Origin of the sequence: Pseudorhodoferax sp. Leaf265 (assembly GCF_001422365.1) — a bacterium.
GTDB lineage: Bacteria > Pseudomonadota > Gammaproteobacteria > Burkholderiales > Burkholderiaceae_C > Pseudorhodoferax.
In genome coordinates this window covers 221,720-276,686 of record NZ_LMMT01000012.1, presented here as the reverse complement: position 1 = coordinate 276,686, position 54,967 = coordinate 221,720, and the positions used below count along the sequence as shown (strand labels likewise).

Sequence of the window (54,967 nt, the reverse complement as noted above, 5' to 3'; positions counted from 1 at the left end):
GCTTCCTTGCTGACGTCGGGGTGGTACTTGCGGGCGAGCTTGCGGTAGGACTTGCGGACCTCGTCGTCCGTCGCGGTCTTCGGCACGCCCAAGGCACTGTAGTAATCCTTGAATTCCATGGCGCTCTCGTGAAGAAGGTCTGCCGTCAATGTGGGGGCTTCGCGCGCCGAATGCAAGCGGCAGTGGCGGCCATCGGCCGTCGGCCACTGCCTACGCGCGGGCGCCCTGCCCGCCTGCTGCACGCCCGGCGGCGCTGGCCCAGGCTTGCAGTTCACAACGACCGTGCGCCGATCCCGCGTGCGACAGGAGCCCACGATGCACACACCCGACCCCTGCGCCACCGGCGCGGCCTGCGACCTCGCGCTCACGCGCCGCAACCTGTTGCTGGCCAGCGCGGCCAGCGCGGCCGCGACCGGCGCCGGCGCAGCCGAGGCCGCCCCGCCTCCCGCCATCCGCCCCGCCCCCGACCCCATGCCGCTGCACCGCCTCACGCTGACCGTCAACGGCCAGCGCCACACTGTCGAGATCGACACCCGCACCACGCTGCTGGACCTGCTGCGCGAGCAGTTGCACCTGAACGGCAGCAAGAAGGGCTGTGACCACGGCCAGTGCGGCGCCTGCACCGTCATCGCCGACGGCCGACGCATCAATGCCTGCCTGTCGCTCGCCGTGCTGCACGAGGGCGGCAGTGTGACCACGATCGAGGGGCTCGGCCATCCGCAACAGCTGCACCCCATGCAGGCCGCCTTCGTCAAGCACGACGGCTACCAGTGCGGCTACTGCACGCCGGGGCAGATCTGCTCGGCCGTGGCGGTGATCGACGAGGTGCGTGCCGGCATTCCGAGCCACGTCAGCGCCGACCTCAATGCCAAGCCATTGCTCTCGGCCCAGGAGCTGCGCGAACGCATGAGCGGCAACATCTGCCGCTGCGGCGCCTACTCCAACATCGTCGAGGCCATCTCGGAAGTGGCGGGAGGTGCGGCATGAAGGCCTTCACCTTCGAGCGTGCCCGCACGCCGGCCGAGGCCGCCGCCGCCGCGGCGCGCACACCGGGCGCCCGCTTCATCGCAGGCGGCACCAACCTCGTGGACCTCATGAAGCTGCAGATCGAGACGCCGCCCCACCTGGTCGACGTGAACGGCCTGGCGCTGGACCGCATCGAGCCGGCACCGGACGGCGGCCTGCGCATCGGCGCGCTCGTGCGCAACACCGACCTGGCGGCCGATGCACGCGTGCGCAAGGACTACGCCGTGCTCTCGCGCGCCCTGCTGTCCGGCGCCTCGGGCCAGCTGCGCAACAAGGCCACCACGGCCGGCAACCTGCTGCAGCGCACGCGCTGCCCCTACTTCTACGACACCGCCCAGGCCTGCAACAAGCGCAAGCCCGACAGCGGCTGCGCAGCGCTGGACGGCATCAACCGCCAGCACGCCATCGTGGGCACCAGCAGCGCCTGCATCGCCACGCACCCGAGCGACATGGCCGTGGCCATGCGTGTACTCGACGCAACGGTGCAAACCGTGCGGCCCGACGGCGCCACGCGCAGCATCCCGATCGCCGACTTCCACCGCCTGCCCGGCAACACGCCACAGCGCGAGACCGCGCTGGAAGCCGGCGAGCTCATCACGGCCGTGACGCTGCCGCCCCCGGTCGGCGGCCGCCACGAATACCGCAAGGTGCGCGACCGCGCCTCCTACGCCTTCGCGCTGGTCTCGGTGGCCGCCATCGTGCAGCGCGACGGCCGCGGCCGCGTGGCGCTGGGCGGCGTGGCGCACAAGCCCTGGCGCATGGAAGCGGCCGAACCCGTGCTGCCGAACGGCGCCGAAGCCTTCACGGCGCAGCTGCTGGCCGGCGCGCGCACCACCGACCACAACGCCTTCAAGCCCCTGCTGGTCACGCGCGTGCTGTCCGACGTGCTGCAGGAGACCGGGAGAACCACATGAAATTCGACGCCCCCGCCACCACCAACCCGATCGACCAGTTGAAGCTGGTCGGCAAGCCCCTCAACCGCATCGACGGCCCCTTCAAGACCACCGGCACCGCGCCCTACGCCTACGAGCACCACGAGCTGCCCGACACCGCCTATGGCGTGGTCGTGGGCGCCGGCATCGCCAAGGGCCGCATCGCCGCCATGGACACCCGCGCGGCCAGCGCGGCCCCCGGCGTGCTGGCCGTGGTCACGGCGCGCAATGCGGGCAAGCTGGGCAAGGGCAAGATGAACACCGCCAAGCTGCTGGGCGGGCCGCAGATCGACCACTACCACCAGGCCGTGGCGCTGGTGGTGGCGCAGACCTTCGAGCAGGCCCGCGCCGCGGCCGCGCTGGTGCAGGTGCGCTACGAGAGCACCCGCGGCGCCTACGACCTGTCCCGCGCCAAGGATGGGGCCAAGCCACCCGAGCCGAACGAGAACACCGGTCCCGTGGAAACCAGTGTGGGCGATTTCGAGGGCGCCTACGCCGCCGCGCCCGTGCAGCTGGACTGCACCTACACCACGCCCGACCAATCGCACGCGATGATGGAGCCGCACGCCACGCTGGCCGTCTGGAACGACGACGGCGCCCTCACCGTGTGGACCGCCAACCAGATGATCGACTGGGGTGCCAGCGACCTCGCACGCACGCTCGCCATGCCCAAGGACAAGGTGCGGCTGATCTCCACCTTCGTCGGCGGCGGCTTCGGCGGCAAGCTGTTCGTGCGGGCCGATGCCGTGCTGGCCGCGCTCGGTGCGCGCGCCGCCAAACGGCCGGTGAAGGTCGCGCTGCAGCGCCCGCTGATCGCCAACAACACCACGCACCGGCCGGCCACCATCCAGCGCATCCGCCTGGGCGCCGGCAAGGACGGCAAGCTCACGGCCATCGCGCACGAAAGCTGGTCGGGCGACCTGCCCGGCGGCGGCCCCGAGACCGCCGTCAACCAGACCCGGCTGCTCTACGCCGGCGCCCACCGCATGACGGCCATGAAGCTCGCGGTGCTGGACCTGCCCGAGGGCAATGCCATGCGCGCGCCCGGCGAGGCGCCCGGCCTGATGGCGCTGGAAGTGGCCATGGACGAGATGGCCGAGCGGCTGGGCATGGACCCGATTGCGTTCCGCATCCTCAACGACACGCAGGTCGACCCCGAGAAGCCCGAACGGCCGTTCACGCAGCGCCAGCTCACGCGCTGCCTGCAGCTGGGTGCCGAGCGCTTCGGCTGGGCCGCACGCCAGAGCCGGCCCGGCCAGCAGCGCGAGGGCCGCTGGCGCATCGGCCTGGGCGTGGCCGCGGCCTTGCGCAACAACCTGCTGCAGACCTCGGCCGCGCGCGTGCGGCTGGACACCAAGGGCATGCTCACGGTGGACACCGACATGACCGACATCGGCACCGGCAGCTACACCATCATCGCGCAGACCGCGGCCGAGACCCTGGGCCTGCCGCTGGAGCGCGTCACGGTGCGGCTGGGCGACTCGCTGCTGCCCGTGTCCTGCGGTTCGGGTGGGCAATGGGGCGCGGCCAACTCGACGGCCGGCGTCTACGCGGCCTGCATGGCGCTGCGCCGGCAGGTGGCCGAGCGGCTGGGCCTGGACCCGGCACAGGCGCAGTTCGAGAACGGCCAGGTGCGCGTGGGCGAGCGCAGCATGGCGCTCGCGCAGGCCTCGGCCGACCGCGAGCTCGTGGCCGAGGACAAGATCGAGTATCCCAAGGAGTTTTCCGAGAAGGCCCAGCAATCGACCTTCGGCGCGCACTTCGTCGAGGTCGGCGTGGACGTGGCCAGCTGCGAGATCCGCGTGCGCCGCATGCTGGCGGTCTGCGCGGCCGGCCGCATCCTGAACCCCAAGACGGCGCGCAGCCAGGTGATCGGCGCGATGACCATGGGCGTGGGTGCTGCGCTCATGGAAGATCTGGCCGTGGACACGCGCCGCGGCTTCTTCGTGAACCACGACCTGGCCGGCTACGAGGTGCCCGTGCACGCCGACATCCCGCACCAGGAGGTGGTGTTCCTGGACGAGGTCGACCCCATGTCCACGCCGCTCAAGGCCAAGGGCGTGGGCGAGCTGGGCATCTGCGGCGTGGGCGCGGCGGTGGCCAACGCCATCTACAACGCGACCGGCGTGCGCGTGCGCGACTATCCGGTCACGCTGGACAAGCTGCTGGCCCACGTGCCGGTGTAGTGCCGGCACGCCGGCGCGTCACTCGACCTTGACGTTGGCCTCCTTGATGCGCTCCAGCGCCTCGCGCCCCGAGCCCGCCGCCCAGCGGTCGAACTCCGCCGGCGAGCTGGACGCCAGCGCCTCGTTGCCCGTGTCCAGCAGCTTGCGCTGCACCTGCGGGTCGGCCAGCGCGCGGGTCGCGGCGGCGTAGAGCCGCTGGGTCACCTCGGCCGGCAGCTGGGCCGGCCCGAACAGGCCGAACCAGAAGCTGAACTCGAAGCCCGGCAGGCCCTGCGAGGCCAGCGTGGGCAGCCCCGGCACCACGGCCGATGGCTGCTCCGTCGTCACGCCCAGCATCTTCACGGTGCCGGGCCGCCCCAGCGGCAGCACCGAGGCGGCCGTGCCGAAGGACAGCTGCACGTCGCCCGCCGCCACCGCCTGCAAGGCCGGCGCGCCGCCCTTGAACGGGATGTGCACCATCTGCCCGCCCACGGCTTTTTCGAAGCTCAGCGCGGCGATGTGCGGCGAGCCGCCGATGCCCGAGGACGAATAGTTCATCTTGCCCGGCTGCGCGCGCACCTTGGCCACCAGGTCCTGCACGCTGGCGATGCCCAGGTCCTTGTTCACCGCCAGCACCAGGGGCGAGACCGTCAGGCGCGTGATGGGCGTGAAGTCCGTGGACTGGTACTTGACCTTGTACAGGTGCTGGTCGATGCCGTAGAGCGTGGCGGTGGCCAGGCCCAGCGTGTAGCCGTCGGCCGGTGCGCGCCACAGCAGCGAGGAGGCCAGCGTGCTGCCGGCCCCGGGCTTGTTGTCCACCACGATGGACTGGCCCAGCTCCTTGCCCATGGCCTCGGCGACGACGCGCGCAATGAGGTCGGCCGCGCCCGAGGGCGAGTAGCCGACGATGAGCCGGATCGGCCGGTTCGGGTAGGGCTGGGCCAGCGCGGTGCCAGCGGTGGCCGCGAATGCCGCAGCAAGCAGGAGGGTCTTCATCGTGGCTCCCGGGCTCAAAGGCCGGAAAAGCGCGGCGCGCGCTTCTCGAGCCATGCGGCCTGGCCTTCGCGCAGGTCGCTGGAGTCGGCGGCGCGCGCCATGTCGGCGTGCAGCGCGTCCACGTCCAGCCGGCCGCGCGCGATGCGGTTCAGGTGCTGCTTCATGCCGAGCATGGCCAGGGGCGCCATGCCCGCGCAGGTCTGCGTGAGGCGATCCACCGCGGCGGACAGTTCGCCCGGCGCCAGCAGCTGGGTCAGAAAGCCGATCGCGCGCATCTCCTCGGCGCCGATCTTCTCGGCCGTCAGGAACAGGCGCTTGGCGTTGTCCAGGCCCAGCCGGCTCACGTAGCGCTCCAGCCCGCCCTGGTAGAAGTGCAGGCCCAGCCGCGCGGCCGGCATGAACATGTCGATGCCCTGCGCGCCCAGGCGGAAGTCGCAGGCCAGTGCCAGGTCGGTGCCGCCGCCGTAGACGCTGCCATGCAGCACCGCGATGGTCACGGGCCGCGCTTCTTCCAGCGCGTTGACCACGGCCTCGAAGTTCACCTTGCGCGCCGCGCCGATCTGGCCGATGTCGTAGCCGCTGCAGAAGTACCTGCCCAGGCCGCGCAGCTGCAGCACCAGCACCTCGGGCCGCGCGTTCACCGCGTCGATGTGCCCTGCCAGCGCGGCCAGGTCGTCGGGGGTGAGCCGGTTGGCCTGCTCGGGCCGGCGCAGCGTGATGGTGGCCACGGGGCCGGCGCACTGCAGTTCAGGAAGGTCCATGTTCATCGTCCCTGGAAAACGGGGTTGCGTTTTTCCATGAAGGCGCGGCGGCCCTCCTGGTAATCGGCGCTGTCGAAGCAGCGGTCCACCGCGGCCGCCACGGCGCTGTCGTCGGCCGCGCTGTAACGCTCGAACAGGCGCACGGCGGCCTTGGCCGCCTGCACGGTCAGCGGCGCGTTCGCGGCCACGCGGGCCGCGTAGGCGCGTACCGCGGGCTCCAGTTCCTCGGCCGGCAGCAGGTGGTTGACCAGCCCGATGCGCAGCGCCTCGTCGGCCTCGAGCTGGCGCGCGCTGAACAGCAGGTCCTTGGCCGCCGCGGGGCCGACCACGCGCGCCAGCGCGGCCAGGCCTTCGTACTCGTAGCCCAGGCCCAGCCGCGCCGCCGGGATGCCGAAGCGCGAACCAACGCCGGCGAAGCGCAGGTCGGCCGCCAGCGCCAGCGCGAGGCCGCCGCCGATGCAAAAGCCCTGCACCATGGCGATGAGCGGCTTGTCCAGCCCGGCCAGGCCGCGGTGCGCGCGCGATGCGATCTCGGCGTAGCGCAGCTTCTGTTCGGCGTTGGCACGGTGCTGTTCGAACTCGCTGATGTCGGCGCCGGCCGCGAAGGACTGGCCGCCCGCGCCGTGCAGCACCACCACGCGCACCGCTGGGTCGGCCTGCAGGGCCTCGGCCGCCGCGCCCAGGCCCTGCCACATCTCCAGCGACATGGCGTTGCGCCGCTCGGGCTGGTTGATCGTGATCCAGCCCACGCCGTCTTCGGCGCGCGCGAGGATCTTGCTTGTGCCCAACTCGAGCGTCATGCGGCAGCCCCCGTGGCGCGCAGCGCGGCGATGGCGTCCGGCGCATAGCCCAGCTCCGCGAGCAGCGCATCGGTCTGCTCGCCCGGATCGGGCGCGGCATGGTGGAAGCGCTCGGGGTGCGGGAAGGCCGAGAGGTTGATCGGCGAGCGGATCAGTTGCACCTCGCCCAGCACCGGGTGCTGCGCGGGCCGTGTCATGCGCAGGTGCTTGACCTGCGGGTCCTCGAAGGCCTGGCCGATGTCGTAGACCGGGCCGCAGGGCACGCCCGCCGGGTTGAGCCGCTTGACGAGTTCGGCCACGCTGAACTGGCGGGTGACGGCGTTGATCTCGGCGTCGAGCCGGCGGCGGTGCTGCACGCGGCCCACGAATTCGCGGTAGTCGGCGTTGTCGGCCAGGTGCGTGGCCTCCAGGGCGCGGCAGAAGCCGGCCCACATCGCCTGCGTGCTCGCGCAGATGTTGACCTGGCCGTCGCTGGCCTCGAAGGTGCCCATGGGCACCTGGGTCGGGTGGGCGTTGCCCTCCTGCCCGGGCACCTCGCCGTTGACGGTGTAGCGCGCGGCCTGGAAATCGAGCTTGTTGAGCATGCCCTCGATCAGCGAGGTGTGGACCCACTGGCCCTGGCCCGTGCGCTCGCGGTGCAGCAGGGCGAGCAGGATGCCCTGGCCCAGGAACATGCCGGCCGTGGTGTCGGAGATCGCGATGCCGGCACGCACCGGGCCGCGGCCGGGCTCGCCCGTCACCGAACTCAGGCCCGACATGCCCTGCACGATCTGGTCCACGCCGGGCCGCCCGGCATAGGGGCCGTCCTGGCCGAAGCCCGAGATGCTGGCCAGGATGATGCGCGGGTTGCGCGCGCGCAGCTGTTCGTAGTTCAGGCCCAGGCGGTCCTTGACGACGGAGCGGAAGTTCTCCACCACCACGTCGCTGCGCGCGATGAGCCGGTCCAGGATCGCCGCGCCCTCGGGCGTCTTGAGGTCCACGCACAGGCTGCGCTTGTTGCGGTGCAGGTTCTGCTCGTCCGAGCCGCGGCGCCGGCCCGTCACGGAGCCACGGTCCTTGGGCGGCGGCGCCTCCAGGCGCGTGACGTCGGCGCCCCAGTCGGCCAGCAGACGCACGGCCGTGGGGCCGGCGCGCGCGATCGTGAGGTCCAGCACCCGGTAGCCCGAGAGCGGCAGCGAGGAAGCGGTGGTGTTCATGGTTCTTTCTGGGTGGTTCAACGGTTGGGGCCTGCCGTGGCCCAGAGTTCGCGGAAGGCGCGCCGCGGGTCGTCCACGGCACGGGTCTGGGAGGCTGGCCCGTCGAACACCAGCGTGCTGCGCCGCGCCAGCGTGAAGGCCGGCCAGGCGGGCGTGCGTGCGTTGTTTGGATCGCCCGTGGCAGCAAAGGCAAGCCAGGCGCTCGCCAGCTGGTCGGCCAGCGCCAGGTTCTCGGCGCTGGGGCCGTTCAGGCCCATGCGGATGTCGTGCAGGCTGGGGCCGATGTCCACGCCGTGCGGCGCGCCGTAGCGGCCGCCGTAGGCCGGGCTGGGGGTCTTCCAGAGATAGGTCCAGACCGGGGCACCGCCCTTGTCCGCGTGCTGTGCCGCCTTGCGCTCGGCCTGCAGCTGGGCGCCCAGGCGGAAGGTGGTGTCGGTGTCGATGCGCGCCTGCAGCACGAAGGGCGTGGCGCGCGGGTCTTCTTCTCGGTACATGGCGACCAGCGCGGCCGCGTCCAGGCCCGGGCGCCCGGCCAGCTTGCCTTCGGCGAACTTGCGCAGGCCGGCCTCGTCGAGGTCGAAGTTGACCTGGCGGTAGGCGCGCTCGTCCAGCGTGGTGCTGATCAGCATGGGCACGCCGGCCGAGATGGCCGGTGCGTCCGGGTCGAAGGGGTGGCGCGCGATGGCCACGCCGTCCACCACGGGCGCGAAGGCGCGCGGCGCCTCGCCCTGCTGGCGGTCGGCACGCTCGAAGGCCAGCTGCACGGCCAGCAGCTGCGCCATGGGCAGCTGGAGCAGTTTGTCCAGCGCGCCGCTCTGGATCTCCAGCGCGGCCAGGAAGCGCCCGGCGATGTCGTGCGCGGTGGCCTGCGGCATGGCGCGCAGGCCCGAACCGCTCATCACGCCGGCGCGGTGGAACAGGCCCTGGGCCGAGGGCATGGCCATCAAGGTGCTGGTCTTGAGCCCGCCGCCCGACTGGCCGAACACCAGCACGCGGGCCGGATCACCGCCGAAGGCCTCCGCGTTCTCGCGCAGCCAACGCAGGCCGGCGACGATGTCCAACATGCCCACGGCCCCGGACTGCGCGTAGCGCTCGCCGCCATGGCCGGCCAGGTTCAGGTAGCCGAAGGCGCCGAGCCGGTGGTTCAGCGTGACGAAGACCGCGTCGCCGAAGCGCGCCATCATCTCGCCGTCGAACTGCGGCGAGTTGCCCGAGCCGGCGTAGTGGCCGCCGCCGTGCAGGTGCACGAGCACCGGGCGCTTGGCGGCCTTGTCGGGCGACGGGGTCCACAGGTTCAGCACCAGGCAGTCCTCGCCCATGCCGCCGGGCTGCAGGTCGTAGGCGATCAGGTCGGCGTAGGCGCGGCGGCGGTCCGCCGGCATCTGCGGCGCGTGGTTGCCGTAGGCCGTGGCATCGCGCACGCCCGTCCACGGCGCCACGGGCTGCGGCGGCTGGAAGCGGTTGGCGCCCGCCGTGTCGGCGCCGTAGCGCAGGCCCTTGAACACGTGGATGCCGCCGGACTTCAGGCCGCGCACCTTGCCTTGCGCGGTCTCGACGACGGAGAAGACGGGGTCTTCGTTCATGGCGCGTACGCCTCCCGCGAACAGGCCGCCCGCGGCGGCCGCTGCGCCGAGCCAGCGGCGGCGCGACAGTTCTTGCATGGTGTTCCTTTCACGCCAGCACGGCCACACCGGCCGGATCGATGGACAGCAGCGACTCGTGGCCCAGCTCCAGCACATGGCCGGGCGCGGCATGCACCTTGAGCGGCGCGCCGCCGGCCAGCGGCCGCACCAGGTAGTCCCAGTACCCGCCCAGGTAGGTGCGCGCGACCACGGCCACCTGGCCCAGGGCCAGCAGGCTGCCGCCCGCCGCGCCCAGGCTCAGCGACTGCGGCCGGATCGACACCTGGGCCTGCGCCTGGTCGTTGCCCGCCACGGGGACAGCGCCGGACAGGCCGGGCAGCTGAAAGCGCCCTGCCCGCAGTTCGCCCTGCACCAGGTTGGTCTGGCCGATGAAGCCGGCCACGAAGGGCGTGCGCGGGCGGTTGTAGAGGTTCCAGGGCGTGTCGATCTGCTCCAGGCGGCCCAGGTTCAGCACCGCGATGCGGTCGGAGATCGTCATGGCCTCGGCCTGGTCGTGCGTGACGTAGACCGTGGTGAAGCGGAACTCGTCGTGCAGGCGGCGGATCTCGCCGGCCATCTCTTCGCGCAGGTTGGCGTCCAGGTTGGACAGCGGCTCGTCGAGCAGCAGCACCTCGGGTCGCACCACCATGGCGCGGGCCAGCGCCACGCGCTGCTGCTGGCCGCCCGAGAGCTCGGCCGGGTAGCGCTGCGCCAGGTGGCCGAGCTTGACCACGTCCAGCATCTCGCCGACGCGGCGCTTGACCTCCTCGGCCGGCGCCTTGCGCACCGCGAGGCCGAAGGCCACGTTCTCGGCCACGGTCATGTTGGGCCAGATCGCGTAGCTCTGGAAGATCATGGACATGCCGCGGTGCTCGGGCGGCACGGTGCGCCTGGCGCCCGAGATCTCGCGGCCATCCACCGCGATGGCGCCTTCGCTGAGTTCGACGAAGCCCGCCACCATGCGCAGCGTGGTGGTCTTGCCGCAGCCCGAGGGGCCCAGCAGGGTCACGAGTTCGCCCTGGCGCAGCTGCAGGCTCAGGTCGTCGACCACGGCGGTGCTGCCGTAGCGCTTGCTCACGTGGGAGAGTTCGAGTTTCGACATGGTGTTCCTTCTTAGGAGCGGCGCAACATGAAGTCGCGGCCCGCGATGCGCATGCCCAGGCCGACGACGGCCGTCACGATGACGACGAGCACCACGCCCATGGCCGCGAGCACCTCGTAGTTGCCCTGTTCGCTCAGGTCCAGCGTGAGCACCGAGACCACGCGCGAGGCCGGCCCGGTCAGGAACACGGCGGTCGAGAGCTCCTTGGTGCAGATCACGAAGACCAGGATGAACACGCCGGCCAGCGGCTTGGACAGCAGCGGCACGACGATGCGGCGCAGCACCGTGAGCCGGCCGGCGCCCAGGATGCGGCCGGCCTCCTCCAGCTCCGGGTTCAGCGAGCGGATCGAGGCGCCGCTGGCGACCACGGCGATCGGCAGGAAGCGCGTGGTGAACGCGATCACGATCAACAAGCCCGTGCCGTACAACGAGAACGGCGGGCCTGCGTAGGCCGCGTACAGGCCGATGGCCAGCACCAGGCCCGGCACCGCGACCGGCGCCAGCGCCAGGAACTGCAGCAGGTTGGGGAACGGCGTGATGCGGCGCTGCGTGGCGTAGGCCACGCACAGTCCCATGCCCACGCAGACCAGGGCGGTCGCGCCCGAGTACAGCACCGTGTTGAGCAGCGCCGAGCGCACCGTCAGCTGCTCGAAGAAGATGGCGTGGAAGTTGGCCAGCGTGAAGTTGCCGGCCACGACGCCGCGGCCCCAGGCCTTGGACACCGAGGCCAGCAGCAGGATGGCGAGCGGCAGCAGCACCGAGAGCAGGCCCACTAGCGCGGCATAGGCCGCGAGCGGCCACTTCCACCAACCGATGTCGAAGGGCCGGCGCTCGCCGCCCTTGCCCGAGACCGAGACGAAGCCCTTCTTCGCGAGCAGGCGGCGCTGCAGCACCAGCATGGCAACCGTCAGCGCGAGGATGGGCATGGAGAAGGCGGCGGCCTGCTCCACGCGCAGCGGGTACTCGAAGAACGAGACGATCTGCGTGGTCGCCAGGTTCAGCCCCGCGGGAATCGCGATAAGCGCCGGCGTGCCGTACAGCGCGATGGTCTCCAGGAAGATCAGGATGCCGGCGCCGACGATGGAGGGCAGCACCAGCGGCAGCGTCACGCGCGCCAGCGTGTGGAACTTGCCGGCGCCGTGGATGGACGCCGCGTCCTCCAGCTCGGTGGAGACCAGGTCCAGCGCCGACTTGGTGAACACGTAGACCAGCGGATAGGTGTACAGCGCGATGACGAAGGCCAGGCCCCAGAAGCTGAAGATGTTGAGCGGCCCGACCTCCATGCCGGACAGCGCGACCCAGGCCCGGTTGAGCCAGCCCGCGTTGGGCCCGGCCAGCAGGATCCAGGCGATGGCGCCCATGAAGTTGGGCATCACGAACGCGGCCAGCACCCCCAGGTGCGTGAGCCCGCGCCCCGGCATGTTGGTGCGCGAGACGGCCAGTGCCAGCGGCACGCCCAGCAGCGCGGCCAGGCCCGTGACGGCCACGCCCAGGTAGAGCGAGTTGAGCAGCGCCTGCAGGTGCCGGCTGCGGCCCAGCGCCGCCGCGTAGCTGGCCAGCGAGAAGCCGCCGTCGGCCCCGCGCAGGCTCTCGGCCACGAGCCGCAGGATGGGGTTGGCGACCAGCAGCACGAGCAGCGCGATGAGCGCGCCGAACAGCCACAGCGAAGGGTCGGCCCAGCGGCTCGGTGCGGCGCGCGGGCGGGCCTGCGCATCCAGGGCGAGTTCAGACACCGAATGCGTCCTTCCAGAGTTCGACCACGGCCGGCAGGTCGTCGCGCATCTGCTTCGGCGTGGGCGCCAGCGTTTTGGTCGAGCCCATGGCGGGCAAGCCACCGGGCGGCTGCAGGCCCGTGCGCAGCGGGATGCCGAACTCGGCGCGGCCCAGCTCCACCACGTCGTCGCTGCCGATCAGCCATTCCATGAACAGCCGGCTGGCGTTCGGGCGCTTCGAGCTGGCCATCACGGCCGAGGGCGAGACCACCATGACCAGCCCCTCCTTGGGCACGGCCCAGCCGACCGGGTTGCCACGGTCGGCGGTGCGCGCGGCCAGCGTGATCGGGCCGGCCGAGATCGAGCGCTCGCCGGAGTTCACGGTGGTCACCGTGTCGATCGTCGAGCGGCCGACCTGCACCTTGTTGTCGGCCAGCTTCTTGAACCAGGCGTCGCCGTAGAGCCGGCGCATCTCCAGGCTCCAGGCCCCGGCGGCGCCGCTGAAACCCGGGTGCGCGACCGAGGCCAGGCCGCGCCACTTGGGGTCCAGCAGGTCGTTCCAGCTGCTCGGCACATCGGCGCCCTGCACCTTCTGCTTGTTGTAGACCAGGCCCATGGGAAAGGCGCTGGTCACGTGGTAGGTGCCGTCCGGGTCCAGGTTCTGCAGATGCCGGTCGAGCTGGGCCGCCGAGGGCGGCGTGTAGGGCAGCAACAGCTTGCGCGCCTTGAGGTCCAGGAAGTGCGCGAGGTCGGTCGAGGAGAACACGTCGCAGGCCGGCGTGCCGGCCTTGATGTCCTGGTTCAGCCGCTGGTAGGCCACCTGCGCCGTGGTGCGCACCACGTTCACGCGGATGCCGGGGTAGCGCTCGCTGAAGCGCCGGCCCATGGTCTCGGCCAGTTCTGAGGGATACGGCACGACGTACCAGGTCAGTTCGCCCTCATTTTTGGCTGCGGCGTGGAGCGCATCCAGCGGCTGGGCGTCCACCAGAGCGGGTGTGAGGGCCGGCGCGGCCAGCGTGGCAGCCAGGGCGCCGAAACGGCGGCGGGTGAGGGCCATGGGCATGTCTCCATCGTTCGTTGTCGTCGCAAAAGTGTACGGACAACCACCGAAAGAATCCATATAGCGTTTATCCGTATTCTTATAAAACGGTTGCCGGAACACATTCACACCCATGCAAAGCACCGCCATCCACATCCACCGCCACGGCGACCCCAGCGTCCTCGAGCGCGTACAGGTCGACGTGCCGCCGCCGGCCACCGGTGAGGTCCGCATCCGCCAGAGCGCGATCGGGCTGAACTTCGCCGACATCTACCAACGCAAGGGCGCGCACGGCCCGCACGCGCCCACGCCGTTCCCGGTCACGCTGGGCGCCCAGGGCGCGGGCGTGGTCGAGGCGCTCGGCGCAGGCGTCACGCAATGGCGCGTGGGCCAGTCCGTGGCCTACTTCCACCCCGGCGCCTACCAGGCCGTGCGCAACGTGCCGGCCGCGCGCGTGCTGGCGCTGCCGGCCGGCATCCCCGAGGAGCAGGCCGGCGCCAACCTGCTGCGCGGGCTCACGGCCGAATACCTGCTGCGCCGGCTCTACGTGGTGAAGCCCGGCGACGCGGTGCTCGTGCACGCGGCCGCGGGCGGCATGGGTGTGCTGCTGTCGCAATGGGCACGCGCGCTGGGCGCCACCGTGATCGGCACGGTCGGCTCGCCCGCCAAAGCCGAGGTGGCACTGGCCCATGGCTGCCACCACGTGATCGACTACCGGCGTGAGGACTTCGCGACGCGCACGCTCGCGCTGACGGGCGGCGAAGGCGTGGCCGTGGTCTACGACGCGGTCGGCAAGGACGTCTTCGTGCCCTCGCTGGCCTGCCTGCGCACGCTGGGCATGGCCATCAACTACGGCACGGCCTCGGGCGACGTGGAGGGCCTGGATCTGCAGCTGCTGCACGCCAAATCGCTGAGCGTGTGCCGGCCCACGCTGCGCAGCTTCATCGCGGACCCGGCCGACCTGCAGCGCTCGGCGGCGGCCTTCTTCGCGGCCGTCGCCGATGGCCAAGTGCGGCTGGAGGTGGGCAGCCGCTATGCGCTGGCCGATGTGCAGCAGGCGCACCGCGACCTGGAGGGCCGGGCGACCACGGGCGCGCCGGTGCTGGTGCCATGATGAAGCTCTTCCACGGCTGGCTGTCCAGCGCCTCGCGCCGCGTGCGCCTGTGCCTGGCCGAGAAAGGCATGGCCTATGAGAGCGTGGCCATCGACATGGGCCGCCAGGAGCACCATTCGCCCGCGTTCCTGGCCATGAACCCGAACGGCGTGGTGCCCGCGCTGATGCTGGCGCCCGGCCGCTTCCTGCACGAGAGCTCGACCATCTGCGAGTACCTGGACGAGATCCAGCCCACCCCGCCGCTGCGGCCCGAGGACCCGTACGAACGCGCCGTGATGCGCAACTTCGTGCGCTGGACCGACGAGCACTGCCTGCCGCACCTGCTCATCCTGAACTGGAGCCTGGCGCTGCAGCCCACGGCCAGCCAGTGGAGCGACGACGAACTGCAGGCCAAGCTCGCGCGCATCCCGACGGCGGAGCGGCGCGAGGCCTGGCTGCGCATCGCCCGGCGGCCCTACACGGAGGAAGAAAAGACCGCCGCCTTGGACAAGCTGCTGCGCCTGCCGGCCCGCATGGAGGACATGCTGGCCGACGGCCCCTGGCTGGTCGGCGGCCGCTACTCGCTGGCCGACATCGCGGCCGCGCCCTTCATCGCCCGGCTCGCGGAACTGGCACCGCAGGCGCTGGCGGCCGGCACGCATCCGCGCGTGCAGGCCTGGTGGCAGGCCATGCGGCAGCGGCCGGCCTTCGCCGCCGCCCGGCTCGAACGCTTCGACGCGGTGCTCGCGGCCCGCGCCGCGGCCTGAACGCGCCCCCTTAAGATGCCGGCCAGGAGTTCACGACGACATGGCCAGTGCCCGCATCAACCTCGGCGACCAGATCCGCCAGACCCTGGAAGAGGAGATCCATTCCGGCAAGCTCGACGCCGGCTCGCGCATCGACGAACAGGCGCTGATGGACCGCTTCGGCGTCTCGCGCACCCCCGCGCGCGAGGCCATCAAGCACCTGACCGCCGCCGGGCTCGTCACGCCGCTGTCGCGCCAGGGCGCCGTGGTGGCCTCGCTGTCGGTGCCCGAGTACATCGCGATGCTGGAGATCCTCATGCAGCTCGAAGGCCTGGCCGCGCGCCTGGCCGCGCGGCGCATGCCCACCGCGCAGCGCGAGCAGCTCGAGGAGGCCCATGCCGCCTGCGGCCGCGCGGCCGCGAAGAACGATGCCGAGGAGTACGGCCAGGCCAACCGCGTGTTCCACGAGATCATCTACGATGGCAGCTTGAACGAGGTGCTGGCGCGCCAGTTGCGCGCCATGCGGCTGCGCATGCGGCACCCGCGCCGCGCGCTGTTCGACCGGCCCAACCGCATCCGCCACTCGCTGGCCGAGCATGCGGTGATCCTGCAGGCCATCGTCTCGGGCGACGAGAACGCCGCGTTCCAGGCCATGACCGACCACATCTCCAGCGGCGGCAACGTCTATGCCGACGCGATCGCGAGCATGCCGCTGCGGCCGGTGGCGCCGGCCGATGAACCGGCGGACGCGGCGCCGCTTCGCCGGCGCGCCAGGAGCGAGAAAGTCTAGGAGGCCGCCGGGGTTCGGCCGACCGGAGCGCGGGCGGGAACCACGCTTGTCAAGATGGATTCCCCCTCCGCCGCTCCGCCCCATCGTCAAGGTACAAGAACAAGCGCCCCTGCCTTCTTGCGTTCAGCCATGTCAAGGTGGGCTCGGGCAGCGTCGCGCAGGGCGTACCTGGTGACGGAGACCTCGCCAAAGATACCGGACTTCAGCGCAGCAAAGACGTCGGTCGCAGCGCGTTCCACACGACCGGAGAGGTGCGGCGCCATGGGGCCACCGACCATGGTCAGGTTGCGGCTGGCCACCGCAGCCTTGTCGATCTGCGGCGCTCCGGAGGCCGCGCCGATGGAAACGACGGTGCCACCGTCCTTGACGGCCGCGAGGGACGCGTCGAAGGTCGCCTTGCCCACGAACTCATAGACAACGTCGACGCCAGCCGGTGCAAGGCTGCGCACTTGCGCACCAAGGTCCGGCGCATCCGATGCCAGGACGTGGTCGATGGCGCCTGCCAATGCCGCGCGCTTCTCAGCGCTGCCAGCCGTGCCAATGACGGTCGCACCCAGTGCCTTTGCCCACCGTGCAAGCAGATTGCCAACCCCGCTTGAGGCGCCTTGGACAAGGATCGTCTGGCCAGGCTGAAGCACGTGATATCCGTTGAGCCCGGCCCAGGCGGTCAGACCTTTCGTCAGCACCGCTGCAATCTGCTCGGCGGTCAGGTCATCCGGAACCTGCACCAAGGCGCTTGCGTCGATGAGCCGCGACTGCGTGTAGCTCCCCGGCGCCAGATAGTAGGCAACGCGCTGGCCCTCCTTGAACCCGCTAACCTCAGCGCCGACGGCCTCCATGACGCCAACGCCTTCCACGCCGGGCACCGAAGGGAGGGGAACGGGGAAGACACCTTGGCGAAACAGCGTGTCGATGAAGTTGACCCCGATGGCCTGATGGCGCAGGCGGACCTGGCCTGCGCCCGGCGGGCCGACCTCGGCATCGTTCTCGACTTCGAGGACTTCGGGGCCGCCGTAGGAGTGGAAGCGGACGGTGGTGTTCATGGTTCGATTTCCTTCTGCAGAGTGGTGACGGTTGTGGACGGACGTCTTCAACGGGGCAGCGCGTCCAGCTGCGTGAGCACGGAGTACAGGTTCGCAACGCCCCAGTGCTCGGTGATCTTTCCGCCTTGAACGCGCATCGCATCGACCGTTTCGAACTGGATGGACTTGCCACTGGCGGGGATGCCCAGAAAGTCGCCTTGGTGCGTGCCGTGGTAGGTCTTGAAGGTGGTGACGACGTCGCCATCGGCGCGCTGCCAGTGGATGACGGCATGGAAGTCCGGGAACGCTTCCCGCAGCTTCTTGTAGAGGCCCAGCGCACCGGCCTTGTCAGGCGTGCAATGGGGCTGCGGCGTGTGGTCCAGGAATTCGTCGGCGAACAGCTCGTCGAACAGAGCCCAGTTGCCGCCGCCCTGCACTTCTGCGGTATTGCGACGGATGACCGCCTTGGCGGCCTCGCCGAGGTCCGTGGTGTCAGTCACCATGGTTCTTTCCCGCACCTGTGCCTCGCTGGAGACCTCGATGGGTGCTGTGATGACCCGGCCTCCCGGTTCCGCGATGGGGTGTCTCGTCGCGGCGAGCCCACCTTCGTTCAGGTCCGCTGCCACGGCGACTGCGCCGCGACCAGCGAACGCGAACACCGCCTCCCGGCCGATTCCGGAGCCCGCGTCGGTGACCAGGGCCACCTTCTTTTCAAAGTCCTTGCGTGCCATGTTTTCTCCGTGTTGCGCAGCTTGTTGCTGCATGGACGGAAGAATATGGACGCAGCACCTATCGCGGTAGCCTCTTTGTTTCGATAGGAACCATCGTCTATGCCGATATGTTGGCCTCTTGGAGCCGTGCGATGAACCAGCGCCCCGCGGGCCCGGGCGGCGCATCGCTACGATACGCCGCGTGCATCGCAATGCTCGGCGTCGAAGGCTGGTGGATGGCAAGGCTGAGTTGGACCAGCGTTCCTCCATCCAGGTCCTGTTGGACCATCTCGCGAGGCATGTGCCCCCAGCCGAACCCCGCCTTCAGGAACGCATGCTTGGCACCGAGGTCGGCCAAGCGCCATACCTGTGCAGCCAACACCCCATAGCTGCGCCCGGCGCTGAGCGTCGTGCGGTCTGTCAGGACCAGTTGGACGTGCCGTTCCATCTCGGTGGACCGCAGTGGTCCGGTGAGCGAGGCCAGCGGATGGGAAGGCGCAACCACCGTGACCATCGGGACCTGCGCAAGGGGCTCCGACCGGGTGCCTTCGGGTACCACGGGAAGCGACCCGACGATGCCGATTTGACAGACGCCGTCCAGGACCGGCTGAACAACGGCGCCAAGGGCCTCGACGTACATGCGCAAAGGCGTCGTTGGGAATTGCTCCTTGAACGCGCCTACGGCAGCCGTGAGTACGCTCATGGGAAACATCACGTCCACCGCCACGGACAGCTCCGGCTCCAGCCCCTCGGACAGCGTCCGTGCCCGAGCCTTGAAGCTGTCCATGCCGTGCACGACGGTCTTGGCCTCCCCGAGCAGCGCCTTTCCTGCGTCGGTGAGCACGGGGTAGCGTGCCGAGCGGTCGAACAAGGTCACGCGGAGCTGGCCTTCGAGGTTCGCCATGGTCTGGCTCACAACCGACTGCGCTCGGCGCAATTTGCGTCCGGCGGCAGAAAAGCTGCCCTCATCGGCCGCGGCGATGAAGGTACGAAGCTGGTCCAGTGAGACGCCGTCGAGCATCTATCGCTCCCGCAGATGGTTTCTATCGAAAAGTATAGGCTTCTCAGTTGGCTGTCCGATTTCTACAGTTCGCTCACCAACCAAACGGAGTGAACACATGAAGGTGATCGAACGCGGCTCGCAGGCAAATCCCCCTGCCGCACAGACCGAACCCGGGCGTCGAACGGATGCCTTCCGAGCCATCGCAACGCGCACCAAGGGTCAGGTCCACGGTCCGGTGAACCGGTTGCTGAGCCCGGGCCTGGCCCACAGCCTCAAGCCATTCGTCTTCCTGGACTACTTCGACTTCCAGTCGGCCGGCAAGACCATGTTTCCGATGCACCCGCACTCGGGCATCGCCACGACGACAGTCCTGCTGGAGGGCGGCATGCGCTACGAAGACACCACCGGCGCCAGCGGTTTACTGGAGGCCGGCTCGGTGGAATGGATGCGCGCCGGCAAGGGCGTCTGGCACGACGGTGTGCCGCTCCCTGGCCGGCGCCTGCGTGGCTACCAGTTGTGGGTCGCCCTTCCACAGGCCTTGGAGTTGTCGCCGGCCCAGAGCCAATACCTGCAGCCAGCCGAAGTGGCACAGGTCGGCAACGTGCGGGTCATCCTGGGCCAGTACCAGGGTGTGCGCAGCAAGGTGGAAGCACCCGAGGGCATCCAGTATCTCTACGTGAGCTTGCAAGCCGGCGAAACCATCGAACTGGCACCGCCGAGCGGACACGACGTGGCGTGGTTGCACGTCGGCCACGGTGCACTGCTGACGGGCAACGACCGCATTGCCGATGAGCTCGTCGTCTTCGAAGCGGGCGACCGGACGGTCCGGCTGACCGCCGCGAGCGCAACAGGTTTCATTTTTGGCACCGCCCGCAAGCACCCGCACGAGCTCGTCTTGGGCTCGTACTCGGTGCACACGTCTGTGGCCGCGCTACGGCACGGCGAACAAGAAATTGCCCGGCTTGGCGAGCAACTCCGCGCAAGCGGTCGGGCCATCTGAGTCCCGCCGCACCAAGTCATTCACCCAGTCCTTTCTCAACCTTCTTCACGCTTCAACGAGGAGTTTCATCATGCAATCGACCCACAACACCGTCTCTGCGACCACCAACGCTTCCGTGCTTCCGCTGATGGGCCGGCTTCTCATCGCCACCATCTTCCTGGTCAGCGGCTATGGCAAGTTGATGGCTCCGAGCGGCACCATCGGCTACATCGCATCCGTCGGCCTGCCGCTGCCGCAGTTCGCCTATGCGGGCGCGCTCCTCGCCGAACTCGGCGGCGGCCTGCTGCTGGTCCTCGGCTACCGCACCCGGTTGGTCGCAGCGGCCCTGGCCGTCTTCTCGGTGGTCTCGGCACTCCTGTTCCACAACGCGCTTGGCGACCAGAACCAGCTGTTCCACTTCCTGAAGAACCTGGCCATGGCCGGCGGCCTGCTGCAGTTCATCACGTACGGTGCAGGCTCCATCAGTCTGGACAGCCGCAAGGCGGCTGTGACCGGCGCTTTGAGTACCGTTCGCTGACCCGGACGGCGGTGGTCTCCCACGTTGGGAGGCCAACTCCGCTCCAAAGATGAATCGAACCGGGCCATGACGTCCGAGCGCACGCGTCGCTGCCAGAGGTCCCCCACCGAGAGCGGTCGTCGACCTCATCGTCCAGGCAAACGCCCGGAGCAAGCGACCACGGTGTCCGGCGACTTCCGCGGTGCCTCGCGGTACAAGACCATGCCGGCATGGTACAGGATTCCGTTGCGGAACTCGCCATCGGCCGTGAATCCCGTGTCGTCCACGTAATCGATGTGGTCGCCGGTCACGCGATAGCGGCCCTGGTAGGCGCTCTGCTTCTTGCCGCGGGCTTCGTCATAGCGGCCCTCTGGCAGGAGCTCATGGCGGATGTAGCCATCCGCCGTGACCCACATCCCGACGTAGGGATGGTGCGCGGCGCGCTCCGCATTGGAAGCGGCGCCCTGGCGTGGTGTGCTGTTCATGGTGACTCCTTTGGTTTGCGGTTCAGTGCTGTTGTCTTGCGTGGCCCAGGACGGGGCGTGGGAAAGCAGACATGCTGACGAGATGGCGACGGCGGGTCGCACGGCCCGCAATGCAGATGTGATGCGCCTCATCCTTTCCTCCAGCGGCATGTTGATGACGTGTGGGAAGTCTAGGAAGCAGTCCCGGCAAGGCTTGCCAAATTGCCCGGCGCGCTTGCCAGATCCTCTGCCGTTGCCGCTTGCAGGGTGAGCTTGCCTGTTTCTCGCGAACCTTTGCCCGGTGCGCCGGGGGGACGGCGATGACGCTTCCGAGGTCGGTCTCTGGGCACTAAGCTGAACCCATGTCCAGCAACCATGCAACGGCCCGCCTCCTGGAGGGCCACGATGCGGCCCTCCAGACGATGCTGCGCAAGGCCGAACTGGCTGCCTGCATCGAACGGCAAGTACCTCATGAAGGGCAGCTGCGCACTGCCATTCACCAGCTGACCCTGGTGCGAGTCAACAGGGCGGCCCATCCTGTTTTCACGGTCTGCGAGCCGGCGGTCTGCTTGCTTGCGCGAGGCAGCAAGCGGCTCGTCCTTGCCGACGAGGCCTATGTCTACGACCCAGACACGTACCTCGTGGCGTCCCAGCACCTCCCGGTCTCCGGCCAGGTGATCGACGCTTCCCCCGAGCTGCCCTATTTGGCCCTTCGGCTCAACTACGACGCGACGGACGTTGCATCCCTTCTGGCTGGCATGAGGAAACACAAGCGGCCCATCGGCCAAGCAACATCCAGGGGCATCGCGACCGCCGACGTCACGCCCGCACTCCTGGATGCCGTGCTGCGTCTTGTACGCCTGCTCGACACGCCGCAAGACATCCAAGCGCTTGCCCCCTTGACCTTCCGAGAGGTCTTGTACCGCGTGCTGACCGGCCCCTGCGGCACGCAGCTGGCCCAGCTCGCTGCGACCGATGGCCCGACCCGGCGCGTGTGCAACGCCATGGGCTGGATTCGCCGCCATTACGACCGGCCTCTCGACATGAGCGCGATGGCCGCGATGGCCGAGCTGAGCATCTCCGCTTTGCGAACGAACTTCAAGGCTGCCACGGCGATGAGCCCGCACCAGTATCAGAAGGACCTGCGGCTGCTGGAGGCACGCCGCATGCTTCTAGAAGGGTGGGACGCTGCCAGCGCCGGACACCGCGTCGGCTACGAAAGCGCTTCGCAGTTCAGCCGCGACTACGCACGGAAGTTTGGCGCTGCGCCAGCCAAGGACGTGCGCCGGTTCAGGCAACAGCATGGGGGCGCAGAACCGGACCCGAGAACGGCAACTGGCAAAGGGAGCTGAAGAGGCTCGCTTGCCGATTTCTGCAGAATACTTGCCCGATCCCCAACCCCGTTGAGAACCGCGAATTTTTTCGGATAAGGTTTTGTCATGGCAACTCAAGACATCGCTTTGACCGCTGCGGCGCCCCGGCTTGTCGCTCTTCCGAATCTTCCGTCGCCCGACGCCACCCGCATACGTGAATTGGCAGCGCTGGTCGAGCGGCATGCACCACAAGAGGGCGTCTGTGCCACTTCGATTCCAAGGGTGTCTGCCATCAAGCTTTCATCGCCCAGTGAAGAACTGGTCCATGCGTTGCACCAGCCGGCAGTCTGCATCATTGCCCAGGGCGCCAAGCGGGTCATGCTGCGTGACGAGGTCTATGCCTACGATGCCTCACGGTTCCTCGTCTTCTCGACGGACCTGCCCATCAGCGCGCAGGTGACGCACGCCAGGTTCAACGAGCCATACCTTTGCTTTCGCCTCGACCTTGACCCCACCGAGATCTCCGAACTGGTCCTGCAGTTGGGTCCTGCTGCGGCTCCGCGGTCGTCGACCTCGCGCGGCCTCTTCCTGAGCAAGGTCACGGACGGAATGCTGGATGCGGCCATCCGCATCATGCGGCTGCTCGACTCTCCGGAAGATGCCGCAACCCTCGCGCCCCTGGCCGCCCGGGAGCTGGTCTACCGCCTGCTTCGAAGTGAGCAGGGCGAGCGCCTGGCGCAAGTGGCCAGAGCGGATAGCCACGCGAACCGGGTCATGCGCGCCGTGACCTTGCTCAAGTCGAACTTCGCCGAGCCCTTGAAGGTCGATGACCTTGCACGGGAATGTTGCATGAGCACCTCCTCGCTGCACCACCACTTCCGGGCCGTGACGTCGATGAGCCCGCTGCAGTACCAGAAGCAACTGCGACTGCAGGAAGCGCGCCGGTTGCTGCTGAGTGAGGGGATGGAGGTTTCGCGTGCCGGGTACGCAGTGGGCTACGAGAGCGCATCGCAGTTCAGCCGGGAGTACAGCCGGCTCTTCGGCGTCCCTCCATCGAGGGACGTGTCGCGCCTGCGCGAACCAGTTCGTCAGTGACCTCGGCGTTCAGGCCCGGGGGTGTTCAGCAAGGCGAAGCAAGCGGACTGCGCATCCTGCGCACCATCGAGGATCCCGAGGGGCCGCGCACCATCGCAGCCCGACGCGATGTTGCGCCCGACCTTGCCTCCGTGCCGCACTCCCCGCGCGCTGTGCAGCGGGCCCTGCAGGCGCCTGCCAATCCGCTGCCGTTGGACCCTGGCCATGCCGACACAGTCATGCACGCCGCGGTACGTCCGGCCGAACGTTGCAGACCACGGCGACATCCGGTCTGCGGACAGACTGGCGGGAAGGCGCGACACGAGGTGCACCGCACGTTCGCCGTCGAGCGCGTTGCTCAGAAGTCGCCATCCGTTTTCAGCGACAGTGCTGCGAAAGCATCCACGACCGATTGGCGGCGATCGAAGGCAATCCTGGCGAAGCGCACTGCGTCCGAGCCGGCGACGAAGCGCATCGGGGGGAAGCGAAGTGCCGCCACCTCGACGAGGACCTTGCCCAGCCTGGCGGGGTCGCCAGGTTGCCGATGGTTGTAGCTTTCGTAGTCGGTCAGGGCGCCGTCGGCGGCTTCTTCATAGTCGGCAATCTTGGTGACGCCGTACCGCACCGAGCTCTTGTCCAGAAAGTCGGTCCTGAAAAAACCAGGCTCCACGATGGTCACGTTGATGCCGAAGGGAGCGACTTCGAGCGCCAGTGATTCAGAGAAACCTTCGACGGCGAACTTGGCCGCGCAGTAGACCGAGGCGCCATCGAAGCCCATGAATCCCCCCACGGAGGCAAGGTTCATGATGTGGCCGCTGCGTTGCTTGCGCATGACCGGCAGGACGGCGCGAGTCACATGCATGAGGCCGAAAACATTCGTCTGGAACTGCCGTTCGACGTCCTCCGGCGCGATCTCCTCGAACAGCCCGAGCTGACCGTATCCGGCGTTGTTGACAAGAACGTCGATGCTGCCGAACACCTCATGGGCAGCTGCCACAGCGGCGACCGCGTCGGCTTGAACGGATGCGTCCAGCTTCAGCGCGAGAACCCTGGCGCCATACGACGCGTAGGTTTCTTGCAGCTGTCGCACGTGCCGACCCGTGACCACAACCCGGTCGCCGGCCTCGAGCGCCGCCTTTGCGATGTGAGCACCAATGCCACGGCCCGCACCGGTGATGAACCAAACCTTGCTCATTTCAAACTCCAAGTTGCGCGTGCTGCCACGCCGTTGAACATGGAAGAAATGGTAGAAATCCGAGGCAGGATTTCCGTGCCTAAAACAGGCGGCAACTTGCTCAAAGCGCTGTGGTTCAGCGGGCTGCTCCGTTGGGGAAAGACAAGCTCAACTTTGGACATGACCAGCACATCCACGACAACGCTTGCGCACTGTGCGGCCCTTGGACGCGTCGAAGGACAAGGCATCGCCCGTGCTCTGCACGCCCCGCGCAACGGGTCAGTCGAGGCATGCGTCCTCGTCTGCCGGTACCGATGGAATCACGCGCCCATCGAGCACCCGGTTCACGTGCCGGCGGGCGACGGATGACGCGCCGCTCATCTGCGTGCGAGCAGCGGCGCGACAGGCCATCGCAGTGATGCGCCCCTCGAAGCGAGTGCGCAGCCAGGCGTGCGTGCGCTCCACGACCCAGCGATGCGCGCCGAGCCGGTCGTTGCGCTCGATGCCTTTGCGAGCGATGCGCTCCTTGCTGCCGCGCCTCTTGAAGTGAGCGCGACAGCGCGCATGGTCGTCGCCCTTGTCAGCGTGCAATTTTCTGGGCCAGCGGTGCGACCTGCCACGCGTGCCTGCAATGGCAGGCAGGGCATCAACCAACGCGTCGAACACGACCGAGTCGTGACGATTGGCCCCCGTGACGCAGAACATCAACGGGATCTCTGAACTCTCTTGGCTCAAACCACCCGAGGCCGGCCCCACGCGCCATGTGCAGATCGACAGTGAGCGCCATGCGCCCAGCGCAGATCTCGTCAATGCGGCGCTTCAGGGTTCATGAAGTCGACAAGTTGCCGCCACGCCCCGAGCGGTCCTGCGTTCGGACACATCAAGCCGAGCGGCTCAAGCATGTAGAGCGGCCGTAGTTTCAACTCGCGCAGCGAACCGGCATCGAGGAGGGGCCGCACAAAGTTGAGCGGCAGGAACGACAGCAGATTTTCTTGCTGCAATAGCAACCACAACATGGCCGTCGAGCGAGTGACGACCGGATAGGTGCGGATCGGGCGAGGCAGGTTCGCGGTCAGTTCGTCGAATCGCTCACGGGCGGCCGAAGCCGTGGGGGCGAGTAACCAGGTCTCGTCGACGAGTTGCGGCCAGCCCAGGGAACGCTTGCGCGCGAGCGGGTGATCGGCCCGCGCCAAGACCGCGAGACGATCTTCGCGCACCGGCATGAAGTGCCAGCCTTCCGGGATCACCGGAGGCCGTCGGCATGCCACGAGATCCGCCTCGCCACGCGCGATGGCCAGCAGCTGATCGTCCCCTTCGGCTTCCGAGAGCTGAACGGTGACATCCGGATGCCGTTGCGCGAAGCGAGGCAGCACGTCGAGCAGAAGTCCGTTCATCGCGCCGACCGAGGCGACAAGGCGGATGGCGCCGCCGATGCGCTGCCGTTGCGCGGCGACGACTTCGGCGCCGTCGGCGACGCCGATCAACATGCGACGCGCAACGGGCAGAAGGTCTTCGCACGCCTGTGTGGGCCGCACGCCGCGCGCATGCCGCTCGAAAAGCTGTACCTCCAGCAGCCGTTCCAGGTACGCGAGGCCCTGGGTCACCGACGACTGCGTCATGCCGATCGAGTCCGCTGCCCGCTGGAGGCTGCCCAGCTCTGCCACTTTCAAGAGGATCTGCACATGCCGAAACTTGCCGCGCGCGAGCAGGCGGTTGAAGAGGACGGATGCGTTGTTGCTCAAGGTATCGGCAAGTCTAATAGCAAGGCGCCGTTTTTAATTGGTCACCGATGGCTTGCCCATGGATGATGGCGGCTCCACAACTGCGGGCGTCAAGCCACGCGACAGGAGACAAAACGTGAAGAAACCATGGCCGCTGCTCGCGGTTGTCTGTTGCCTGCTCGGCTTTCCGGCCCATGCGCAGGACGAAGCCTGGCCGTCCAAGCCGATCCGGGTGATCGTGCCGACCCCGCCCGGCGGCGCCTACGATCGCACCATGCGACCGCTCGCGCAGGAGCTGGCGTCGTTGCTCAAGCAACCGGTGGTGATCGACAACAAGCCCGGTGCCGGCAACATCATCGGGACGCAGGCGGGGGCCACGGCCGCACCCGACGGCTACACGCTCACGATGACGGGCATGGTGAACACGATCGCGCAAGGCATGTACGACAACGTGCCCTTCAACATCGTCAACGACTTCACCCACGTCGCCATGATCGGCGGCAGCGCGCAATGGCTGGTGGTCAACAGCCAGTCCGGCATCGAGTCCTTCGCCGATTTGATCGCCCGCGCCAGACGCGAGCCGGGCGCGATCAACTACGCGAGCTCGGGCGCAGGCAGCACCGGCCATCTCGTGATGGAACTGCTGCAGAAGGCGACCCAGACCTCGTTCGTGCACATCCCCTACAAGGGCGGCGCGCCCGCGCTGATGGATGTGCTGGGAGGCCAGGTCGCTGTCACCGTGATCCCGCCAAGCGGGTCGATGCAGTACATCCAGAGCGGCAAGCTCAAGGTGCTGGCGGTGTCCAGTCCGAAGCGCAGCCCCGAGCTGCCTCTGGTCCCGACCTTCGAGGAGCTGGGCTACAAGCAGCTGACCGTGATCTCCTGGGTGGGCCTGTCGGCGCCGAAGAAGACGCGGCCCGAAGTCGTGCGCAAGGTCAACGAAGCCGTGCGTGAAGCGATGACCAGGCCGGAACTGCAAAAGAGGCTCGATGCCGAAGGCATCACGCCAATGACGATGACGCCCGACGAATTCACGCGCGTCGTCAAGAGCGATACCGAACGCTGGGGTGCACTGACGCGCAGCCTGCAACTCAAGGCCAACTGAAATCCGAGCCTAGCCACTATGCCTTTCGCCACATCGCACGACCGCGACATCTACTACGAGCGCCACGGCGCCGGCCCGGCGATCCTGTTCCTGCACGGTGCCGGATCGAACGCTGCCACCTGGTGGCAGCAATTGCCAGCCTTCACGCCGCAGTACACCTGTCTCACGATGGACATCCGCTGCTTCGGTCGTTCGGTGGCCCCGCCGGAGGAGTTCTCGCTGGAGCTCTTCGTCGGCGATGCCTTGGCGGTCCTGGCGCGCGAAGGCATCGAGCGCGCGGCGGTCGTCGGCCAATCGCTCGGCGGGATGATCGGGCTGCGGCTCGCGCTGCGCCATCCCGAGCGCGTCGCCGCGTTCGTCGCGTGCGACACGTCGCTGGCCATCGACCACCCGACGCTGGTCGACAGCATCGAGCGGCGCTTCAAGACAGTTTCCGCAGTGAGCATCGAGCAGCGCTCGCTGGGCGCCTGGTTCTTGAAGGCGCAGCCCGCGCTTGCAGCGCTTTACGCGCAGATCAACCACTTCAACCCGAGCGCGCACAGCATTGCGCCCGAAGTCTGGCGCGAGGCCGTGCTGCGCCTGAACCGGCCCGAGAACCTGCTCGCCGTCGCAGCGCTCGACCAGTCGGCCTGCCCGACGATGTTTCTCGTTGGCGCCGAAGACCCCATTGTTCCGCCGGCGGTCATGCGCGAACTCGGGCAGCGCCTGCCAGGGAGCGAGGTCGTCGTTGTCGAGGAGGCCGCGCACTCCGCTTACTTTGAGAAGGCGCAGGAGTTCAACCAAACGGTGCTCGACTTCTTGAGACGGCGCGCCGATCACTAGGCCGCTAAGTAGCGTTTGCTGCTCGCTTCCACAGCAAGCACGCTGAAGAGCACAAAGTGGTCGTTTGTCTGGGTGTAAGTAAAGCGATCGCTGCAACCCCAGACAGATGACGCAGCAGGCCAGGGAAAGCAAAGCGGCTTGCCTGCAATGGCAGGCAGGGCATCAACCAACTCGTCGCACACGACCGAGTCGTGACGATTGGCCCCGGTGACGCAGAACACCATCGGGATGCCTTGGCCATCCCTGACGAGATGGCGCTTGCTGCCAAGCTTGCCCCGGTCCGTGGGGTTTGGGCCTGTGTGCGAGCCCCGGGGCTGGGCACGCTGGCCCCATCGATGCTGAATCGGTTGGAGTGCAGCTTGTCAGCATTGCGCAGCTCATCAAGCAGCGCCAGATGCAGGCCTGCCAACCCCTGCTGCATGCCAATCGCGCAGTCGCCGCCAGCAGGTCATGCCGCTACCGCCGAGCTCTTGCAGCAGTTCCTCCCACGGGATGCCGGTCTGCAGAACAAAGACGATAGCGTTGAGCGCCTGCTCGTCGCTCAGGCGCGGTCGGCCGCCTTTGGCCGACGGCGTCCCAACCGGCAGCAATGGCTCCAGCTTCCTGTACAACGCTGCGCCGATTTCCTTGTTCTTGTTCCGACCCATGCTCTTCCCAAAGCAGGACATAGGTCGGCCGATGACACGGTATTGTTCGCCGCTCTTAGAAGTCGCCGTCCGTCTTGACGGAGAGGTGGGAGAACGCGTCGACGTCGGCGCCACGGCGTTCGAAGGCTGACTTGGCGAAGCCGACGGCATCCGAGCCGGCGACAAAGTGGAGCGGCGGCTCCGGCAGCTTTGCCACTTCGACGAGCACTCGGCCGAGTTTGACGGGGTCCCCCGGTTGCTTGTGGTTGTAGCTGTCGTAGTTGGTCAGCGAGCCGCCTGCAACCTGCTCGTAATCGGCGATCTTGGTGGCACCGTACCGCACCGAGCTCTTGTCCAGGAAGTCGGTCCGGAAGAAGCCGGGCTCCACGATGGTCACGTTGATGCCGAAGGGCGCCACTTCGAGCGCCAGGGATTCCGAGAAGCCCTCGACGGCGAACTTGGCCGCGCAGTAGACAGAGGCGCCATCGAAACCCATGAAGCCGCCGACGGAGGCAAGATTCATGATGTGGCCGCTGCGTTGCTTGCGCATCACGGGCAGAACGGCCCGCGTCACGTGCATGAGCCCGAACACGTTCGTGTGGAACTGCCGTTCGATGTCTTGCGGCGCGACTTCCTCGAACAGCCCCAGCTGGCCGTACCCTGCGTTGTTCACGAGCACATCGATGCTGCCGAACGATGCATGGGCAACTGCCACCGCGGCAGCGGCGTCGTCTTGGACGGACGCGTCGAGCTTCAAGGCGAGGACCTTGCTTCCATATGCCGCGTAGGTCTCCGCCAGTTGCGCCGTACTGCGCCCCGTGACCACGACCCGGTCGCCACCTTCAAGTGCCGCCTTTGCAATCTGAGCGCCGATGCCGCGCCCTGCGCCGGTGATGAACCAAACCTTGCCCATATCCAGACTCCAGTTGTTGCGTGTTGCCACGCCGTTGAACATGCAAGGAATCTTAGAAATCGGCATCGAGGCTCCCGTGCCTATTTCAGGCAGAGTCTTGCTCAAACCACCGCGACTGCCTCACCGCTGGTTCTCGCCACACACGAATCGCCTGCACGTACGATGAACGCAACCGAGGCGCTTGCATGATGACAACGGAAAACCTGACCACCGAACTGAGCACAGCCGAGGCCCTCGATGAACGCGTGCCTGGCGACCTCATCGCGACCAGCAAGGGAAAGCCATGGCGCGACCTGCTCGTGCAGATGTATGTCCGGCGGCCCGTTCAAGAGAGCCTGCTGATTCCTGCGGTCCCAGAGCCGCTCATCGTGTGGGTGGTATCCGGGGCGGCCCGGGTCGAAGAGCGTGAGCTGGGCGCAGCATGGATGGCGAACGAAGTTCGTGCCGGCGACTTCTTCCTCCAGACATCACCACGGCCATGTGAACTGCGGTGGCGCACGCTCACGGACGAGCCGTTCCGCGTCATGCACGTGTATCTCGGCCTTCCCTTGATTCACCGTGCGGTGGGCGACCTTCACGGAGCCGACGCCGCACCGGTTCAGCTGCGCGAAGTCTCCGGCGGTACCGACGCGGTCATCACGAATCAGCTCAGCATCCTGCGCGATGAGCTGCTGAACAGAAGACACCCGAGTGCCATGCTGGTCCAAGGGCTGGCAAGCAGCTTGGCAGTTCATGTGGTCCGCGTGTATGCGAGCGAGACACCTGTCGCGGCAACGCCCCATGGAGGGCTGCCCGCCTTCAAGATGCACCGCGTGCTGAATGCCATGCAGGAACGGCTTCATCAGGAACTCGACCTCAGCAGGCTGGCACGGGAAGCGCAGCTCAGCGAGGCCCACTTCTCTCGGTCGTTCAAGAAAAGCACCGGCTTCGCTCCCTCGCGCTACCTGGTGAGGCTCCGCATGGAGCGCGCTCGCCGACTGCTCCGCGAGACCGGCATGCCCATCGTCGAGGTTGGCCTGGAGGTCGGGTATACCAGCCCCAGCCACTTCGCACAGGTCTTCCGCAGGGAGGTCGGCGCGCTACCGAGCGACTACCGCAACGCGGGCAACAACTAAGAGCAAAACCTCGATATCGGCAGCAAGAGCGCGAGCGACGAGACAGGCCCCCCTCGGCACCATGACAACCGTGGCAGCAACGAAGAACAACCGCTTCGCAGCTGTCGCACTTTTCAACCAACCTGCTGAAAAAGGAACTGTCATGGAACTCAGTCAAAAAGTCGCCCTGGTCACTGGTGCTTCCAGCGGCATCGGTGCTGCAACCGCCCTGAAGCTGGCAGCCGCCGGCGCCAAGGTCGGTCTGGCCGCCCGTCGCATGGAGCGGCTGAACAAGCTCGTCGACGAGATCAAGACTGCTGGCGGCGAGGCCATCGCCATCGAGATGGACGTCGTGGACCGCGCGTCCGTGCAGGCTGGCGTCGAGAAGCTGGTGCAGGCCTATGGCGGCATCGACATCGCTTTCAACAACGCCGGACTGATGCCGATCTCGGATGTTGAATCCCTCAAGGTGGACGAATGGCACCGCATGCTCGATGTCAACGTCAAGGGCCTCATGAACAGCACCGCCGCCACGCTGCCTCACTTCATCAGGCGCGGCTCTGGTCACTTCGTCAACACGTCGTCCATCGCCGGTCGCAAGGTGTTTCCTGGCCTGGCTGCCTACTGCGCGACCAAGCATGCGGTGTCCGCCTTCACCGAAGCGCTGCGCCTGGAAGTCGGCAAGAAGCACAACATCCGGGTCACCAGCATCCAACCGGGGGCAGTCGACACCGAGCTGTTCACGCACATCACCGACAAGGGCTACCGCGACCAGATGGAAGGCCTGCGTGAGCAGATGTCCTTCCTCAGCAGCGACAACATCGCGGACACGGTGCTCTTTGCACTTCAGGCGCCGGCGCATGTGGACGTGGCCGAGCTCTTCGTGCTGCCGACCGACCAACCCTGGTAATCGCAGCGACCGCCGCGCCCGCAGGGCGCGGCGGCTCCATCACCCACTTCTATTGCTGGAGTTCTGATGGTGCCCATCAGCAAAATGGCCTGCTTCGTCGCCAAACCGGGAATGGAGACGCGGCTTGGCGAGGAGCTGCAGGCGCTTGTCCATCCCACACGCGCCGAGGCCGGCGTCTGGCGTCACGACGTTCTTCAGGACCTGGATGCCCCGCGGCGTCGGATGGTTCAGGAGGACTGGCGCTCCGTTCAGGACTTTGACATCCACATGCCCACCCGCTATGGGACCGCCTTCGTGGGCAAGATCCCGCAGTTGTGCGGCGCCAGGTCGTGGGCATCGGAAACACGGCAGGCAAGGACTTCGACAAGCTCCACCACTTCGGTCTGACCGCGGAGGTCGCGGAACATGTCCATGCGCCGCCCATCGCCGAGGCGTACGCCAACTGCGCGTGCAAGCTCCACGCGAGGGCAGTTCATGGTCGCGGGAAAGACCTGGAGGGCGAGAGCCTGTCAGTCGGCGTAGCCCGGGTTCACCCGGTCCAGCACGCGCATCATGGCCGCGAAGTACAGCGCCTCGCGCTCGGCGCGCGGGTGGCTGTCGTTCGGGTTGGGCCTGTCGACCTTGGCCACCATCTCGTCGGACAGCAGGGCCAGCGGCCGGCCCGTCGCCATGGCCAGCAGCTGCGCCTTGCACACCCGCTCGAGCCGGTACAGCCGGCGGTAGGCCTGGGCCACGGTGTCGCCCACGGTCACGACACCATGGTTCTTCATGAACAGCACGTGCTTGTCGCCGATGATGCCGGCCAGGCGCTCGCCTTCGCTGAGCTCGGCCGCCAGCCCCGTGTAGCCGTCGTCGTAGGCGATGTTCTTGGCGAGGAAGGCAGCGGTCTGGCTGCCGGGCAGCAGGCGGTTGTCCTGCAGCATGTTCAGCGACAGCGCCCAGGTCTGGTGGGTGTGCAACACCACCTTGGCGCCCGTGATCCGGTGCAGCGGCGCATGGATGCTGAGCGCGCTGAGTTCCAGGCTGCCCTGGCCTTCCAGGATCTCGCCCTGCTCGTTGAACACGATCAGGTCGCTGGCCCGGGCCTCGGACCAGTGCAGGCCGAAGGGCAGGACCATGAAGCGGTCGGTGGTGCCCGGCACGACCATGGTGAAGTGGTTGTCGATGCCTTCTTCCAGGCCGTCGTGCACGGCCAGGCGGTTGGCGGCGGCCAGGTGCACGCGCGCCTGCCAGGCGGCATCGTCCTTCGGTACCGCGTGCAGATGGCCGTGGGTTCGGGGTGCGTGGGCGTTCATGGATCCTCGTTCGGTGGGGTTGACGTACAGTGCCGCGGTCGCCGGGGCCGCAAGGTCGGTTCCGCGGGCATTGTGCAATGTTGTTCCGAAAAAATTGTCCCGAATGAAACTGCTGCTGCAACGCGTGCGCCAGGCCCAGGTGGTGGTCGATGGCGAGACCATCGGAGCCATCGGCCCCGGCCTGCTGGCGCTGGTCTGCGCAGAGCGCGGCGACGCCGAGGCCCAGGCCGAGAAGCTGCTGGCCAAGATGCTGAAGCTGCGCATCTTCTCGGACGAGGACGGCAAGATGAACCGCAGCGTGCAGGACGTGGGCGGTGGCCTGCTGCTGGTCAGCCAGTTCACGCTGGCGGCCGACACCAGCAGCGGCAACCGGCCCGGCTTCTCCGGCGCCGCCGCGCCCGAGGACGGGCGCCGACTCTACGAGCACTTCGTCGCGCGCGCGCGGGCGCTGCACCCGGTCGTGGCCACGGGCCGTTTCGCCGCCGACATGCAGGTGCACCTGGTCAACGACGGGCCGGTCACGATTCCGATGCAAGCCTGAACACACGAGAGGAGACGACATGACGAAAGAGACCGTGGGACTGATCGGCCTGGGCGCCATGGGCGCGGGCATTGCCGCCACCTTGCGGCGCAACGGCCACGCCTTGCGCGTGTGCGATGCGCGGCCCGGCGTGGCCGCGGCCTTCGCGGCGGATGGCGGCACCGCCTGCGCCAACCCGGCCGAGGTGGCGCAGGGCAGCGATGTGGTGGTCTCGGTGGTCGTCAATGCGCAGCAGACCGAGGCCGTGCTGTTCGGCGAGAACGGCGCGGCCGCTGCCATGGCCCCCGGCAGCGTCTTCGTGATGTGCTCCACGGTCGATCCGAACTGGTCGGTCGCGCTCGAGGCGCGGCTGGCCGCGCTGGGCCTGCTCTACATCGACGGCCCGATCTCGGGCGGCGCCGCCAAGGCGGCCGGCGGCCAGATGACCATGATGACGGCCGGCACCCCGGCCGCCTACGCCAAGGCCGGCGGCGTGCTCGAGGCCATGGCCGGCAAGGTCTACCGGCTGGGCGACCAGGCCGGCGCCGGCAGCAAGGTCAAGATCATCAACCAGCTGCTGGCCGGCGTGCACATCGCCGCCGCGGCCGAGGCCATGGCCCTGGGCCTGCGCGAGGGCGTGGACGCGGCTGCGCTGTACGAGGTCATCACGCACAGCGCGGGCAACAGCTGGATGTTCGAGAACCGCATGGCCCATGTGCTGGCCGGCGACTACACGCCGCTGTCGGCGGTGGACATCTTCGTCAAGGACCTGGGCCTGGTGCTGGACACCGCGCGCGCCAGCAAATTCCCGCTGCCGCTGGCGGCCACGGCGCACCAGATGTTCATGCAGGCGTCGACGGCCGGGCATGCGGGGGAGGACGACTCGGCGGTGATCAAGATCTTTCCGGGGATCACGCTGCCCAAGGCGGGCTGAGCCCGGGCCGCCCGGGCCTGACTCACGGTCGCATGTCGTCCGAATGGATCTGCAGCGCCTCCAGGAAGCGCGAGACCATGTTGTAGGCCGCGATCGTCGCCGTCAGCTCCACCAGCAGCGGTGGCGCGAAGCACTGCGCCACCGCGGCGAACACCGCGTCGTCCACATGCACGTGCCGCGTCATCGCGTCGGTGTAGCCGAGCACGGCGCGCTCGGTCGCATCGAACAGCGCGCTGGCCTCCCAGCTCTCCAGCGCGTCGAGCTTGGCCTGGCTGACGCCCTCCTGGCGCGCGATGGGTGCGTGTTGGTCGGCCTCGTACGGCGCGCCGTTGACCAGCGCCACGCGCATGATGACCAGCTCGCGCAAGGCGCCGGGCAGGCTGGACTGCTGGCGGATCGCCGTCAGGTAGCCCAGCCAGCCCTGCGCCACGGGCGGGCTGTGCAGCAGCATCTGGTACAGGTGCAGCACGCTGCCGCGTTCGGCGGTGATGCGCGCGGCAAGGGGGCGGACGGCGTCGTCGTCCAGGCGGGCGTAGGGGATGCGGGCCATGTCGGGTTCCGTGGTGGTTGCAAAGCAGGGGTTGGGTTCAGTCCACGCCCACGATCTTGCGCTTGACGAGGTCGGCCATGACCTGGTCGTCCTTGCGCACGCGCGCCATGAACGCCTCGGGCGTGCTGCTGACGATGTCGAAGGCGTTCTCGGCGAAGCGCGCGGCGACCTGCGGATCGTGCATGGTGTCCTGAAACGCCTTCAGGATCTTGGCGCGCACGTCGGCCGGCAGGCCGGTCGGGCCGACGAGGCCGATCCAGGTCGGGAATTCGAAGCCGGGGATCAGCTCGTTCATGGCCGGCACCTGCGGCAGCTGGCGCGAGCGGGCCGCCGTGCTGACCGCGATCGCCCGCATCTTGCCGGCCTGGATGTGCGGCAGCATCACCGACAGTCCGGCGAACGCGAAATCGATGTGCCCACCCAGCAGGTCGGCCAGCAGCGGCGCAGCCCCCTTGTACGGCACGTGCGTGGTCTGCAGGCCCTTCGCGATGGACAGCTGCGCGCTGTTCACATGCCCGGCCGAGGCGGTGCCCGCCGAGCCGTAGGCCGTGCCGGGCCGGGCCTTGAGGTAGGCGACCAGCTGGTCGAGGTTCTGCACCGGCAGCTCGTTGCGCACCACCAGCACCTGGGGCGTGGTGACCAGCAGGCTCAGGTAGTCGAAGTCCTTGAAGGTGTCGAACGGCAGGCTCTTGACGATGTGGTGGTTCACGGCCTGGGAGTCGAGCGCCAGCAACAGCGTGTAGCCGTCGGGCTTGCCGCGCCGCAGTTCGCCCGCACCCAGCGAGCCGCTGGCGCCAGGCCGGTTCTCGACCACGATGGGCTGGCCCAGCCGCTCGCCCAGCGTGTTGCTGATGGTGCGCGCGGTCTGGTCGACGGCGCCGCCCGGTGCGAACGGCACGATCAGCCGCACCGGCTGGCTCGGGTAGGCCTGGGCGCCGGCCAGCGCCGGCAGCGTGCACGCCAGGGCGGCGGTCAGGGCATGGATGAGGGTTCTGCGCAGCATGGTGTTGTCTCCTGTTCTTGGGGGAATGCGTCGCGTGCCGGCTGCGGCCGGCACGCTGCGGTGGGTACTGCGGTCCGTCAGTGCGTGGCGGCCACCAGGCCGCCGTCGACCACGATCTCGGTGCCGGTGACATAGCGGCTCTCGTCGGCCGCCAGGAACAGGGCCGCGTGGGCGGTGTCCCAACCGTCGCCCATGTGCCGCATCGGCACCTGGTTGTTCCGGTGCGCGATGAAGCCCTCGGTGTCGCCCTTGGCGTACTTGGCGGCCAGGCCTTCGAGCAGCGGCGTGTGCATCAGGCCCGGCACCACGCAGTTCATGCGGATGCCATCGGCCGCGTGGATCACGGCGCTGGTGCGCGTGAAGTGCATCAGCCCGGCCTTGGCCGCCGCATAGGCCACCTGCGGCTTGCCCACGTAGCGCAGGCCCGCCACCGAGGACACGTTGACGATGGCACCGCTGCCGCGGGCACGCATGCCGGGGATGACGTGCTTGCAGGTGAGGAAGGCGCTCTTGAGGTTCACGTCCATCTGCGCGTCCCACACCGCCTCGTCCATGTCCACCGGCCCGCCGGGCTGCGACAGGCCGACGTTGTTGACCAGCACGTCGATGCGCCCGAAGCGGGCGATGCAATCGGCCACGGCGCGTTCGACCTGGTCGGACTGCGTGACGTCGCAGGCCGCGACTTCGGCCTCGCCGCCCTCGGACGCGATGATCGCCTGCGTGGCCTGCGCAGCGGCCAGCTGCAGATCGGTGCCGTACACCTGCGCGCCCTGCCGTGCGAACAACACCGCCGTGGCGCGGCCGTTGCCCCAGCCCTCGCCCACCGCGCCGCAACCCATCACCAGCGCCACCTTGCCCTTCAGATCCAGCACATCGTCTCCTCGTTGTTCGGACAGCGGCGATCCTAGGCAGCGGCGATCCATCGGAGAAGTTCTTTCTTTCTATCCATTCATAGAATGAAAGCATGAATGCCTCGCCGCGCCAGTTGCGCATGTTCCTGGCGCTGTCCGAGTCGCTGAACTTCAGCCGCACGGCCGAGCAGTTCTTCGTGACGCAGCCCTCGCTGAGCAAGGCCATCCGCGACCTGGAGGAGGCGCTGGGCCTCAAGCTGTTCGAGCGGACCACGCGCGCCGTGCGCCTCACGCCGGCGGGCCAGCGCCTGGTGCTGATCGCGCGCAACGTGGTTGGCGAATTCGACGCCGGCCTGCAGCGCCTGCAGGCGCACGCCGAAGAGGAAACACGCCAGCTGCGCATCGCCTCGCTGCCTTCGCTGGCCAACGTGCTGCTGCCGGCCGCGTGCGCGGCGTTGGAGCAGCGTTACGGCAGGCCGCACATCACCATCCACGACTGCAGCAATGCCGCGTCGGTCCAGCAGCTGGCCAACCACCATGTCGATTTCTCGCTGGCCTCGGTGGCGCCCTCGCACCCGGAGCTGCACTACGAGGAGGTGCTGCGCGACCGCTTCGTGCTGCTGTCGGCCGGCCGCTGGCGCCGCAAGGTCGGTGCCAGTAGGACCCTGGACGAGCTGGTGGAGCTGCCGCTGATCAGCATGACCGACGCCAGCACCGCGATGCGCTACATGGTGGCGGCCTACCTGCAACGCGGCATGGAGTTCCGGCCGAAGATGCAGTTCGACCAGGTCGGCACCATCGCCGGCTTCGTGCGCCAGGGGCTGGGCATCGCAGTGCTGCCCTACCTGGGCATGATGCCGCTGCTGGACCTGGGCGGCATGCGCGTCTCGGAGATCAGCGACGGGCCGGTGCGCTCGGTGGGCATCGTCACCCGCCAGCGCGGCGCGCCCAGCGAGATCGCGCTGCAGGCCATGCAGGAGGTGCGTGCCGTTGCGCGGCAGCTGATCGCGCAGCACGCGGGATTCGTGCTCGCACCGGGCCAGGCGGCGCGGGGCTGAGCAGGCGCGCCCAGCAGCTTTCGCCCCTGGCACGCCACCTGCGCGACAGCACCGCTGCCCGGTTCCTTCCAGAATCCGCGACTCCAATCATCCCGCCCGCCCCCAGCCATGCAAGCCCTGCGCGTCCACGCCTTCGACCAGCCGCCGCAGCTGGACACCCTGCCCTCCCCCGAGCCCGCCGTGAGCGAGGTGCGCGTGCGCGTGCAGGCCTGCGGCATCTCGTTCTTCGACCTGCTGATCGCGCGCGGCGCCTACCAGTGGAAGCCGCCGCTGCCGTTCACCGTTGGCAGCGAGTTCGCCGGCACGGTGGACGCACTGGGACCGGGCAGCACGGGCTTCGCCATCGGCGACCGCGTCTGCGGCACGCTGTCCATCGGCGGCTGGGCCGACCAAGTCTGCGTGGCCGCCGGCGCGCTGCAGCACGTGGCGCCGCAGGCGGCGATCGACGAGGCCGCCGTGCTGCTGACGCCCTACGGCACGGCCTTGTACGCGCTGCGCGAGCGCGGCCAGCTGCAGGCCGGGGAGACCGTGCTGGTGCTGGGCGCCACGGGCAGCATCGGCGATGCCGGCGTGCAGACCGCCAAGGCCCTGGGCGCGCGCGTGATCGCGGCCGTCTCCGGCCCGGCCAAGCAGACCACGGCCCGGCTGGCCGGCGCCGACGAGGTGGTCGATGTGCAGTCCCCCGACTGGAAGGACGCCGTCAAGGCCCTGGCCGGCCCGCGCGGCGTGGACGTGGTGCTGGACCCGGTCGGCGGCGAGGCCATGGACACCGCCTTCCGCACGCTGGGCTGGGGCGGCCGCCACCTCGTGGTGGGCTTCGCTGGCGGCAGCATCGGCAGCCTCAAGGCCAACCTGTGCATCGTCAAGGGCGCCTCGCTGATCGGCGTGGACCTGCGCCAGTACCGCGAACGCCAGCCCGAGCGCATGCACCGGCTGCTGGCCGATGTGACGGCGCTGCACGGCCAGGGCCGCATCCGGCCGCGCATCGCGGCGCATTTCCCGCTCGCGCAGGCGGACCAGGCCTTCGCCATGGCCGGTGCGCGCACGACCACGGGGCGCGTGGTCCTGGACTTCTGAACGCGCTCAGGTCCCGCCCACGTAGGGATTGCTGCGCCGCTCGCGGCCGAAGCTGCTTTCCGGCCCGTGGCCCGGGATGAACACGGTCTCGTCGCCCATGGGCCACAGGCGCTGCACGATGCTGTCGATCAGCTGCTGGTGGTTGCCCTGCGGAAAGTCGGTGCGGCCGATGGAGCCGGCGAACAGCACGTCGCCGACGAAGGCACGCTGGATCTCCGGCGCATGGAACACCACGTGGCCCGGCGTGTGGCCGGGACAGTGGCGCACGTGCAGCGTGTGGGCGCCCAGCGTGACCTGGTCGCCGTCCGCCAGCCAGCGCGTGGGCGTGAAGGCCCTGGCCGGCGGGAAGCCGAACATGCGGCTCTGCTCGGGCAGGCCGTCGATCCAGAACTGGTCGCCCGGGTGCGGGCCGACGATGGGCAGGCCCAGGCGCTCGGCCAGCTCGCCGGTGCCGCCGGCATGGTCGATGTGGGCGTGGGTCAGCCAGATCTGTTCGAGCCTGAGGCCGCGTTCTTCAACGGCGGCCAGGATGCGGTCCAGGTCGCCGCCCGGGTCGATGACGGCGGCCTGCAGGCTCTGGTCGTCCCAGACCAGGGCGCAGTTCTGCTGGAATTGCGTGACGGGGATGGTGTGGTAGCGCAGCATGGATGGGGGGATTCGGGGTCTCGCCCCATTGTCCCGCCACCGACCGTCAGCGCCAGCCCAGCGCCGGCGCCACCTGCTGCAGGACCGTCTCGATCACATGCACGTTGTAGTCCACGCCCAGCTGGTTCGGCACCGTCAGCAGCAGCGTGTCGGCCTCGGCGATGGCCTCGTCCTGCGCCAGCTGGCGCACCAGCGTCTCGGGCTCGGCCGCGTAGCTGCGGCCGAAGATGGCCTGCGTCCTGTCGTCGATGAAGCCGATCTGGTCGCCGTCCTGGCCGCTGCGCCCGAAGTACAGGCGGTCCTGGTCGTTGACCAGCGCGAAGATGCTGCGGCTCACCGACACCCGCGGCGTGCGGGCGTGGCCGGCCTCCTGCCAGGCCGCGCGGTAGGCCCGGATCTGCTTGGCCTGCTGTACGTGGAAGGGCTCGCCGGTCTCGTCGTTCTTGAGCGTGGAGCTCTGCAGGTGCATGCCGAGTCTTGCGGCCCAGACCGCGGTGGCGTTCGAGCTGGAGCCCCACCAGATGCGTTCGCGCAGCCCGGCAGCGTGCGGCTCCACGCGCAGCAGGCCGGGCGGGTTCGGGAACATCGGGCGCGGGTTGGGCTGGGCGAAGCCATCGCCCTTGAGCACGTCCAACAAGACCTCGGTGTGCTGGCGGGCCATGTCGGCTTCGGTCTGGCCTTCGGCCGGCACGTAGCCGAAATGGCGCCAGCCATCGATGACCTGCTCGGGCGAGCCACGGCTGATGCCCAGCTGCAGCCGCCCGCCGGCGATCAGGTCGGCCGCACCCGCATCCTCGGCCATGTAGAGCGGGTTCTCGTAGCGCATGTCGATCACGCCGGTGCCGATCTCGATGCGCCGGGTCTTCGCGCCGACGGCCGCCAGCAGCGGGAACGGTGCGCTGAGCTGGCGCGCGAAGTGGTGCACGCGGAAATAGGCGCCGTCGGCCCCCAGCTCCTCGGCGGCCACGGCCAGTTCGATGGACTGCAGCAGCGCGTCGGCGGCCGAGCGGGTCTGCGATTGGGGTGACGGCGTCCAGTGGCCGAACGAGAGGAATCCGATCTTCTTCATGGCATGCGTTGCGAAAGTCTTGCGGCGGGCCACTATGCCCGCTTTCGGACAACACGGTGCGGGCAAGGGCCGGATGCGACACCCGTGCGACGGCGTCCACGCTACGCTGCGCCACGACCACCCACAAGGAGACGAGATGAAGGCTTTCCATCGCCAAGCGCAGACCCTGGCCGCGGCCGCCGCCCTGGCCATCCTGGCCGGTTGCGCAACCGGCCCCGCCGAGCCGCCGGCCTCGGCCGCCTCGGTGGCCGACCATGTGTCCCGCGCGTCCACGCTGGCGGGCGAGGATTTGAAATACCTGATGCCGGTCTGCAATCCGCAGCCGGCCCAGCGCGCCGCGGGCCCCGAGATCGAGGCCCTGTTGCAGCGCCAGATCGCGCGCCCGGCGCCGGCCCCGGCGCAGGTCTTCGACAACCTCTACTACGTGGGCTCGGCCTGGGTCAGCGCCTGGGTGCTCAAGACCAGCGACGGGCTGATCCTGATCGACGCCCTGAACAACGCCGTGGAAGCCCAGGCACTGATCGAAGGCGGCATGCGGACGCTGGGCCTGGACCCGGCCCAGATCAAGTACCTGGTCATCACGCACGGCCATGGCGACCACTACGGCGCGGCCACGGCCCTGGTCCAGAAGTACGGCATGCGGCTGGTCGCCAGCGAGATCGACTGGCGGATGATGCAGACCACGCTGGAGTTCGACGCCGTCTCCTGGGACCGCCCGCCCAGGCGCGGCCCGCGCGACATCGGCGTGCAGGACGGCGACGTGCTCACGCTGGGCGACACCACGCTCCGCTTCAACGTGACACCCGGGCACACGCTGGGCACGCTGTCGCCGGTGTTCGACGTGCGCGCGCGCGGCCAAGCGCACCGCGCGCTGATGTGGGGCGGCACCTCGTTCAACTTCGGCCGCGACATGGAGCGCCTGCAGAGCTACATCGGCGAGACCGAGCGCATGCGCAAGCTGGTCGCGGACCAGCATGTCGACGTGCTGCTGTCCAACCATCCTGGATCGGACGGCACGGTGGACAAGGTGGCCAAGCTCCAGCTGGCCTCGCCCGTTCATCCCTTCGTGGGCGGCCAGGCCACGGTCGACCGCGGCCTGCGGGTGCTGGGCGAGTGCGCACGCGCCCAGCGCGACCGCTTCCTGAGCGGATCCTGAGCAGGGGCCGGCCCGGCGCCCGCAGTTCGGCGCGCCTTCCGACAATCGTGCCGCGCCGCCGATGGGATACTCAAAAGCAGGTGCGTCCCGCACCGGGGCCGCGCTGCCGCACCAGCGCAATGATGAAAGGCAGCGGATGCTGGAGCGCCTGGGAAGTACGCAGACCGACGACGCGCGCGTCCCCTGGGAGTCGGCACCGCAGGCCGCCATCCTGCGCGGTCCGGACTGGACCGCGTCCTCGCTGGGCCCACCCGGCAGCTGGCCGCGCCCGCTGCGCGCCGCCACCACGCTGGTGCTCGATTCGCCCGTGCCCATGTGGCTGGCCTGGGGCGACGACCTGGCCATGGTCTACAACGACGCGTACGCCCCCATGCTGGGCAACAAGCATCCGCGTGCGCTCGGCGCGCCGCTGCAGAGCGTCTGGAGCGAGGTCTGGGACGAGGTCGGCACGCTGATCGCCACCGCGCTCGCCGGTCAGGCCATCTACCGCGAAGACCTGGAACTGCAGGTGCTGCGTTCCGAACGCATGCAGACAGCCTGGTTCAGCTTCTGGTACACGCCGCTGCGCGACGAGGCTGGCATGGTGCGCGGCCTGCTTTGCAACGTCTGGGAAACCACCGACAAGGTGCTGGCCCAGCGCCGGCTGGCCGCCAGCGAGTCGCGCCTGCAGGCCTTGACCATGGCCAGCACCAACGTGACCTACCGCATGAACGCGGACTGGACACAGATGCTGGAGCTCAACGGCCAGGGCTTCGTGGCCGACACCAGCCTGCCCAGCCGGACCTGGATCGACCTGTACATCCCGCCGGCCGACCGCGCCGGCGTGCTCGCCGCGGTGCGCCTGGCGATCGACACGCGCAGCCGCTTCGAGCTGGAGCACCGCGTGGTGCGCGCCGACGGCACGCCGGGCTGGACGCTGTCGCGCGCGGTGCCGGTGCTGGACGACACCGGCGCCATCGCCGAATGGTTCGGCACCGCCTCCGACCTGTCGGAGAGCAAGGCCACGCAGGCCGCGCTGCGCGAGAGCGAGCGCCAGTTCCGCACGCTGTTCGACAGCATCGACGAAGGCTTTTGCGTCATCGAGTTCCTGGACGGGCCGCACGGCCCGCTCAGCGACTACATCCACATCGCGGCCAACCCGGCCTACCTGGCCAATGCCGGCATCCCCGACGTGGTGGGCCAGCGCGTGCGCGAGATGGTGCCGCTGGAGGCCGATGGCTGGGTCGAGATCTACCGCCATGTGCTGCTGAGCGGCGAGCCGGTGCGCTTCGAGCGCGAGCTCGTGCGCACCGGGCGCTACCTGGAGCTGGCGGCCTTCCGCGTCGAGCCGGTGGAGCGCCGGCAGGTGGCGGTGCTGTTCCAGGACGTGACCCAGCGCCACCGCGCCGAGCTGGCCTTGCGCGAGCTCAACGACACGCTGGAGCGCCGCGTGGCCGACGAGGTGGCCGCGCGCGCCAAGACCGAGGAGGCGCTGCGCCAGGCCCAGAAGATGGAGGCCGTGGGCCAGCTCACGGGCGGCATCGCGCACGACTTCAACAACATGCTGGCCGTGGTGATCGGCTCGCTGGACCTGCTGGGCCGGCGCTTCGTCGATGGCGATGCGCGCGCCCAGCGCTATGTCGATGCCGCCAAGGACGGTGCCAAGCGGGCCGCGCAGCTGACGCAGCGCCTGCTGGCCTTCTCGCGCCAGCAGCCGCTCAAACCCGAGGCCGTGGACGCCAACAAGCTCGTGGCCGGCATGTCCGACCTGCTGCGCCGCTCGCTGGGCGGCGCGATCCGGCTGGAGACCGTGCTGGCCGGCGGCCTGTGGCGCACGCACGTGGACCCGCACCAGCTCGAGAACGTGATCCTGAACCTCGCGGTGAACGGCCGCGACGCCATGGGCGAGCACGGCCGCCTGACCATCGAGACCGCCAACTGCCACCTGGACGAACGCTACGCCGCCGACCACCTGGGCCTGGCCGCCGGCCAGTACGTCCTGGTGGCCGTCAGCGACACCGGCATGGGCATGTCGGCCGAGGTCATCGCCAAGGCCTTCGACCCGTTCTTCACGACCAAGGAGGTCGGCCGCGGCACCGGGCTGGGGCTGAGCCAGGTGTACGGCTTCGTCAAGCAGTCCGGCGGGCACGTGAAGATCTACTCCGAAGTCGGCCAGGGCACGGCCGTGAAGGTCTACCTGCCGCGCCTGCTCGGCCCGCACCACGAAGAGGTGCAGGCCGAACCGCTGCAGCCCCTGCCGCAGGGCGACAGCCGCGAGCTGGTGCTGGTGGTGGAGGACGAGCCCGCCGTGCGCCAGCTGTCCGTCGATGCGCTGTCCGAGCTGGGCTACCGCGTGCTGGAGGCCGATGGCGCGGCGGCGGCGCTCAGGCTCATCGACGCACACCCCGACATCGACCTGCTGTTCACCGACGTCGTGATGCCCGAGGTCAACGGCCGCAAGCTCGCGGACGAGGCGCTCAAGCGCCGGCCGCAGCTCAAGGTGCTGTTCACCACGGGCTACACGCGCAACGCCGTGGTGCACAACGGTGTGCTCGACCCGGGCGTGCAACTGATCGGCAAGCCCTACACCATCGAGGAACTCGCGGCGCGGGTGCGCGAGGTGCTGGACGCGCCGCGGCGCGCGCAGCCGGCCTGAGCCTTCAGCGCACCGGGCACAGCCCGGCACTGTCGCTGCAGGCCTGGACCGCCTGGTTGCGGCCCAGGGCCTTGGCCTGCAGCAGGGCCTGGTCGGCCCGCTCCAGCAACTGCTCCAGCGGCGGCGCCTGGTCTTCCATGCGGAAGATCACGAAGCCTGCCGAGAAGCTGAACGGCAGGCTGCGGCCGTCGCGCAGGCTCAGCGGCTGCTCGGTGCGGTGCAGCACGCGCTGCACGAAGCGGTGTGCGCGCTCGGCATCGCAGTCGTTGAGCAGCAGGCAGAACTCCTCGCCACCGTAGCGGCCGGCCAGGTCGTTCAGCCGGATGCTGCTGTTCAGCAGCCGCGCCGCATGGGCGATGACCTTGTCGCCCACCAGGTGGCCATGGGTGTCGTTGATGCGCTTGAAGTGGTCCAGGTCCAGCATGACCACGGCGAAGGCATCGCCCACGTTGGCCAGCTGCAGCGCAGCCTGGGCCTTCTCGAAGAACACGCCGCGCGCGTACAGGCCGGTCAGGCTGTCGCGCTGGTAGCTGTGCTGCAGCGCGGTGCGCTGGCGCTCGTGCAGCATGGAGAAGAAGGCCAGCGAGCAGCTGGTGACGAACACCACGCCCACCACCAGCATGGGGTGCCCGCCCCAGGGGCCGTGGTTCTTCCACAGGTCGGCACCACTCGACACCGCCCGCAGCATGAAGCTGGCGGCCACCACCAGCAAGGAGGCCAGCACCCAGGTCTCGGGCAGCGCACGCGGGCGCACGCGCAGCTGGGGCAGGAACAGCAGCGCGCCGTGCAGCAGCAGCAGCCCCAGGCCCGCGGCAGCGACAGCAGCCAGCACGGCATAGGGCGCCCGCCAGGTCTGCGCACCCAGCAGCGCGGCCATGGTCAGCAGCACCAGGGCCCAGTTCCAGCGGGCCCGGCGCGGCCGGCCGCCCTGCAGCGTGGCAAAGCTCATGCCCATGACGGCCACCGCGCTCAGCACCGCCAGGTTGGGCACGAGGTAGGAGAGCGGACCGGCCAGCCAGGGCCGCGCCAGGTAGCCGACCGCCGCCACGGCCACGCACGACAGCGCCGCGGCCCACAGGCGCAAGGGCCGCTCGAAGCCCGGCATGCCGCGCGAAGCCCTGACCGCGAACACGGCCGTGAGCACGGCGAACAGCCCCAGGCAAGTGAACAGCGAGCCCGGGGTCAGCCCGGAAGCAGGAAGAAGCGGCAAGGCAGGCCCTGTTCAGGAAATATCTGGTTGCATTCTCGGCCAAGCCCAAGTGCGCCTGATGAAAACGCCGGAACAGCGCGGAAAACGCGGCGGGTCGGCCGAGCGCGGCGTCAGCTGGCCCAGGGCGCCTGCGCAAAGGCCTGGGCCAGGTATTCGGCCAACGCCTGCACGCGCGCCGGCTTGGCGCGGCCAGGCGGCGTGACGATGTGCAGCGCGATCGGGTCGACCTGCCAGGCCGGCATGGCCTGCACGAGCCGGCCCGCGCGCAGGTCTTCCCAGGCCAGGAACTCGGGCTGCAGCGCCAGGCCCAGGCCGGCGCGCAGGGCCGGTGCCAGGGCCTCGGCATTGTTCACGCGCAGGGCCGAGGGCACGACCTGGGCGAACTCGCCGCCCTGGGCGTGGCGAAAGCGCCAGGCCTCGCCCACGCGGGCGTGCACGTAGCGCAGCGCGCGGTGGCCGGCCAGGTCGCGCGGATGGGCCGGCTGGCCATGCTGCGCGAAGTAGGCCGGCGCGCCCACCAGCAGGATGCGCACCGTGCACAGCCGCCGCGCCAGCAGGCTCGAATCGGGCAGGCTGGAGATGCGCAGCGCCAGGTCGAAGCCGTCGGCCACCACGTCGGTCAGCGCGTCGCTGAAGTGCACGTCCAGCGTGACCTCGGGGTGCTGCGCCATGAAGCCCGGCAGCACCGGCCCCAGGTGCGTGACGCCGAAGGACATGGGCGCGGCCACGCGGATGCTGCCGCGCAGGCTCTTGGACTGCTCCGTCACCTCGGCCTCCACCGCCTCGCCCTCGGCCAGGATGCGCGTGGCGCGCTCCAGCGCCAGCTCGCCGCTGGCCGTGAGCGACATCTTGCGCGAGGTGCGGTGGAACAGCACCACGCGCAGCCGCGCCTCCAGCCGGGTGATGGCCTTGGACACGGTGGGCTGCGAGACCACCAGGTCGGCCGCGGCGCGGGCGAAGGAGCCGGTCTCGGCCACCTTGGCGAAGATCGCCCAGGCCTCCAGGTCAGGCAGCTTGGACATGCAACTTCTGGAATAGATTGTTTTCCATCTTTTCTATTCTCTTATCGATCAAGGATTTCTACAGTCACTCCATCGCAACACGCAACGGCACCCGCCGCAGGAGAAAACACCATGATCGAACGCCGCCCCTTCGCAGAACTCGGTGGAGCCAACCACGGCTGGCTCGACGCCAAGCACCACTTCTCGTTCGCCGACTACCACGACCCGGCCCGCATGCACTGGGGCGCGCTGCGCGTCTGGAACGACGACACCATCGCCGCCGGCACGGGCTTTCCGCCGCACGCCCATGCCGACATGGAAATCATCACCTACGTGCGGGAAGGCGCCATCACGCACCAGGACAACATGGGCAACAAGGGCCGTACCGAAGCCGGTGACGTGCAGGTGATGAGCGCCGGCACCGGCGTGCGCCACTCCGAATACAACCAGGAGCCCGGCGTCACCAAGATCTTCCAGATCTGGATCATGCCGGACAGCCGCGGCAAGGCTCCGTCCTGGGGCGCCAAGCCCTTCCCCAAGGGCGAGCGCTCGGGGCAGTTCGTGGCCCTGGCCAGCGGGATGGCCGGCGACGAGGACGCGCTGCCGATCCGCAGCAACGCCCGGGTGCTGGGCGCCACGCTCAAGGCCGGCGAGAGCGTGGAGTACCGGCTCGGCAAGGGCCGGCGCGGCTACCTGGTGCCGGCCAGCGGCACGGTGGAGATCGACGGCGTGCGCTTCGAAGCGCGCGACGGCGCCGCCATCCGCGACGTGGACACGCTGCGCGTGACCGCTGTGGCCGACGCCGAGCTCGTCCTGGTGGACTCCGCCGCCTGAGCACATTCGTTCCAGGGACCGCACAAACGGTCTATCCGGCAGACGGTGGCTTCCTCCACCATCCGGCGCCGCCTGCCACCTTTTTTTTCACTCGACCTCCACAGGAGCTTTCACCATGGCCATCACCGCAACCCCCACCCCCGGCGCCAAGCTGTTGAACCCGACCGACCACACCCTGGTCATGATCGACTTCCAGTCGCAGATGGCGTTCGCCACCCATTCCATCGACCCGGTGCAGCTGCGCTCCAACGCCGGCCTCGTGGCCAGCGCCGCCGCCGGCTTCAAGGCCTCCACCATCCTGACGACCGTGGCCGAGAAGAGCTTCTCCGGCCCCATGTTCGACGAGGTCACCGCGCCGTTCCCGGGCATGAAGCTGCTCGACCGCACCTCGATGAACACCTGGGAAGACGCCGCCGTCATCGCCCGCATCAACGAGATCGGCAAGAGCCGCATCGTGCTGGCCGGCCTGTGGACCAGCGTGTGCATCGTCGGACCGGCCCTGTCGGCGCTGGACCAGGGCTTCGAGGTCTATGTGATCGCCGACGCCTGCGGCGACATCTCCACCGAGGCCCACAACCGCGCCATGGACCGCATGGTGCAGGCCGGCGCCCAGCCCATCACGGCACTGCAGTACCTGCTGGAAATGCAGCGCGACTGGGCCCGCACCGATACCTACGACATGACGACGGGCATCGCGCGCAAGTTCGGCGGCGGCTACGGCATCGGCATCAACTACGCCCGCGCCATGTTCGGGGCCCACGAAGGCTGATCGACCCCAACCACCCCACTGCACCGAGGAACACACCATGAGCACCATCGTCACCGCCGACGGCACCGCGATCTTCTACAAGGACTGGGGACCCAAGGACGCCCAGCCCATCATGTTCCACCACGGCTGGCCGCTGTCCTCGGACGACTGGGACGCGCAGATGCTGTTCTTCGTGCAGCAGGGCTTCCGCGTCGTGGCGCACGACCGGCGCGGCCACGGCCGTTCGGCCCAGGTCAGCGAGGGCCATGACATGGACCACTACGCGGCCGACGCCTTCGCGGTGGCCGAGCACCTGGACCTGCGCAACGCGGTGCACGTGGGCCATTCCACGGGCGGTGGCGAGGTGGCGCGCTACGTCGCCAGGCACGGCCAGCCGGCCGGCCGCGTGGCCAAGGCGGTGCTGGTGTCGGCCGTGCCGCCGCTCATGCTCAAGACCGCAGCCAACCCCGAAGGCCTGCCGATGGAGGTGTTCGACGGCTTCCGCGCCGGTGTCGCGGGCAACCGCGCGCAGACCTTCCTGGACGTGCCGACGGGCCCGTTCTACGGCTTCAACCGGCCCGGCGCGACCGTGCACGAAGGCGTGATCCGCAACTGGTGGCGCCAGGGCATGATGGGCAGCGCCAAGGCGCACTACGACGGCATCAAGGCCTTCTCGGAGACCGACCAGACCGAGGACCTCAAGGCCATCACCGTGCCCACGCTGGTGCTGCACGGCGACGACGACCAGATCGTGCCGATCGCGGACTCCGCGCTCAAGTCGGTCAAGCTGCTGCAGAACGGCACGCTCAAGGTCTATCCGGGCTACTCGCACGGCATGCTGACGGTGAATGCCGACGTGCTGAACGCCGACATCCTGGCCTTCATCAAGGGCTGAACCATGGGCGCCGGTCAAGAATTCGCCGATGTCGTCCTGCGCGGTGGCCGCTTCACCACGCTGGACCGCGCCAATCCCACGGCCAGCGCCGTGGCCATCCGCGGTGGCCGCTTCGCCGCCGTGGGCAGCGATGCGCAGGCCATGGCCCTGGCCGGCCCGGCCACGCGGGTCATCGACCTGCAAGGCCGCGCGGTGCTGCCCGGCCTGATCGACAACCATCTGCACATCATCCGCGGCGGCCTGAACTTCAACCTGGAGCTGCGCTGGGACGGCGTGAAGAGCCTGGCCGACGCCATGGCCATGCTCAAGGCCCAGGTCGCCATCACCCCCGCGCCGCAGTGGGTGCGCGTGGTGGGCGGCTTCACCGAGCACCAGTTCGCCGAGAAGCGCCTGCCCACCATCGCCGAGCTGAACGCCGTGGCGCCCGACACGCCGGTGTTCCTGCTGCACCTGTACGACCGCGCGCTGCTCAATGGCGCCGCACTGCGCGCCGTGGGCTACACCCGGGACACGCCGCCCCCACCCGGCGGCGAGATCGTGCGCGACAGCGCCGGCAACCCGACCGGCCTGCTGCTGGCCAAGCCCAACGCGAGCATCCTGTACGCCACGCTGGCCAAGGGCCCCAAGCTGCCCTACGCGTACCAGCTCAACTCCACCCGCCACTTCATGCGCGAGCTCAACCGCCTGGGCGTGACGGGCGCGATCGACGCGGGCGGGGGCTTTCAGAACTACCCGGACGACTACGCCGTCATCGAGGAACTGGCCAAGGCCGACCAGCTCACCATCCGCCTGGCCTACAACCTGTTCACGCAGAAGCCCAAGCAGGAGAAGGCCGACTTCCTGAACTGGACCGCCACGTCCCAATACAAGCAGGGCACGGACTGGTTCCGCCACAACGGCGCGGGCGAGATGCTGGTGTTCTCGGCCGCCGACTTCGAGGACTTCCGCCAGCCGCGGCCCGACATGGCGCCCGAGATGGAGGGCGAGCTCGAAGAGGTGGTGCGCCTGCTCGCGCAGAACCGCTGGCCCTGGCGCCTGCACGCCACCTACGACGAGACCATCTCGCGCGCGCTGGACGTGTTCGAGAAGGTCAACCGCGACGTGCCCCTGGCGGGCCTGAACTGGTTCTTCGACCACTGCGAGACGATTTCCGACCAGAGCATCGACCGCATCGCCGCACTGGGCGGCGGCATCGCCGTGCAGCACCGCATGGCCTACCAGGGCGAGTACTTCGTCGAGCGCTACGGCGCTGGCGCGGCCGAGGCCACGCCGCCGGTCAAGAAGATCCTGGAGAAAGGCGTCAAGGTCTCGGCCGGCACCGACGCCACGCGCGTGGCCTCCTACAACCCCTGGGTGTCGCTGTCCTGGCTCGTGACCGGCAAGACGGTGGGCGGCATGCAGCTCTACCCGCAGCGCAACTGCCTGGACCGCGAGGCCGCATTGCGCATGTGGACCGAGAACGTGACCTGGTTCAGCAACGAGGTGGGCAAGAAGGGCCGCATCGAGGTGGGCCAGTTCGCCGACCTCGTGGTGCCCGACCGCGACTTCTTCGCCTGCCCCGAATCGGAGATCGCCGACACCACGGCGCTGCTGACCATGGTCGGTGGCAGGGTGGTCTATGCGGCCGGCGACTTCGCCGCGCACGATGCGGGCGCGCCGCCACCGGCCATGCCCGACTGGTCGCCCGTGCGCCGCTTCGGCGGGTACGGCAACTGGGGCGAACAGGGCGCGCCGCTACAGGCCAGCTTGCGCCAGGCCGCTGCCGCGTGCGCCTGCGCCAACGACTGCAATGTGCACGGCCACCAGCACGCCACGGCCTGGAGCAGCAAGCTGCCGATCAGCGACCTGAAAGGCTTCTGGGGCGCGCTGGGCTGCGCGTGCTGGGCGGTTTGATGGTGGGCTGGATGGACGGCCTGCGCAGCATCTTCGTCGCGCCCTGGGTGCACAGCGTGGCGCTGTTGCTGCTGTGCTCGGCCTACCTGCAGGGCGCCTTCGACAAGCTGCGCGACTTCCCGGGCGCGGTGGCCGAGATGCGGCACTTCGGCCTGGCGCCCGCGGCGCCGCTGGCGGTGGTCACCATCGTGCTGGAGCTCGCTGCTTCGGCCATGGTGGTGACGGGCCGCTACCGCTGGCTGGGCGCGCTGGCCCTGGCCGGCTTCACCGTCCTGGCAAGCCTGCTGGCCGACCGCTTCTGGGCTCTGCCCGCTGCGCAGCGCCGGCCCGTGGCCAACAGCTTCTTCGAACACTGGGGTCTGGCGGGCGCGTTCCTGCTGGTCGCCTGGCATGACCTGGGCACAGCGCCGTGAGCACACCCTCTCCCACCCCTTCTTCTGCCTCCGGCAGTTTCGCGCCGCTGCGCCAACCCGTCTTCGCCGTGCTGTGGGCCGCCACGGTGCTGGGCAACATCGGCAGCTTCATGCGCGACGTGGCCAGCTCGTGGATGGTGACCGAGCTGTCGGCCAGCCCCACGGCCGTGGCGCTGATCCAGACCGCGGCCACGCTGCCGATCTTCTTGCTGGCGATCCCTGCGGGCGTGCTGTCCGACATCCTGGACCGGCGGCGCTTTTTGATCGGCATCCAGATCCTGCTGGCGCTGGTCAGCGGCGCGCTGCTGGTGCTGGCGCGCACCAACACGCTGACGGTGGAATACCTGGTGGCGCTGACCTTCGTCGGCGGCATCGGCGCGGCGCTGATGGGGCCGACCTGGCAGTCCATCGTGCCCGAGCTGGTGCCGCGGCACGACCTCAAGAACGCGGTGGCGCTGAACTCGCTGGGCATCAACATCGCCCGCGCACTGGGCCCGGCCGTCGGCGGCCTGCTGCTGGCGAGCTTCGGTGCCGCGGCGGCCTACGGCGCCGACGTGCTGAGCTATGTGTTCGTGATCGCCGCGCTGCTGTGGTGGAAACGCCCGCCGGCCGTGGACTCGGGCCTGTCCGAGCAGTTCTTCGGCGCCTTCCGGGCCGGCCTGCGCTACGCCCGCGCCAGCAAGGAGCTGCACGTGGTGCTGCTGCGCGCGGCCATGTTCTTCGTGTTCGCCAGTGCCGTGTGGGCGCTGCTGCCGCTGGTGGCGCGCAAGATGCTCCAGGGCACGGCCGGCTTCTACGGCGTGATGCTGGGGGCCGTCGGTGCCGGCGCCATCGTGGGCGCGCTGGTGATGCCCAAGCTGCGCCAGAAGCTGGACACCGACGGCCTGGTGCTGCTGGCCGCACTGCTGGCCGCGGCCGTGATGGCTGCGCTGTCGGTGGCGCCGCCGCAGTGGGCGGCGGTGCTGTTGATGCTGGTGCTGGGCGTGGGCTGGATCATCGCGCTGACCACGCTGAACGGCGTGGCACAGGCCGTGCTGCCCAACTGGGTGCGCGGGCGGGGCCTGGCCATCTACCTCATGGTGTTCAACGGCGCCATGGCCGGCGGCAGCCTGGCCTGGGGCCTGGTCGCGCAGGAGGTGGGCGTGCCGATGGCGCTGCTGGTCGGCGCCGCCGGCCTGGTGGTCGTGGCCTTCATCTTCCACCGCGTGAAGCTGCCGACCGGCGAGGCCGACCTGCAGGCCGCCAACCACTGGCCCGAGCCGATGCTGACCGAACCCGTGGCGCACGACCGCGGCCCGGTGGTGATCCAGATCGAATACCGCATCCGCAAGCACGACATCCCGGCCTTCCTGCACGCCATGCAGGCCGTGGCGCGCGAGCGGCGCCGCGACGGCGCCTACGCCTGGGGCGTGGCCGAGCACACCGGCGAACCGGAGCGCGTGATCGAGTGGTTCCTGGTGGAGTCCTGGGCCGAGCACCTGCGCCAGCACCACCGCGTGTCCAAGGCCGATGCCGACATGCAGGCCGAGGCCGTGCGCTTCCACATCGGGCCGGACAAGCCGGTCGTGCACCACTTCCTGGCGCTGGACCTGAAGGACGGCAAGGCGCCGCACCACGGCAGCACCGGCGCGGCCCCATGAGCGTCGCCCGGCCGCCCGAAGACGCGCGCTCCGCAGGCGAAGCCGGAGGCACCCCTGTGCGCGAGACCGCCGTGCCGCAGGCCGCGGACAAGCCCTTCCTGGCCCGGCTGTCGATCGCCATGTTCGGCATGGTCATGGGCGTCGGCGGCCTGTCCAACGCCTGGGCGGCGGCCGCCCGCGTGCTGGGCGTGCCGCTGTGGATCAGCCAGGTGCTGCTGGTCGGCGCGCTGCTGGCCTTCGTCGGCCTGGCCGTGGCGCACCTGGCCAAGCTGGGCTTTTGCTTCGCGGCGGTGGCGGAGGAGTTCGCGCACCCGGTGCGTTCCAGCTTCTTCCCCGCGGTGTCTGTGTCGATGGTGGTGCTGTCGATCGGCGTGCGGCCCTATGCGCTGCCGCTGGCCGAGCTGCTGTGGTGGCTCGGCGCGGCGATGCACTTCGTGCTGGCGGTCACGCTGATCCGGCGCTGGATCCTGCATGCGCAGGACGAGGGCGTGCTCACGCCGGCCTGGTTCATCCCCGTGGTCGGCAACATCCTGGTGCCGGTGGGCGGCGTGCCGCTGGGCTACGTGGAGATCAGCTGGTTCTTCTTCTCGGTCGGGCTGGTGTTCTGGCTGTCGTTCTTCACCATCGTGCTGCACCGCGTGCTGTTCGTGCCGGTGATGAGCCAGCGCAGCATGCCCACGCTGTTCATCCTGCTGGCGCCGCCCTCCATCGGCCTGTCGGCCTACCTGGCCTTCACGGGCGGGGAGGCCGGCGCGCTGGGCGACATCCTGTACTGCCTGGCGCTGTTCATCGCCATCCTGCTGGCCACGCTGTGGCGGCACGTGGCGCACGGCGCGTTCTTCATGAGCTGGTGGGCGATGACCTTCCCGGCCGACGGCTGGGCGGGCGCCTCGATCGCGTTCTTCCACGCGCGGCCATCGGTCTACACCCACGCCATCGCCTGGGTGGCCCTGGCCATCGCCAGCACCATCGTGGCCTGGATTGCCGGCCGCACGGCGCTGCACATGGCCAGCGGCGCGGCGTTCCGCGAAGACTGAGCCACGGCCCGCGCTGGCGCTCGCGTGCGGGCTGACGGGGTGCTGGCGGAAGTGTCGCGTCCCGGTGGTAAGGTGCTGCCCCTTTCCACGCAGGAGCGCCGATGGCGGCCGTCACCGATTCGCTGGGCTGCATGGCCGGCAAGCTGCACCACGACCAGGAGCTGGCCTGCACCGGCATGCGGCTGTACCGCAAGCGCACGGCGGATGCCGCGCTGGGCCAGGTCGCCACGCCGGCCAGCGACCGCGGCTACCTGGTCGGCATCTCGCTGACGCCAGGGCACACCCGGCGCATCTTCCACCCCCACCACGCCTCGACGCATGGCTTCGAGACCAGCGCGGTGTATGTGCGCAACTTTGCCGACGACTACCGCGCCGACATGCTCGGGGCCTTCGACTTCGTGCTGCTGGAGATGGCGCCCAGCTTCTTCGCGCGCGCCACCGACGAGCGGCTCGGCCGCCGCGTGACGGGCCTGGAGTGCGTGACCGGCCTGCAGGACCCGGTGCTGGCCCATCTCGCGCGCGCCCTGCTGCCCGCGCTGGCACGGCCTGCCGAAGCCAGCGGCCTGTTCGTGGACCAGATGGCCACCGTGATCGGCACGCACCTGCTCGAACAGTACGGCGGCGCCACCGCACCGGCCCACGCCAAGCGCCAGGGCCTCTCGCGCGTGCACGAGCGCCGCGCCAAGGAACTGCTGCACAGCCGCCTGCAGGACGACCTGTCGGTGAGCGACATCGCCGATGCCTGCCAGCTGTCGCGCAGCCACTTCATCCGGGCCTTCCGCACCAGCACGGGCAAGACGCCGCACCAGTGGCTGCAGGCCCAGCGCGTCGAGAAGGCACAGGGCCTGCTTGCCACCACCCGGATGCCGTTGGCGGAGATCGCCGCGGAATGCGGCTTTGCCGACCAGAGCCACTTCACACGGGTGTTCGCGCAGGCCATGGGCGCGACGCCGGGCGCCTGGCGGCGCGAGCACTGCAACGTCGTCCACCGGGACACTGTGGACGGATCGTTCCCGACCACGCGGGTTCGCTGACAAGCCGTTTATTCGCCGAGGCATATGCAGGTGTTGCATTCC

At 69.1% G+C, this 54,967-nt stretch carries 53 protein-coding genes and 2 pseudogenes (1 of these 55 only partly in view); 29 read left to right on the top strand and 26 right to left on the bottom strand.

Annotation, left to right across the window (positions count from 1 at the left end):
• On the bottom strand, positions 1–119 hold the beginning of the coding sequence (locus ASF45_RS13155) for a DnaJ C-terminal domain-containing protein (protein ID WP_056662658.1). The gene continues 859 nt to the left of window position 1, outside the view; 119 of the gene's 978 nt are visible here — the first part of the coding sequence; the start codon lies at positions 117–119; the stop codon falls past the left edge of the window.
• A 196-nt stretch (positions 120–315) separates the two neighbouring features.
• Between ASF45_RS13155 and paoA the strand changes: the two genes are divergently transcribed.
• From paoA to paoC, 3 genes are read left to right on the top strand one after another with little or no spacing between them, the layout of a single operon-like run.
• The gene (paoA, locus tag ASF45_RS13150) at positions 316–987 is read left to right on the top strand and encodes an aldehyde dehydrogenase iron-sulfur subunit PaoA (RefSeq protein WP_056662653.1); all 672 of its coding nucleotides are present in this window, start codon (positions 316–318) and stop codon (positions 985–987) included.
• Positions 984–1,940, top strand: a complete 957-nt coding sequence (locus ASF45_RS13145; protein ID WP_056662651.1) for a xanthine dehydrogenase family protein subunit M — start codon at positions 984–986, stop codon at positions 1,938–1,940. The genes paoA and ASF45_RS13145 overlap by 4 nt, the downstream gene beginning before the upstream one ends.
• Positions 1,937–4,144, top strand: a complete 2,208-nt coding sequence (gene paoC / locus ASF45_RS13140; RefSeq protein ID WP_056662647.1) for an aldehyde oxidoreductase molybdenum-binding subunit PaoC — start codon at positions 1,937–1,939, stop codon at positions 4,142–4,144. Before ASF45_RS13145 ends, paoC begins: the two co-directional genes overlap by 4 nt.
• 18 nt (positions 4,145–4,162) lie before the next feature.
• Here paoC and ASF45_RS13135 read toward each other — a convergent pair whose 3' ends face one another.
• Genes ASF45_RS13135 through ASF45_RS13100 form a run of 8 tightly spaced genes read right to left on the bottom strand, consistent with a single transcriptional unit; the run spans position 4,163 to position 13,369 of the window.
• Positions 4,163–5,119 (bottom strand): tripartite tricarboxylate transporter substrate binding protein, encoded by a 957-nt coding sequence (locus ASF45_RS13135; RefSeq protein WP_056662645.1) that lies wholly within the window; start codon positions 5,117–5,119, stop codon positions 4,163–4,165.
• 14 nt (positions 5,120–5,133) lie between these two features.
• Entirely contained in the window at positions 5,134–5,880 is a 747-nt protein-coding gene (locus ASF45_RS13130) for an enoyl-CoA hydratase/isomerase family protein (protein ID WP_369802124.1), read from the bottom strand.
• A 2-nt stretch (positions 5,881–5,882) separates the two neighbouring features.
• Complete coding sequence (locus tag ASF45_RS13125) at positions 5,883–6,680, bottom strand: enoyl-CoA hydratase (protein WP_056662639.1); 798 nt, start codon at positions 6,678–6,680, stop codon at positions 5,883–5,885.
• Complete coding sequence (locus ASF45_RS13120) at positions 6,677–7,876, bottom strand: CaiB/BaiF CoA-transferase family protein (RefSeq protein ID WP_056662636.1); 1,200 nt, start codon at positions 7,874–7,876, stop codon at positions 6,677–6,679. Before ASF45_RS13120 ends, ASF45_RS13125 begins: the two co-directional genes overlap by 4 nt.
• Before the next feature lie 17 nt (positions 7,877–7,893).
• Positions 7,894–9,537, bottom strand: coding sequence for a carboxylesterase/lipase family protein (locus ASF45_RS13115; protein ID WP_056662633.1), 1,644 nt, complete (start codon positions 9,535–9,537; stop codon positions 7,894–7,896).
• Positions 9,538–9,547: 10 nt separating this feature from the next.
• Positions 9,548–10,600, bottom strand: a complete 1,053-nt coding sequence (locus ASF45_RS13110; protein WP_056662630.1) for an ABC transporter ATP-binding protein — start codon at positions 10,598–10,600, stop codon at positions 9,548–9,550.
• Between the two features lie 11 nt (positions 10,601–10,611).
• Positions 10,612–12,333 (bottom strand): iron ABC transporter permease, encoded by a 1,722-nt coding sequence (locus ASF45_RS13105; protein WP_056662627.1) that lies wholly within the window; start codon positions 12,331–12,333, stop codon positions 10,612–10,614.
• Entirely contained in the window at positions 12,326–13,369 is a 1,044-nt protein-coding gene (locus ASF45_RS13100; RefSeq protein ID WP_056662626.1) for an ABC transporter substrate-binding protein, read from the bottom strand. The genes ASF45_RS13105 and ASF45_RS13100 overlap by 8 nt, the downstream gene beginning before the upstream one ends.
• A gap of 115 nt (positions 13,370–13,484) precedes the next feature.
• Between ASF45_RS13100 and ASF45_RS13095 the strand changes: the two genes are divergently transcribed.
• Genes ASF45_RS13095 through ASF45_RS13085 form a run of 3 tightly spaced genes read left to right on the top strand, consistent with a single transcriptional unit; the run spans position 13,485 to position 15,980 of the window.
• Entirely contained in the window at positions 13,485–14,465 is a 981-nt protein-coding gene (locus ASF45_RS13095) for a quinone oxidoreductase (RefSeq protein WP_056662623.1), read from the top strand.
• Complete coding sequence (locus tag ASF45_RS13090; protein WP_235580903.1) at positions 14,462–15,211, top strand: glutathione S-transferase family protein; 750 nt, start codon at positions 14,462–14,464, stop codon at positions 15,209–15,211. The genes ASF45_RS13095 and ASF45_RS13090 overlap by 4 nt, the downstream gene beginning before the upstream one ends.
• A 40-nt stretch (positions 15,212–15,251) precedes the next feature.
• Complete coding sequence (locus ASF45_RS13085) at positions 15,252–15,980, top strand: GntR family transcriptional regulator (RefSeq protein WP_056662620.1); 729 nt, start codon at positions 15,252–15,254, stop codon at positions 15,978–15,980.
• A gap of 86 nt (positions 15,981–16,066) precedes the next feature.
• On the opposite strand, the gene ASF45_RS13080 is transcribed toward ASF45_RS13085, so the two are convergent.
• From ASF45_RS13080 to ASF45_RS13070, 3 genes are all read right to left on the bottom strand, one after another.
• On the bottom strand, positions 16,067–17,023 hold the full coding sequence (locus ASF45_RS13080; protein WP_056662617.1) for a quinone oxidoreductase: 957 nt from the start codon (positions 17,021–17,023) through the stop codon (positions 16,067–16,069).
• A 47-nt stretch (positions 17,024–17,070) separates the two neighbouring features.
• Positions 17,071–17,733, bottom strand: coding sequence for an ester cyclase (locus ASF45_RS35250; protein ID WP_162243997.1), 663 nt, complete (start codon positions 17,731–17,733; stop codon positions 17,071–17,073).
• A gap of 97 nt (positions 17,734–17,830) precedes the next feature.
• The gene (locus tag ASF45_RS13070; RefSeq protein ID WP_056662614.1) at positions 17,831–18,733 is read right to left on the bottom strand and encodes a LysR family transcriptional regulator; all 903 of its coding nucleotides are present in this window, start codon (positions 18,731–18,733) and stop codon (positions 17,831–17,833) included.
• A 97-nt stretch (positions 18,734–18,830) separates the two neighbouring features.
• On the opposite strand from ASF45_RS13070, the gene ASF45_RS13065 reads away from it, so the two are divergent.
• On the top strand, positions 18,831–19,715 hold the full coding sequence (locus ASF45_RS13065) for a pirin family protein (protein ID WP_082550987.1): 885 nt from the start codon (positions 18,831–18,833) through the stop codon (positions 19,713–19,715).
• 70 nt (positions 19,716–19,785) lie between these two features.
• Positions 19,786–20,232 (top strand): DoxX family protein, encoded by a 447-nt coding sequence (locus ASF45_RS13060; protein ID WP_056662611.1) that lies wholly within the window; start codon positions 19,786–19,788, stop codon positions 20,230–20,232.
• A 125-nt stretch (positions 20,233–20,357) separates the two neighbouring features.
• Here the strand turns inward: ASF45_RS13060 and ASF45_RS13055 are convergent, their stop codons facing one another.
• A complete protein-coding gene (locus ASF45_RS13055) occupies positions 20,358–20,696 on the bottom strand; it encodes an Atu4866 domain-containing protein (RefSeq protein WP_056662607.1) in 339 nt (112 codons plus the stop codon).
• A 341-nt stretch (positions 20,697–21,037) separates the two neighbouring features.
• Here ASF45_RS13055 and ASF45_RS13050 point away from each other — a divergent pair, with 341 nt between their 5' ends.
• Together ASF45_RS13050 and ASF45_RS13045 are read left to right on the top strand one after the other, a co-directional pair.
• Complete coding sequence (locus ASF45_RS13050; protein ID WP_056662604.1) at positions 21,038–22,027, top strand: AraC family transcriptional regulator; 990 nt, start codon at positions 21,038–21,040, stop codon at positions 22,025–22,027.
• An 87-nt stretch (positions 22,028–22,114) separates the two neighbouring features.
• Entirely contained in the window at positions 22,115–23,083 is a 969-nt protein-coding gene (locus ASF45_RS13045; RefSeq protein WP_056662601.1) for an AraC family transcriptional regulator, read from the top strand.
• A 337-nt stretch (positions 23,084–23,420) separates the two neighbouring features.
• On the opposite strand, the gene ASF45_RS13040 is transcribed toward ASF45_RS13045, so the two are convergent.
• The 3 genes and pseudogenes from ASF45_RS13040 to ASF45_RS13030 form a co-directional block, all read right to left on the bottom strand.
• Positions 23,421–24,257, bottom strand: coding sequence for an SDR family NAD(P)-dependent oxidoreductase (locus ASF45_RS13040; protein WP_056662598.1), 837 nt, complete (start codon positions 24,255–24,257; stop codon positions 23,421–23,423).
• 258 nt (positions 24,258–24,515) lie between these two features.
• Positions 24,516–24,950 (bottom strand): annotated as a pseudogene (locus tag ASF45_RS36430) (transposase); the annotation flags it as partial.
• A 92-nt stretch (positions 24,951–25,042) separates the two neighbouring features.
• On the bottom strand, positions 25,043–25,978 hold the full coding sequence (locus ASF45_RS13030; protein ID WP_056662595.1) for a LysR family transcriptional regulator: 936 nt from the start codon (positions 25,976–25,978) through the stop codon (positions 25,043–25,045).
• Between the two features lie 37 nt (positions 25,979–26,015).
• On the opposite strand from ASF45_RS13030, the gene ASF45_RS13025 reads away from it, so the two are divergent.
• Both ASF45_RS13025 and ASF45_RS13020 read left to right on the top strand, forming a co-directional pair.
• On the top strand, positions 26,016–27,062 hold the full coding sequence (locus tag ASF45_RS13025) for a tripartite tricarboxylate transporter substrate binding protein (RefSeq protein ID WP_082550986.1): 1,047 nt from the start codon (positions 26,016–26,018) through the stop codon (positions 27,060–27,062).
• Positions 27,063–27,080: 18 nt separating this feature from the next.
• Positions 27,081–27,884 carry an alpha/beta fold hydrolase gene (locus ASF45_RS13020; protein WP_056662584.1) on the top strand — a complete coding sequence of 268 codons (804 nt, stop codon included), beginning with the start codon at positions 27,081–27,083 and terminating at the stop codon, positions 27,882–27,884.
• 122 nt (positions 27,885–28,006) lie between these two features.
• Here the strand turns inward: ASF45_RS13020 and ASF45_RS36425 are convergent.
• Both ASF45_RS36425 and ASF45_RS13015 read right to left on the bottom strand, forming a co-directional pair.
• A pseudogene (locus tag ASF45_RS36425) lies at positions 28,007–28,531 on the bottom strand (IS5 family transposase); the annotation flags it as partial.
• Positions 28,532–28,586: 55 nt separating this feature from the next.
• On the bottom strand, positions 28,587–29,465 hold the full coding sequence (locus ASF45_RS13015) for an oxidoreductase (protein ID WP_235580902.1): 879 nt from the start codon (positions 29,463–29,465) through the stop codon (positions 28,587–28,589).
• A 143-nt stretch (positions 29,466–29,608) separates the two neighbouring features.
• On the opposite strand from ASF45_RS13015, the gene ASF45_RS13010 reads away from it, so the two are divergent.
• The 3 genes from ASF45_RS13010 (at position 29,609) to ASF45_RS13000 (ending at position 31,814) form a co-directional block, all read left to right on the top strand.
• Positions 29,609–30,538, top strand: a complete 930-nt coding sequence (locus ASF45_RS13010; RefSeq protein WP_235580901.1) for a helix-turn-helix domain-containing protein — start codon at positions 29,609–29,611, stop codon at positions 30,536–30,538.
• Positions 30,539–30,599: 61 nt separating this feature from the next.
• Positions 30,600–31,427 carry an SDR family oxidoreductase gene (locus ASF45_RS13005; protein WP_235580900.1) on the top strand — a complete coding sequence of 276 codons (828 nt, stop codon included), beginning with the start codon at positions 30,600–30,602 and terminating at the stop codon, positions 31,425–31,427.
• Positions 31,428–31,493: 66 nt separating this feature from the next.
• Positions 31,494–31,814 carry a putative quinol monooxygenase gene (locus tag ASF45_RS13000; protein WP_056662574.1) on the top strand — a complete coding sequence of 107 codons (321 nt, stop codon included), beginning with the start codon at positions 31,494–31,496 and terminating at the stop codon, positions 31,812–31,814.
• Between the two features lie 122 nt (positions 31,815–31,936).
• On the opposite strand, the gene ASF45_RS12995 is transcribed toward ASF45_RS13000, so the two are convergent.
• Positions 31,937–32,722, bottom strand: a complete 786-nt coding sequence (locus tag ASF45_RS12995) for a class II aldolase/adducin family protein (RefSeq protein ID WP_056662571.1) — start codon at positions 32,720–32,722, stop codon at positions 31,937–31,939.
• Positions 32,723–32,825: 103 nt separating this feature from the next.
• Between ASF45_RS12995 and dtd the strand changes: the two genes are divergently transcribed.
• Positions 32,826–33,263: a D-aminoacyl-tRNA deacylase gene (dtd, locus tag ASF45_RS12990; RefSeq protein WP_056662569.1), complete on the top strand. Its 438-nt coding sequence runs from the start codon at positions 32,826–32,828 to the stop codon at positions 33,261–33,263.
• A 19-nt stretch (positions 33,264–33,282) separates the two neighbouring features.
• Positions 33,283–34,176, top strand: coding sequence for an L-threonate dehydrogenase (gene ltnD / locus ASF45_RS12985; protein ID WP_056662566.1), 894 nt, complete (start codon positions 33,283–33,285; stop codon positions 34,174–34,176).
• A 22-nt stretch (positions 34,177–34,198) separates the two neighbouring features.
• Here ltnD and ASF45_RS12980 read toward each other — a convergent pair whose 3' ends face one another.
• The 3 genes from ASF45_RS12980 to ASF45_RS12970 form a co-directional block, all read right to left on the bottom strand.
• Complete coding sequence (locus ASF45_RS12980) at positions 34,199–34,726, bottom strand: carboxymuconolactone decarboxylase family protein (RefSeq protein WP_056662563.1); 528 nt, start codon at positions 34,724–34,726, stop codon at positions 34,199–34,201.
• 37 nt (positions 34,727–34,763) lie between these two features.
• A complete protein-coding gene (locus ASF45_RS12975; RefSeq protein WP_056662560.1) occupies positions 34,764–35,729 on the bottom strand; it encodes a tripartite tricarboxylate transporter substrate binding protein in 966 nt (321 codons plus the stop codon).
• Between the two features lie 77 nt (positions 35,730–35,806).
• A complete protein-coding gene (locus ASF45_RS12970; protein ID WP_235580899.1) occupies positions 35,807–36,601 on the bottom strand; it encodes an SDR family NAD(P)-dependent oxidoreductase in 795 nt (264 codons plus the stop codon).
• A gap of 92 nt (positions 36,602–36,693) precedes the next feature.
• On the opposite strand from ASF45_RS12970, the gene ASF45_RS12965 reads away from it, so the two are divergent.
• Together ASF45_RS12965 and ASF45_RS12960 are read left to right on the top strand one after the other, a co-directional pair.
• On the top strand, positions 36,694–37,638 hold the full coding sequence (locus tag ASF45_RS12965) for a LysR family transcriptional regulator (protein WP_056662554.1): 945 nt from the start codon (positions 36,694–36,696) through the stop codon (positions 37,636–37,638).
• A 108-nt stretch (positions 37,639–37,746) separates the two neighbouring features.
• Positions 37,747–38,715 (top strand): NADPH:quinone oxidoreductase family protein, encoded by a 969-nt coding sequence (locus ASF45_RS12960; RefSeq protein WP_056662552.1) that lies wholly within the window; start codon positions 37,747–37,749, stop codon positions 38,713–38,715.
• A gap of 6 nt (positions 38,716–38,721) precedes the next feature.
• Here ASF45_RS12960 and ASF45_RS12955 read toward each other — a convergent pair whose 3' ends face one another.
• Positions 38,722–39,360: an MBL fold metallo-hydrolase gene (locus tag ASF45_RS12955; protein ID WP_056662549.1), complete on the bottom strand. Its 639-nt coding sequence runs from the start codon at positions 39,358–39,360 to the stop codon at positions 38,722–38,724.
• A gap of 46 nt (positions 39,361–39,406) precedes the next feature.
• Positions 39,407–40,429 carry an LLM class flavin-dependent oxidoreductase gene (locus ASF45_RS12950; RefSeq protein WP_056662546.1) on the bottom strand — a complete coding sequence of 341 codons (1,023 nt, stop codon included), beginning with the start codon at positions 40,427–40,429 and terminating at the stop codon, positions 39,407–39,409.
• 136 nt (positions 40,430–40,565) lie between these two features.
• Between ASF45_RS12950 and ASF45_RS12945 the strand changes: the two genes are divergently transcribed.
• Together ASF45_RS12945 and ASF45_RS34490 are read left to right on the top strand one after the other, a co-directional pair.
• Complete coding sequence (locus ASF45_RS12945; RefSeq protein ID WP_056662544.1) at positions 40,566–41,585, top strand: MBL fold metallo-hydrolase; 1,020 nt, start codon at positions 40,566–40,568, stop codon at positions 41,583–41,585.
• A gap of 136 nt (positions 41,586–41,721) precedes the next feature.
• Entirely contained in the window at positions 41,722–44,220 is a 2,499-nt protein-coding gene (locus ASF45_RS34490; RefSeq protein ID WP_082550984.1) for a PAS domain-containing protein, read from the top strand.
• 4 nt (positions 44,221–44,224) lie between these two features.
• Here the strand turns inward: ASF45_RS34490 and ASF45_RS12935 are convergent, their stop codons facing one another.
• Positions 44,225–45,430 (bottom strand): diguanylate cyclase, encoded by a 1,206-nt coding sequence (locus ASF45_RS12935; RefSeq protein WP_056662542.1) that lies wholly within the window; start codon positions 45,428–45,430, stop codon positions 44,225–44,227.
• Between the two features lie 110 nt (positions 45,431–45,540).
• Positions 45,541–46,452, bottom strand: a complete 912-nt coding sequence (locus tag ASF45_RS12930; RefSeq protein ID WP_056662539.1) for a LysR family transcriptional regulator — start codon at positions 46,450–46,452, stop codon at positions 45,541–45,543.
• Between the two features lie 111 nt (positions 46,453–46,563).
• On the opposite strand from ASF45_RS12930, the gene ASF45_RS12925 reads away from it, so the two are divergent.
• The 8 genes from ASF45_RS12925 (at position 46,564) to ASF45_RS12890 (ending at position 54,925) form a co-directional block, all read left to right on the top strand.
• A complete protein-coding gene (locus ASF45_RS12925; RefSeq protein WP_056662536.1) occupies positions 46,564–47,265 on the top strand; it encodes a pirin family protein in 702 nt (233 codons plus the stop codon).
• A gap of 115 nt (positions 47,266–47,380) precedes the next feature.
• Entirely contained in the window at positions 47,381–48,034 is a 654-nt protein-coding gene (locus tag ASF45_RS12920) for a hydrolase (RefSeq protein ID WP_056662533.1), read from the top strand.
• 37 nt (positions 48,035–48,071) lie between these two features.
• Entirely contained in the window at positions 48,072–48,908 is an 837-nt protein-coding gene (locus ASF45_RS12915; protein WP_056662530.1) for an alpha/beta fold hydrolase, read from the top strand.
• A gap of 3 nt (positions 48,909–48,911) precedes the next feature.
• Entirely contained in the window at positions 48,912–50,801 is a 1,890-nt protein-coding gene (locus ASF45_RS12910) for an amidohydrolase (RefSeq protein ID WP_056662529.1), read from the top strand.
• A gap of 11 nt (positions 50,802–50,812) precedes the next feature.
• Positions 50,813–51,214, top strand: coding sequence for a DoxX family protein (locus ASF45_RS12905; RefSeq protein ID WP_056663285.1), 402 nt, complete (start codon positions 50,813–50,815; stop codon positions 51,212–51,214).
• Complete coding sequence (locus tag ASF45_RS12900; RefSeq protein ID WP_056662526.1) at positions 51,211–52,854, top strand: MFS transporter; 1,644 nt, start codon at positions 51,211–51,213, stop codon at positions 52,852–52,854. The genes ASF45_RS12905 and ASF45_RS12900 overlap by 4 nt, the downstream gene beginning before the upstream one ends.
• Positions 52,851–53,891, top strand: coding sequence for an SLAC1 anion channel family protein (locus ASF45_RS12895; RefSeq protein WP_056662522.1), 1,041 nt, complete (start codon positions 52,851–52,853; stop codon positions 53,889–53,891). Before ASF45_RS12900 ends, ASF45_RS12895 begins: the two co-directional genes overlap by 4 nt.
• Before the next feature lie 101 nt (positions 53,892–53,992).
• Entirely contained in the window at positions 53,993–54,925 is a 933-nt protein-coding gene (locus ASF45_RS12890; protein ID WP_056662520.1) for an AraC family transcriptional regulator, read from the top strand.
• The last annotated feature ends 42 nt before the right edge of the window (positions 54,926–54,967 follow it).

Bases quoted from the DNA above. Each gene is read 5' to 3' on its own strand.
- ASF45_RS13090 (WP_235580903.1), top strand. From the start codon at position 14,462: ATGATGAAGCTCTTCCACGGCTGGCTGTCCAGCGCCTCGCGCCGCGTG.
- ASF45_RS13045 (WP_056662601.1), top strand. From the start codon at position 22,115: ATGGCAACTCAAGACATCGCTTTGACCGCTGCGGCGCCCCGGCTTGTC.
- ltnD (WP_056662566.1), top strand. From the start codon at position 33,283: ATGACGAAAGAGACCGTGGGACTGATCGGCCTGGGCGCCATGGGCGCG.
- ASF45_RS13010 (WP_235580901.1), top strand. From the start codon at position 29,609: ATGATGACAACGGAAAACCTGACCACCGAACTGAGCACAGCCGAGGCC.
- ASF45_RS12910 (WP_056662529.1), top strand. From the start codon at position 48,912: ATGGGCGCCGGTCAAGAATTCGCCGATGTCGTCCTGCGCGGTGGCCGC.
- ASF45_RS12960 (WP_056662552.1), top strand. From the start codon at position 37,747: ATGCAAGCCCTGCGCGTCCACGCCTTCGACCAGCCGCCGCAGCTGGAC.
- ASF45_RS13085 (WP_056662620.1), top strand. From the start codon at position 15,252: ATGGCCAGTGCCCGCATCAACCTCGGCGACCAGATCCGCCAGACCCTG.
- dtd (WP_056662569.1), top strand. From the start codon at position 32,826: ATGAAACTGCTGCTGCAACGCGTGCGCCAGGCCCAGGTGGTGGTCGAT.
- ASF45_RS13130 (WP_369802124.1), bottom strand. From the start codon at position 5,880: ATGGACCTTCCTGAACTGCAGTGCGCCGGCCCCGTGGCCACCATCACG.
- ASF45_RS13000 (WP_056662574.1), top strand. From the start codon at position 31,494: ATGGTGCCCATCAGCAAAATGGCCTGCTTCGTCGCCAAACCGGGAATG.
- ASF45_RS13080 (WP_056662617.1), bottom strand. From the start codon at position 17,023: ATGAACACCACCGTCCGCTTCCACTCCTACGGCGGCCCCGAAGTCCTC.
- ASF45_RS13115 (WP_056662633.1), bottom strand. From the start codon at position 9,537: ATGCAAGAACTGTCGCGCCGCCGCTGGCTCGGCGCAGCGGCCGCCGCG.
- ASF45_RS13100 (WP_056662626.1), bottom strand. From the start codon at position 13,369: ATGGCCCTCACCCGCCGCCGTTTCGGCGCCCTGGCTGCCACGCTGGCC.
- ASF45_RS35250 (WP_162243997.1), bottom strand. From the start codon at position 17,733: ATGGCACGCAAGGACTTTGAAAAGAAGGTGGCCCTGGTCACCGACGCG.
- ASF45_RS12925 (WP_056662536.1), top strand. From the start codon at position 46,564: ATGATCGAACGCCGCCCCTTCGCAGAACTCGGTGGAGCCAACCACGGC.
- ASF45_RS13125 (WP_056662639.1), bottom strand. From the start codon at position 6,680: ATGACGCTCGAGTTGGGCACAAGCAAGATCCTCGCGCGCGCCGAAGAC.
- ASF45_RS13135 (WP_056662645.1), bottom strand. From the start codon at position 5,119: ATGAAGACCCTCCTGCTTGCTGCGGCATTCGCGGCCACCGCTGGCACC.
- ASF45_RS12965 (WP_056662554.1), top strand. From the start codon at position 36,694: ATGAATGCCTCGCCGCGCCAGTTGCGCATGTTCCTGGCGCTGTCCGAG.
- ASF45_RS13095 (WP_056662623.1), top strand. From the start codon at position 13,485: ATGCAAAGCACCGCCATCCACATCCACCGCCACGGCGACCCCAGCGTC.
- paoA (WP_056662653.1), top strand. From the start codon at position 316: ATGCACACACCCGACCCCTGCGCCACCGGCGCGGCCTGCGACCTCGCG.
- ASF45_RS12950 (WP_056662546.1), bottom strand. From the start codon at position 40,429: ATGAAGAAGATCGGATTCCTCTCGTTCGGCCACTGGACGCCGTCACCC.
- ASF45_RS12920 (WP_056662533.1), top strand. From the start codon at position 47,381: ATGGCCATCACCGCAACCCCCACCCCCGGCGCCAAGCTGTTGAACCCG.
- ASF45_RS13040 (WP_056662598.1), bottom strand. From the start codon at position 24,257: ATGAGCAAGGTTTGGTTCATCACCGGTGCGGGCCGTGGCATTGGTGCT.
- ASF45_RS12930 (WP_056662539.1), bottom strand. From the start codon at position 46,452: ATGTCCAAGCTGCCTGACCTGGAGGCCTGGGCGATCTTCGCCAAGGTG.
- ASF45_RS13120 (WP_056662636.1), bottom strand. From the start codon at position 7,876: ATGAACACCACCGCTTCCTCGCTGCCGCTCTCGGGCTACCGGGTGCTG.
- ASF45_RS12905 (WP_056663285.1), top strand. From the start codon at position 50,813: ATGGACGGCCTGCGCAGCATCTTCGTCGCGCCCTGGGTGCACAGCGTG.
- ASF45_RS12895 (WP_056662522.1), top strand. From the start codon at position 52,851: ATGAGCGTCGCCCGGCCGCCCGAAGACGCGCGCTCCGCAGGCGAAGCC.
- ASF45_RS13005 (WP_235580900.1), top strand. From the start codon at position 30,600: ATGACAACCGTGGCAGCAACGAAGAACAACCGCTTCGCAGCTGTCGCA.
- ASF45_RS13065 (WP_082550987.1), top strand. From the start codon at position 18,831: ATGAAGGTGATCGAACGCGGCTCGCAGGCAAATCCCCCTGCCGCACAG.
- ASF45_RS12890 (WP_056662520.1), top strand. From the start codon at position 53,993: ATGGCGGCCGTCACCGATTCGCTGGGCTGCATGGCCGGCAAGCTGCAC.
- ASF45_RS13050 (WP_056662604.1), top strand. From the start codon at position 21,038: ATGTCCAGCAACCATGCAACGGCCCGCCTCCTGGAGGGCCACGATGCG.
- ASF45_RS12980 (WP_056662563.1), bottom strand. From the start codon at position 34,726: ATGGCCCGCATCCCCTACGCCCGCCTGGACGACGACGCCGTCCGCCCC.
- ASF45_RS13145 (WP_056662651.1), top strand. From the start codon at position 984: ATGAAGGCCTTCACCTTCGAGCGTGCCCGCACGCCGGCCGAGGCCGCC.
- ASF45_RS13070 (WP_056662614.1), bottom strand. From the start codon at position 18,733: ATGCTCGACGGCGTCTCACTGGACCAGCTTCGTACCTTCATCGCCGCG.
- ASF45_RS13110 (WP_056662630.1), bottom strand. From the start codon at position 10,600: ATGTCGAAACTCGAACTCTCCCACGTGAGCAAGCGCTACGGCAGCACC.
- ASF45_RS13060 (WP_056662611.1), top strand. From the start codon at position 19,786: ATGCAATCGACCCACAACACCGTCTCTGCGACCACCAACGCTTCCGTG.
- ASF45_RS13055 (WP_056662607.1), bottom strand. From the start codon at position 20,696: ATGAACAGCACACCACGCCAGGGCGCCGCTTCCAATGCGGAGCGCGCC.
- ASF45_RS34490 (WP_082550984.1), top strand. From the start codon at position 41,722: ATGCTGGAGCGCCTGGGAAGTACGCAGACCGACGACGCGCGCGTCCCC.
- ASF45_RS12945 (WP_056662544.1), top strand. From the start codon at position 40,566: ATGAAGGCTTTCCATCGCCAAGCGCAGACCCTGGCCGCGGCCGCCGCC.
- ASF45_RS13020 (WP_056662584.1), top strand. From the start codon at position 27,081: ATGCCTTTCGCCACATCGCACGACCGCGACATCTACTACGAGCGCCAC.
- ASF45_RS12955 (WP_056662549.1), bottom strand. From the start codon at position 39,360: ATGCTGCGCTACCACACCATCCCCGTCACGCAATTCCAGCAGAACTGC.
- ASF45_RS12995 (WP_056662571.1), bottom strand. From the start codon at position 32,722: ATGAACGCCCACGCACCCCGAACCCACGGCCATCTGCACGCGGTACCG.
- paoC (WP_056662647.1), top strand. From the start codon at position 1,937: ATGAAATTCGACGCCCCCGCCACCACCAACCCGATCGACCAGTTGAAG.
- ASF45_RS12915 (WP_056662530.1), top strand. From the start codon at position 48,072: ATGAGCACCATCGTCACCGCCGACGGCACCGCGATCTTCTACAAGGAC.
- ASF45_RS13015 (WP_235580902.1), bottom strand. From the start codon at position 29,465: ATGTTCAACGGCGTGGCAACACGCAACAACTGGAGTCTGGATATGGGC.
- ASF45_RS12975 (WP_056662560.1), bottom strand. From the start codon at position 35,729: ATGCTGCGCAGAACCCTCATCCATGCCCTGACCGCCGCCCTGGCGTGC.